This is a genomic window from Streptomyces sp. NPDC093260 (genome assembly GCF_040683715.1).
GTDB lineage: Bacteria > Actinomycetota > Actinomycetes > Streptomycetales > Streptomycetaceae > Streptomyces > Streptomyces sennicomposti.
On sequence record NZ_JBFBEK010000017.1, the window covers coordinates 113,521 to 170,462 of the forward strand.

The 56,942-nt window shown below is 73.0% G+C and carries 46 protein-coding genes, 5 tRNA genes and 2 pseudogenes (1 of these 53 running past the window's edge); 19 read left to right on the forward strand and 34 right to left on the reverse strand.

Translation table 11 applies throughout. The features are described from left to right. Both AB0N63_RS22335 and AB0N63_RS22340 read right to left on the reverse strand, forming a co-directional pair. Positions 1-603, reverse strand: the 5' end (the start) of a protein-coding gene (locus AB0N63_RS22335; RefSeq protein WP_365530751.1) for an ammonium transporter. Its footprint begins 750 nt before the window's first position; only the first 603 of its 1,353 coding nucleotides appear in the window; it begins with the start codon at positions 601-603; its stop codon lies beyond the left edge, outside the window. Between the two features lie 362 nt (positions 604-965). Next, the gene (locus AB0N63_RS22340) at positions 966-2,450 is read right to left on the reverse strand and encodes a hypothetical protein (protein ID WP_365530752.1); all 1,485 of its coding nucleotides are present in this window, start codon (positions 2,448-2,450) and stop codon (positions 966-968) included. Positions 2,451-2,899: 449 nt separating this feature from the next. Here AB0N63_RS22340 and AB0N63_RS22345 point away from each other — a divergent pair, with 449 nt between their 5' ends. Continuing rightward, positions 2,900-3,562, forward strand: a complete 663-nt coding sequence (locus AB0N63_RS22345; RefSeq protein ID WP_365530754.1) for a bifunctional DNA primase/polymerase — start codon at positions 2,900-2,902, stop codon at positions 3,560-3,562. A gap of 338 nt (positions 3,563-3,900) precedes the next feature. Here the strand turns inward: AB0N63_RS22345 and ftsY are convergent, their stop codons facing one another. After that, entirely contained in the window at positions 3,901-5,112 is a 1,212-nt protein-coding gene (ftsY, locus tag AB0N63_RS22350; RefSeq protein ID WP_365530755.1) for a signal recognition particle-docking protein FtsY, read from the reverse strand. A 196-nt stretch (positions 5,113-5,308) separates the two neighbouring features. Here ftsY and AB0N63_RS22355 point away from each other — a divergent pair, with 196 nt between their 5' ends. Beyond that, entirely contained in the window at positions 5,309-6,772 is a 1,464-nt protein-coding gene (locus AB0N63_RS22355; RefSeq protein ID WP_365530756.1) for a cytosine permease, read from the forward strand. Between the two features lie 481 nt (positions 6,773-7,253). Here the strand turns inward: AB0N63_RS22355 and AB0N63_RS22360 are convergent, their stop codons facing one another. The 4 genes from AB0N63_RS22360 to AB0N63_RS22375 all read right to left on the reverse strand — a co-directional run bounded on the left by AB0N63_RS22360 (position 7,254) and on the right by AB0N63_RS22375 (position 13,682). Then, a complete protein-coding gene (locus tag AB0N63_RS22360) occupies positions 7,254-8,669 on the reverse strand; it encodes a sugar porter family MFS transporter (protein WP_365530758.1) in 1,416 nt (471 codons plus the stop codon). Positions 8,670-9,007: 338 nt separating this feature from the next. After that, the gene (gene smc / locus AB0N63_RS22365; RefSeq protein WP_365530760.1) at positions 9,008-12,577 is read right to left on the reverse strand and encodes a chromosome segregation protein SMC; all 3,570 of its coding nucleotides are present in this window, start codon (positions 12,575-12,577) and stop codon (positions 9,008-9,010) included. A 244-nt stretch (positions 12,578-12,821) separates the two neighbouring features. After that, the gene (locus AB0N63_RS22370) at positions 12,822-13,025 is read right to left on the reverse strand and encodes a hypothetical protein (RefSeq protein WP_009190853.1); all 204 of its coding nucleotides are present in this window, start codon (positions 13,023-13,025) and stop codon (positions 12,822-12,824) included. Between the two features lie 375 nt (positions 13,026-13,400). Next, positions 13,401-13,682 carry an acylphosphatase gene (locus AB0N63_RS22375; protein WP_027758282.1) on the reverse strand — a complete coding sequence of 94 codons (282 nt, stop codon included), beginning with the start codon at positions 13,680-13,682 and terminating at the stop codon, positions 13,401-13,403. A 168-nt stretch (positions 13,683-13,850) separates the two neighbouring features. On the opposite strand from AB0N63_RS22375, the gene AB0N63_RS22380 reads away from it, so the two are divergent. Next, on the forward strand, positions 13,851-15,089 hold the full coding sequence (locus tag AB0N63_RS22380) for a CAP domain-containing protein (RefSeq protein WP_365530762.1): 1,239 nt from the start codon (positions 13,851-13,853) through the stop codon (positions 15,087-15,089). A 119-nt stretch (positions 15,090-15,208) separates the two neighbouring features. Beyond that, the gene (locus tag AB0N63_RS22385; protein WP_365530764.1) at positions 15,209-15,604 is read left to right on the forward strand and encodes a helix-turn-helix domain-containing protein; all 396 of its coding nucleotides are present in this window, start codon (positions 15,209-15,211) and stop codon (positions 15,602-15,604) included. A gap of 145 nt (positions 15,605-15,749) precedes the next feature. Here the strand turns inward: AB0N63_RS22385 and mutM are convergent, their stop codons facing one another. The 8 genes from mutM to recG all read right to left on the reverse strand — a co-directional run bounded on the left by mutM (position 15,750) and on the right by recG (position 23,408). Then, the gene (gene mutM, locus AB0N63_RS22390; protein ID WP_365530766.1) at positions 15,750-16,628 is read right to left on the reverse strand and encodes a bifunctional DNA-formamidopyrimidine glycosylase/DNA-(apurinic or apyrimidinic site) lyase; all 879 of its coding nucleotides are present in this window, start codon (positions 16,626-16,628) and stop codon (positions 15,750-15,752) included. Positions 16,629-16,798: 170 nt separating this feature from the next. Continuing rightward, positions 16,799-17,611 carry a ribonuclease III gene (gene rnc / locus AB0N63_RS22395; protein WP_365530828.1) on the reverse strand — a complete coding sequence of 271 codons (813 nt, stop codon included), beginning with the start codon at positions 17,609-17,611 and terminating at the stop codon, positions 16,799-16,801. Between the two features lie 19 nt (positions 17,612-17,630). Further along, positions 17,631-17,804 carry a 50S ribosomal protein L32 gene (gene rpmF / locus AB0N63_RS22400; protein WP_007493396.1) on the reverse strand — a complete coding sequence of 58 codons (174 nt, stop codon included), beginning with the start codon at positions 17,802-17,804 and terminating at the stop codon, positions 17,631-17,633. A gap of 2 nt (positions 17,805-17,806) precedes the next feature. Then, positions 17,807-18,460 (reverse strand): YceD family protein, encoded by a 654-nt coding sequence (locus AB0N63_RS22405; RefSeq protein WP_365530767.1) that lies wholly within the window; start codon positions 18,458-18,460, stop codon positions 17,807-17,809. A 229-nt stretch (positions 18,461-18,689) separates the two neighbouring features. Further along, positions 18,690-19,841, reverse strand: a complete 1,152-nt coding sequence (locus tag AB0N63_RS22410) for an ATP synthase F0 subunit B (RefSeq protein ID WP_365530769.1) — start codon at positions 19,839-19,841, stop codon at positions 18,690-18,692. 99 nt (positions 19,842-19,940) lie between these two features. After that, positions 19,941-20,420, reverse strand: a complete 480-nt coding sequence (gene coaD / locus AB0N63_RS22415; RefSeq protein ID WP_365530771.1) for a pantetheine-phosphate adenylyltransferase — start codon at positions 20,418-20,420, stop codon at positions 19,941-19,943. Positions 20,421-20,446: 26 nt separating this feature from the next. Next, positions 20,447-21,034 (reverse strand): 16S rRNA (guanine(966)-N(2))-methyltransferase RsmD, encoded by a 588-nt coding sequence (rsmD, locus tag AB0N63_RS22420; RefSeq protein WP_365530773.1) that lies wholly within the window; start codon positions 21,032-21,034, stop codon positions 20,447-20,449. Positions 21,035-21,185: 151 nt separating this feature from the next. Then, the gene (gene recG / locus AB0N63_RS22425; protein WP_365530774.1) at positions 21,186-23,408 is read right to left on the reverse strand and encodes an ATP-dependent DNA helicase RecG; all 2,223 of its coding nucleotides are present in this window, start codon (positions 23,406-23,408) and stop codon (positions 21,186-21,188) included. 171 nt (positions 23,409-23,579) lie between these two features. Here recG and AB0N63_RS22430 point away from each other — a divergent pair, with 171 nt between their 5' ends. Both AB0N63_RS22430 and AB0N63_RS22435 read left to right on the forward strand, forming a co-directional pair. Continuing rightward, positions 23,580-25,412, forward strand: a complete 1,833-nt coding sequence (locus tag AB0N63_RS22430; RefSeq protein WP_365530776.1) for an HSP90 family protein — start codon at positions 23,580-23,582, stop codon at positions 25,410-25,412. Next, on the forward strand, positions 25,409-28,639 hold the full coding sequence (locus AB0N63_RS22435; RefSeq protein ID WP_365530778.1) for a tetratricopeptide repeat protein: 3,231 nt from the start codon (positions 25,409-25,411) through the stop codon (positions 28,637-28,639). The genes AB0N63_RS22430 and AB0N63_RS22435 overlap by 4 nt, the downstream gene beginning before the upstream one ends. Before the next feature lie 497 nt (positions 28,640-29,136). Here the strand turns inward: AB0N63_RS22435 and AB0N63_RS22440 are convergent, their stop codons facing one another. Then, complete coding sequence (locus AB0N63_RS22440) at positions 29,137-31,302, reverse strand: DAK2 domain-containing protein (protein ID WP_365530780.1); 2,166 nt, start codon at positions 31,300-31,302, stop codon at positions 29,137-29,139. A gap of 165 nt (positions 31,303-31,467) precedes the next feature. Here AB0N63_RS22440 and rpmB point away from each other — a divergent pair, with 165 nt between their 5' ends. The 3 genes and pseudogenes from rpmB to AB0N63_RS22455 all read left to right on the forward strand — a co-directional run. After that, positions 31,468-31,653, forward strand: a complete 186-nt coding sequence (gene rpmB / locus AB0N63_RS22445) for a 50S ribosomal protein L28 (RefSeq protein WP_009190838.1) — start codon at positions 31,468-31,470, stop codon at positions 31,651-31,653. A 125-nt stretch (positions 31,654-31,778) separates the two neighbouring features. Beyond that, a pseudogene (locus AB0N63_RS22450) lies at positions 31,779-33,121 on the forward strand (BTAD domain-containing putative transcriptional regulator); the annotation flags it as partial. Between the two features lie 3 nt (positions 33,122-33,124). After that, positions 33,125-33,916, forward strand: a pseudogene (locus AB0N63_RS22455) (FAD-dependent monooxygenase); the annotation flags it as partial. Here AB0N63_RS22455 and thiD read toward each other — a convergent pair. Next, positions 33,883-34,752: a bifunctional hydroxymethylpyrimidine kinase/phosphomethylpyrimidine kinase gene (gene thiD / locus AB0N63_RS22460; protein ID WP_365530782.1), complete on the reverse strand. Its 870-nt coding sequence runs from the start codon at positions 34,750-34,752 to the stop codon at positions 33,883-33,885. The pseudogene AB0N63_RS22455 and the gene thiD sit on opposite strands and share 34 nt — an antisense overlap. Beyond that, on the reverse strand, positions 34,749-35,714 hold the full coding sequence (locus AB0N63_RS22465; protein WP_009190834.1) for a thiamine-phosphate kinase: 966 nt from the start codon (positions 35,712-35,714) through the stop codon (positions 34,749-34,751). The genes thiD and AB0N63_RS22465 overlap by 4 nt, the downstream gene beginning before the upstream one ends. 206 nt (positions 35,715-35,920) lie before the next feature. Between AB0N63_RS22465 and AB0N63_RS22470 the strand changes: the two genes are divergently transcribed. Both AB0N63_RS22470 and AB0N63_RS22475 read left to right on the forward strand, forming a co-directional pair. Beyond that, a complete protein-coding gene (locus tag AB0N63_RS22470) occupies positions 35,921-36,154 on the forward strand; it encodes an Lrp/AsnC ligand binding domain-containing protein (RefSeq protein ID WP_361949467.1) in 234 nt (77 codons plus the stop codon). A gap of 21 nt (positions 36,155-36,175) precedes the next feature. Next, positions 36,176-36,676 carry a DUF3515 domain-containing protein gene (locus AB0N63_RS22475; protein ID WP_365530784.1) on the forward strand — a complete coding sequence of 167 codons (501 nt, stop codon included), beginning with the start codon at positions 36,176-36,178 and terminating at the stop codon, positions 36,674-36,676. 39 nt (positions 36,677-36,715) lie between these two features. Here the strand turns inward: AB0N63_RS22475 and AB0N63_RS22480 are convergent, their stop codons facing one another. From AB0N63_RS22480 to AB0N63_RS22490, 3 genes are read right to left on the reverse strand one after another with little or no spacing between them, the layout of a single operon-like run. Beyond that, entirely contained in the window at positions 36,716-37,873 is a 1,158-nt protein-coding gene (locus AB0N63_RS22480; protein WP_365530786.1) for a D-alanine--D-alanine ligase family protein, read from the reverse strand. Between the two features lie 59 nt (positions 37,874-37,932). Then, complete coding sequence (locus AB0N63_RS22485; protein WP_365530788.1) at positions 37,933-38,943, reverse strand: NAD(P)H-dependent glycerol-3-phosphate dehydrogenase; 1,011 nt, start codon at positions 38,941-38,943, stop codon at positions 37,933-37,935. Beyond that, positions 38,940-39,767 carry a lysophospholipid acyltransferase family protein gene (locus tag AB0N63_RS22490; protein ID WP_365530790.1) on the reverse strand — a complete coding sequence of 276 codons (828 nt, stop codon included), beginning with the start codon at positions 39,765-39,767 and terminating at the stop codon, positions 38,940-38,942. Before AB0N63_RS22490 ends, AB0N63_RS22485 begins: the two co-directional genes overlap by 4 nt. Positions 39,768-39,919: 152 nt before the next feature. On the opposite strand from AB0N63_RS22490, the gene cofC reads away from it, so the two are divergent. Together cofC and AB0N63_RS22500 are read left to right on the forward strand one after the other, a co-directional pair. Continuing rightward, entirely contained in the window at positions 39,920-40,558 is a 639-nt protein-coding gene (gene cofC / locus AB0N63_RS22495; protein WP_365530792.1) for a 2-phospho-L-lactate guanylyltransferase, read from the forward strand. A 93-nt stretch (positions 40,559-40,651) separates the two neighbouring features. Continuing rightward, positions 40,652-40,861: a hypothetical protein gene (locus tag AB0N63_RS22500; protein ID WP_365530794.1), complete on the forward strand. Its 210-nt coding sequence runs from the start codon at positions 40,652-40,654 to the stop codon at positions 40,859-40,861. A gap of 130 nt (positions 40,862-40,991) precedes the next feature. On the opposite strand, the gene AB0N63_RS22505 is transcribed toward AB0N63_RS22500, so the two are convergent. The 4 genes from AB0N63_RS22505 to leuC form a co-directional block, all read right to left on the reverse strand. Then, on the reverse strand, positions 40,992-41,630 hold the full coding sequence (locus AB0N63_RS22505) for an HU family DNA-binding protein (protein ID WP_365530796.1): 639 nt from the start codon (positions 41,628-41,630) through the stop codon (positions 40,992-40,994). 136 nt (positions 41,631-41,766) lie between these two features. Further along, positions 41,767-41,997, reverse strand: coding sequence for a hypothetical protein (locus AB0N63_RS22510; RefSeq protein ID WP_365530798.1), 231 nt, complete (start codon positions 41,995-41,997; stop codon positions 41,767-41,769). Positions 41,998-42,386: 389 nt separating this feature from the next. Beyond that, positions 42,387-42,980, reverse strand: a complete 594-nt coding sequence (gene leuD, locus AB0N63_RS22515) for a 3-isopropylmalate dehydratase small subunit (protein ID WP_365530800.1) — start codon at positions 42,978-42,980, stop codon at positions 42,387-42,389. Between the two features lie 6 nt (positions 42,981-42,986). After that, positions 42,987-44,414, reverse strand: coding sequence for a 3-isopropylmalate dehydratase large subunit (leuC, locus tag AB0N63_RS22520; protein WP_365530801.1), 1,428 nt, complete (start codon positions 44,412-44,414; stop codon positions 42,987-42,989). Between the two features lie 188 nt (positions 44,415-44,602). Here leuC and ndgR point away from each other — a divergent pair, with 188 nt between their 5' ends. Then, positions 44,603-45,319 carry an IclR family transcriptional regulator NdgR gene (gene ndgR, locus AB0N63_RS22525; protein ID WP_009190822.1) on the forward strand — a complete coding sequence of 239 codons (717 nt, stop codon included), beginning with the start codon at positions 44,603-44,605 and terminating at the stop codon, positions 45,317-45,319. A gap of 391 nt (positions 45,320-45,710) precedes the next feature. Continuing rightward, positions 45,711-46,355, forward strand: coding sequence for a MerR family transcriptional regulator (locus AB0N63_RS22530; RefSeq protein WP_365530804.1), 645 nt, complete (start codon positions 45,711-45,713; stop codon positions 46,353-46,355). Positions 46,356-46,436: 81 nt separating this feature from the next. Here the strand turns inward: AB0N63_RS22530 and AB0N63_RS22535 are convergent. The 9 genes from AB0N63_RS22535 to AB0N63_RS22575 all read right to left on the reverse strand — a co-directional run bounded on the left by AB0N63_RS22535 (position 46,437) and on the right by AB0N63_RS22575 (position 50,597). Further along, a tRNA-Glu gene (locus AB0N63_RS22535) sits at positions 46,437-46,509 on the reverse strand. Between the two features lie 28 nt (positions 46,510-46,537). Next, positions 46,538-46,609: transfer RNA gene (locus AB0N63_RS22540), tRNA-Gln, on the reverse strand. A gap of 20 nt (positions 46,610-46,629) precedes the next feature. Then, a tRNA-Glu gene (locus AB0N63_RS22545) sits at positions 46,630-46,702 on the reverse strand. Positions 46,703-46,764: 62 nt separating this feature from the next. Next, positions 46,765-46,837: transfer RNA gene (locus tag AB0N63_RS22550), tRNA-Glu, on the reverse strand. A gap of 42 nt (positions 46,838-46,879) precedes the next feature. Further along, a tRNA-Gln gene (locus AB0N63_RS22555) sits at positions 46,880-46,951 on the reverse strand. A 91-nt stretch (positions 46,952-47,042) separates the two neighbouring features. Continuing rightward, entirely contained in the window at positions 47,043-47,798 is a 756-nt protein-coding gene (locus tag AB0N63_RS22560) for an HAD family hydrolase (protein ID WP_365530805.1), read from the reverse strand. Between the two features lie 131 nt (positions 47,799-47,929). Beyond that, positions 47,930-49,414, reverse strand: a complete 1,485-nt coding sequence (gene gltX / locus AB0N63_RS22565) for a glutamate--tRNA ligase (RefSeq protein WP_365530807.1) — start codon at positions 49,412-49,414, stop codon at positions 47,930-47,932. Beyond that, a complete protein-coding gene (locus AB0N63_RS22570) occupies positions 49,407-50,192 on the reverse strand; it encodes a fumarylacetoacetate hydrolase family protein (RefSeq protein WP_365530809.1) in 786 nt (261 codons plus the stop codon). Before AB0N63_RS22570 ends, gltX begins: the two co-directional genes overlap by 8 nt. 216 nt (positions 50,193-50,408) lie before the next feature. Then, the gene (locus AB0N63_RS22575) at positions 50,409-50,597 is read right to left on the reverse strand and encodes a hypothetical protein (RefSeq protein WP_365530811.1); all 189 of its coding nucleotides are present in this window, start codon (positions 50,595-50,597) and stop codon (positions 50,409-50,411) included. A 600-nt stretch (positions 50,598-51,197) separates the two neighbouring features. Between AB0N63_RS22575 and AB0N63_RS22580 the strand changes: the two genes are divergently transcribed. From AB0N63_RS22580 to AB0N63_RS22595, 4 genes are all read left to right on the forward strand, one after another. Further along, positions 51,198-55,250 carry a nitrate- and nitrite sensing domain-containing protein gene (locus AB0N63_RS22580; protein WP_365530813.1) on the forward strand — a complete coding sequence of 1,351 codons (4,053 nt, stop codon included), beginning with the start codon at positions 51,198-51,200 and terminating at the stop codon, positions 55,248-55,250. A gap of 9 nt (positions 55,251-55,259) precedes the next feature. Further along, on the forward strand, positions 55,260-55,673 hold the full coding sequence (locus AB0N63_RS22585; RefSeq protein WP_003973453.1) for a roadblock/LC7 domain-containing protein: 414 nt from the start codon (positions 55,260-55,262) through the stop codon (positions 55,671-55,673). Between the two features lie 111 nt (positions 55,674-55,784). Continuing rightward, positions 55,785-56,183, forward strand: a complete 399-nt coding sequence (locus AB0N63_RS22590; protein WP_009190816.1) for a DUF742 domain-containing protein — start codon at positions 55,785-55,787, stop codon at positions 56,181-56,183. Further along, the gene (locus AB0N63_RS22595; RefSeq protein WP_009190815.1) at positions 56,164-56,739 is read left to right on the forward strand and encodes an ATP/GTP-binding protein; all 576 of its coding nucleotides are present in this window, start codon (positions 56,164-56,166) and stop codon (positions 56,737-56,739) included. The genes AB0N63_RS22590 and AB0N63_RS22595 overlap by 20 nt, the downstream gene beginning before the upstream one ends. Positions 56,740-56,942 lie beyond the last annotated feature (203 nt).

A 56,942-nucleotide genomic window follows, 5' to 3' on the forward strand; every position in this document is an offset into this window, starting at 1 on the left:
GAAGCCGACGCGCTTGCCGATGACGAGGATGACGCCGAGCGCCGCCGCACCGGCGTTGATGTGGACGGCGGTGCCGCCGGCGAAGTCGATCACGCCGAGGTCGAAGGCCCAGCCGCCGGTGCCCCAGACCCAGTGGGCGACCGGGAAGTACACGATCGTGGCCCACAGCACCACGAACAGTGACCAGGCGGTGAACTTCACCCGGTCGGCGAGGGCGCCGCTGATCAGGGCCGGGGTGATGATCGCGAACATCAGCTGGAAGACGGCGAAGACGAAGACCGGGATGGTGTATCCGGGCCACAGGTCGGTCTTGCCGATCCCGCTGAAGCCGACGAAGTCGGAGGTCCAGCCGACGAGGGAGCCCTTGTCGGCGCCGAAGGCCATGGAGAAGCCGTAGAGGACCCAGAGGATGGTGATGATCCCCAGGCTGACGAAACTCATCATCAGCATGTTGAGGGTGCTCTTGACGCGGACCATGCCTCCGTAGAAGAAGGCCAGGCCCGGGGTCATCAGCATGACCAGGGCGGAACAGATGAGCATGAAGCCTGTGTTGGCGGACGACAGCTTGGGTGCGTCCGCCGCAAGCATGATGGCTGGTGCCATCGGCGTCTCCTCGTCTTGGGTACGGCCCCGTGCGGGCGAAGCCTTGCGCGGTCCGGGAAGCGATTCCCGGCCAGGAGGGGTGGGCCGGTTATGCGCCACGAGACTGGCGCAGCGCGGTTTCGGTGGGCGCCCCCCGTTGTTTCGCGGGGGTGACGAAGGCGCCCGCTGTGTTACGCGTCGGTGAATCGCGCGTGTGGTGGCGGCGCCGCGGGGCGGACGCGGGGACGAGGAGCCTCGTGGCGTGAAAGAACCGGCCGCGGCGGCCTTCCGATGACCTGGCGGGGGAGCCGAGTCGGGCAGTTCGGGAGGGCCGGCCGCGGCCGGGGTTCAGGGGTGCGCCGGTGTGTCCGGCCGGTGGTGTCTCAGCCGGCCTCGGCCGTCTCGGGCAGCTCGGCGGCGAGCTGCTCGGTGAGGTCGATGACCTCGGCGAGGTCGCCGAAGTCGCGTACGGCGTTGTCGACGGTCTTGCGGATACGAGTGTTGACGCGTTCGGAGCGGACCTTCTTGGCCACCTTCATGGCCTGCGTGACGTACTGGGTGCTCTGCTCGGGCTGGCGCTGGAGGAGGTGGACGGTGGCCATGCCGACGAGGTTGAGCGCGTAGGAGCGCTGGTGCTCGGAGTCGCCGGCGAACAGGTCCACGGCCCGCTCCATCAGTGGCTGGGCCAGCGAGGCGTAGGCGGGGCTGCGGCCGGCGACATAGGCGAGGTCGCGGAAGGAGTGGCTGTTCTCGCCGTGCAGTTCGGCCTCGGAGAAGAAGCGGATCCAGTCGGGATCCGGCTCGTCCCAGTCGTCGGCGTCGGCGAAGGCGTCCTCGGCCATCCGCACCGCGCGCTTGCAACGGCCGGGCTGGCCCATGTTGGCGTAGGCGCGGGCCTCCATCGCATACAGCATGGACTGGGTGCGCGGGCCGGCGCAGTCACGGCTGCCGTACTGGGCGAGGTGGATGAGTTCCAGGGCGTCGTCGGGCCGGCCGAGGTGGATCATCTGGCGGCTCATGCTGGACAGGACGTAGGAGCCGAGCGGCTTGTCGCCGGCCTCCTTGGCGGCGTGCAGGGCGAGCACGAAGTACTTCTGCGCGGTGGGCTGGAGCCCCACGTCGTAGCTCATCCAGCCGGCCAGCTCGGCCAGCTCGGCGGCGACCTTGAACAGGCGCTTGGTGGTGGCCTCGGGCTGGGGTTCCTGGAGGAGGTCGGTCACCTCGTGCAGCTGGCCGACGACGGCCTTGCGGCGCAGGCCGCCGCCGCACTGGGCGTCCCACTGGCGGAACATCTTCGTGGTGGTCTCCAGCAGCTCCAGCTCGGGGCGGGAGAGCCGGCCGGGGCGGCGGGAGGCGGCGGCCGGTTCCGGCTCGCGCGACGGCGAGGGGGGCGTGGGGACGAGCCAGCGCTGGAGCGGTTCGATCAGGGACGGGCCGGCGGAGAGCGCCAGCGAGGTGCCGAGGAAGCCGCGCCTGGCCAGCATCAGGTCGCTGCGGGAGAACTCGCTGAGCAGGGCCACCGTCTGCGGGCCGGTCCAGGGCAGGTCGACGCCGGTGACGGAGGGCGACTGGCGGGCGGCGCGCAGTCCGAGGTCCTCCACGGAGACCACGCAGCCGAAGCGCTCGGAGAACAGCTCGGACAGGATCCTGGGGATCGGCTCGCGCGGGTTCTCCCCGTCCAGCCAGCGGCGCACGCGGGAGGTGTCGGTGGAGATGTGGTGGGCGCCCAGCTGCCGGGCCCGGCGGTTGACCTGACGGGCCAGCTCGCCCTTGGACCAGCCGCTGCGGACGAACCACGAGGAGAGCAGTTCGTTCGGCCGCTTGTCACCGCTCGCAGTGTTCGTCCCGCCACCGCCGTTGCCGCTCACTGGAACGCCCCCATTCCTGAGACCACTTGTCGCTGAGTGCGCCAAGCCCTATCAGAATGCCGGTCGGCCCCGCTGTCCGTCCGTCGCTTCTCGGCCGCCGGACGGCAGCCGACTTGCCTCCGGCATACCCACGAGCGCATGGTCCCCCAGGACTCGTGCACTCACAGTAATCCCACGATCACCGTCACAGCCATGGTGAACCCGGAAACGCCACCATTCGCCACCCCTTCGAATGAACTCTGGGCGGCCATGACGCGATTCACTTGACATCACACGTCCACGACCGGGCGGAACGGTGCACGAGAGGGCGCGCATTCCCGGCCGCACCGCCCCGGACGCTCCAGTGCGCCGTCTGAACTCTGCGGCGCAGGGGATGGGACTGGAAGACACAGAGTTACCGGACGCATCCGCCGCGTGACCATCGAGGCGGCGGACCCGTTGGAGGGGGCATGGGGTTCACGATCGGCGGCATGCGCGAGATCCGTTCCGGCACGCGTCGGCGCGGCCGGCCGTTCCGCTCGTCGGAGTGCACGGCGGTGGCCGAGTACACCGGGCTGTGGGGCTGGGACGTGGCGCCCGGCGCGCGGGCCGTCGGCCGCACCTGCTCCTGCGGCCGCGCCGGCTGTCCGGCGCCGGGCGCGCATCCGCTGGACTTCGCCCCCCTCGTCCCGGCCGGCGCCACGCTGGACCAGGTGACCCGCGCGTGGGCCGAGGTGCCGGGCGCCGCGGTGATGCTGGCGGTCGGACGGGCGTTCGACGTGATCGAGGTGGCCGAGCCGACCGGGCGCTGCGCGCTGGCCCGGATGGAGCGGATGGGCCTCCCGCTCGGTCCGGTGACCGTCTCCCCCGACGGCCGCGCCCACTTCTTCGTCGCCCCGGGGGCCGCCGCCGAGCTGCCCGGCCTGCTCTACCGCATGGGCTGGGACGACCCCGCCGCCCTCGATCTGCGCGGCCTCGGCCCGGGCGCGTACCTGACGGCCCCGCCCTCCGACCGCGGCGGCCGCGGCCCGGTGCGCTGGCTGAGGCCGCCCGCCCTGGACACGGCGAACCCGCCGGAGGCCCGGCTGCTGCTCGGCACCCTGGCGTACGTGGCGCACCGCTCCCGGGCGTAGCCCGGCGGCCCGGCCGCACGCCTCTGCCCCTCGTCCGCGGTCGGTCCCGCACGCACCCCGGCCGCCTCCCGCGTCCCCGGCCGCACCCCCGGCCTCGGTCCATTCCTCACAGGGGCGTCGCCCGGCGCGGCAGGCGGTCGATGTTCTCCCGGCTGCACCTGTCGGTGGGGTCTGGACGGCCAGGCGGACGCCGGGGTGGTCGGTCAGTTCCATGCCGGACACGGCCGAATGCCGGCGTGGGTGCGCTGACGCGGTTCTCGTCGAACGCCCGTCACCTGCGAAAGCGCCCGTCCCCCGTGTTCCGGGGGACGGGCGCCGTCGTGGGCCGTGGGGGCCGGTCAGTCTCCGATGAGGGCGTCAACGAACGCCTCCGGCTCGAACGGCGCGAGGTCGTCCGCGCCCTCCCCGAGCCCGATCAGCTTGACCGGGACGCCCAGCTCGCGCTGGACCGCGATCACGATGCCGCCCTTGGCGGTGCCGTCCAGCTTGGTCAGCACGATGCCGCTGATGTCCACGACCTCGGCGAAGACCCGCGCCTGGACCAGGCCGTTCTGTCCGGTGGTGGCGTCGAGGACGAGCAGCACCTCGTCCAGCGGGGCGTGCTTCTCGACGACCCGCTTGACCTTGCCCAGCTCGTCCATGAGGCCGGTCTTGGTGTGCAGGCGGCCCGCGGTGTCGATGAGCACCACGTCGACGCCCATCTCCTTGCCCTCCTTCACCGCGTCGAAGGCGACGGAGGCGGGGTCGCCGGCCTCGGGGCCGCGCACGGTGTGGGCGCCGACGCGCTCGCCCCAGGTCTGGAGCTGGTCGGCGGCGGCGGCGCGGAAGGTGTCCGCGGCGCCGAGGACGACGGTGCGCCCGTCGGCGACCAGGACGCGGGCGAGCTTGCCGGTGGTGGTGGTCTTGCCGGTGCCGTTGACGCCGACGACCATCACGATGCCCGGCTTGCGGCCGTCCGGCTCGGTCCGCACGGTGCGGTCCACATCGGTGCCGACCAGGGTCAGCAGTTCCTCGCGCAGCAGGGCGCGCAGCTCGGCGGGGGTGCGGGTGCCGAGGACGCGGACCCGTTCGCGCAGCCGCTCGACCAGCTCCTGGGTGGGCTGGACGCCGACGTCGGCGGTCAGCAGGGTGTCCTCGACCTCCTCCCAGGTCTCCTCGTCCAGGTGTTCGCGGGACAGGAGGGTGAGCAGGCCCTTCCCCAGGGCGTTCTGCGACCGGGAGAGGCGGGCGCGCAGCCGGACCAGACGGCCGGCGGTCGGCTCCGGGACCTCGATCGCGGGAGCCGGGATCTCCTCGACGGCGGGCGGCTCCTCCACGACGACGGGAGAAGACGCGTCGGGCAGGTCCACCTCCTCGATCGTCCGCCGCGTTTCCTCGCGCGGCGTCTCGGCCTCTTCGCCGACGTGCGGCTCGGCCGGAGGAGCGGTGATGTCGGGGGGGCTGGGCGGCGGCGGGGGCAGCGGCCTGCGGCGCCGGCTGCCGACGACGAGCCCGCCGAGCGCGCCGAGCACCACCACGGCGATGACTACAGCAAGGATGATGGTTTCCATAACGCGTCCAGTATCAGCCATGGGTACCGGCCGCAGGCGGCTTGTGGCTTCCGCCAGAAGACAAAGGCCACCGAATGCCATGAGTCGGATCAAAGTACGATGGTGTGGCTCGCGTCCGTACGCGTAGAGTCCCGACGTCGCCGCCCGTTTCTGCCGGCGGCCCCTCTCCCCCACGAACGAGGCCGGACCCTTCTTCATGAGCAAGACCGCCGAGACCGAAGGCGCGCTGGAAACCCGTGGCATCGAACAGGTGCCCGATCACGAGCGCACCGCCAGGACCCGTGAGCTGTTCCCCACCTGGGTCGGCGCCAACATCAGCGTGCTGCTGCTCACCATGGGCGCCAGTCTGGTCGTGGCGTACCACCTGAACTTCTGGCAGGCACTCGTCGTCGCCGTGGCGGCGCCCGTCGTCTCCTACGGCCTGGTCGGGCTGATCGGGATCGCGGGCAAGCGCGGCGGGGCGCCCGGCATGGCGTTGTCGCGGGCGGTCTTCGGGCAGCGCGGCAACCTCCTGCCCGGGTCGCTGATCTGGGTGGCCCGCTGGGGCTGGGAGACGATCAACGCGGTGACCGGCGCGTACGCCGTGCTCACCATCCTGAAGATCCTCTTCGGCGTCCGCGGCAACGGCGTGCTGGACATGGTGACGCTGCTGGCGTTCGTCGTCGCCACCTTCGCGATCTCCGGGCTCGGCATCACCGCCGTGCAGAGGTGCAACAAGTACGCGACGTACCTCTTCGGCGTCTTCTCGGTCCTGGTGCTCGGCTATCTGGTCGTGGACACCGACTGGTCGGCGGTCTTCGGGCACTCCGCCGGGTCCACCGCCTCGGTGATCACCGGTGTCGGCATGATCGCGGCGGGCGGCGTGAGCTGGATCCCGACCGCGCCGGACTTCACCCGCTACCTGCCGCGCACCGCCTCCTCCAAGGCGATCGTGGGCCACTCGGTCGGCGGCGCCGGCATCGTGGTGCTGCCCATGGTGTTGATGGGCGCGGTGATGGCGGTCTCCACGCCCGATCTCGCCTCGGCGGCCGACCCGGTCTCCTTCCTCGGCGAGATCCTGCCGACCTGGATCGCGGTCCCGTATCTGCTGATCGCGCTGATCGGCATGCTGCTGATCAACTCGATGTCGATGTACTCGGCGGGCTTCACCGCGCAGACCCTCGGCTTCAAGGTGCCGCGGCACTGGGCGGTCTCGGTCAACGCGGTGATCTCGCTGGCGTTCGGCGGGGTGCTGATGCTGGTGGCGACGAGCTTCATGGGCTCGTTCATCGCCTTCCTGTCCCTGCTCGCGGTCGCCTTCTCCGCCTGGGTCGGCGTCTTCGGCGCGGACATGCTGCGGCGCACCGAGTACGACGGCCGCGCCCTGGCCGACACGACGCGCACCAGCGCGTACTGGTACCGGGGCGGCTTCTCCCCGGCCGCGGTGGCGGCGTGGGCGATCGGCCTGGCCGCGGGTCTGATGTTCACCACCTCCGACTGGTTCACCGGTCCGTTCGCTACGGGCAACGTCATCGGCGAGTACGGCCTCGGCTGGGTCGCCACGATCGTGGTCTCCGGCCTGCTGTATGTGGCGCTGCCCAAGCCGGCCGTGGTGACGCCGGTCGCCGCGGGCACCGCCGGGGAGCGCGTCACGGAGCAGCCCGAGACGCTGACCGTCTGAGCCCGCGCACCCGCCTTCGCCTACCGAAGAAGTCCCCCTCCGGCCCGGCCGGAGGGGGACTCCGGCGTGCTGGGGGCGTCGGAACTCAGCGCCCCGGGCGGGTGGCCGTTCGTACGCCCGCCGGCGCGCGGTTGCTGCCGGCGCCGTGGCCGAGGACGACATGGCGGGCGAGGAGCACCGGGACCGGATCGCCCGGCCTCCGAAGGCCTTGCGGGCGCCGTCCTCGACGCTCCCGGGCCGGACCGCCGGCCCGTGGAGAGCCTGCGGCCTCGTCCGGTGACCGGCGTCGGGGCCGCTGGGGCGAGACCGCTGCCCGCCGTATGCGAAACCGCCGCCCCCGGCCGGTCGGAACCGGGCGGGGGCGGCGGTGGATACGAGGAGCGGGCAGCGGGGATGGGCCCGTCTCCTCGGTCTCGGGGGCGCCGAGGGGGCTGCGGGTGCGCGGGGCTCCGTGCGGAGTCCGGGCGCGCCCCCTGCGGGCTCAGCCCATCTCCTCCAGTGCCTTGCCCTTCGTCTCCTTGACGAACTTGAGCACGAACGGGATGGAGAGCGCGGCGAAGACCGTGTAGATGATGTAGGTCCCCGACAGGTTCCAGTCGGCCAGCGACGGGAAGCTCGCGGTGATGGCCCAGTTGGCGATCCACTGCGCGGAGGCGGCCACGCCGAGGGCGGCGGCGCGGATCCGGTTCGGGAACATCTCGCCGAGGAAGACCCACACGACCACACCCCAGGACAGGGCGAAGAAGAGGACGAAGACGTGGGCGGCGATCAGGGCGACCCAGCCCTGGGTGGCGGGCAGCTTGCCGTCGACCAGCGGGTGCGAGAAGGCCCAGGCCTCCAGCGCCAGGCCGATCACCATGCCGACCGAGCCGACGAGGGCGAGCGGCTTGCGGCCGACGCGGTCCACGAAGATCATCGCGATAACGGTGCCGACGATGTTGATGATCGACGTCGTGAACGAGTAGAAGAACGACTGCGAGGGGTCGACGCCGACCGACTGCCACAGCGTCGAGGAGTAGTAGAACGCGACGTTGATGCCCACGAACTGCTGGAACACCGACAGGCCGATGCCGATCCAGACGATCGGCTTGAAGAAGAAGCCGCCGCCGAGCAGGTCCTTGAAGGTGGACTTGTGCTCGCGCTTCATCGCGGTCTCGATCTCGTGCACGCGCGCGTCGAGGTCGACGTCCCTGCCCTCGACCTCCGCGAGGATCTCGCGGGCCCGCTCACGGCGGCCGACGGAGATCAGGAAGCGCGGGGACTCGGGGATCGCGAAGGAGAGCAGGCCGTACAGGACGGCCGGGACGACCATGACGCCGAGCATGACCTGCCAGGCCTCCAGGCCCATCAGCTTGCCGCGCTGGTCGCCGCCGGCGGCGTTGAGCAGGCCCCAGTTGACCAGCTGCGAGATCGCGATGCCGACGACGATCGCGGCCTGCTGGAAGGAGCCGAGCCGGCCGCGGTAGGCGGGCGGGGAGACCTCGGCGATGTAGGCGGGGCCGATCACCGAGGCCATGCCGATGGCGAAGCCGCCGATGACGCGCCACATGGCGAGGTCCCACAGGGCGAACGGCAGGGCCGAGCCGATGGCGCTGACGGTGAACAGGACCGCGGCGATCTGCATGCAGCGGATGCGGCCGATGCGGTCGGCTATGCGGCCGGCGGTCGCGGCGCCGATGGCGCAGCCGATCAACGCGATGGCGATGACCTGCGCCAGCACGGCGGAGCCGACGTCGTAGCGGTCCCGGATGGCCTCGACGGCGCCGTTGATCACGGAGCTGTCGTAGCCGAAGAGGAAGCCGCCCATGGCCGCCGCCGCGGCGATGAAGATGACGTGCCCGAGATGATCGGGATGGGCCGTGGCTCCGGGCCTGGGTGCCTGCGCTGTGCTGGTCACGTGTACTCCTCGGGCACACCGGCAACGCTGCCGGGGTGGGGGTCAGCCCTCCGGGTCATGAGACCTGAAGGTAAAAGCAACGTTGCAGAGACTATGCCTTCATGTTTCGAAGTCAATAGGTCCTCTGCTGTGATTTAGACCCACCCGCGTGGCGAGCTTGCGTTCAAGTGTTGAAATCAAGTATCGGACAAGGTCCGTCTACCCCGAAGTCATGGGTACACGCGGGCGCCGATCACGAAACGGACAGAAGAGGGCAAGTGCCCTAGGAACGCGGCAGGAAGGGGCACCCACGGCCCGGTGAGCCGGTGCGGGCGTCCCCGGGGGGAGCCGGTGCTCGGTCAGCGCAGGCGCTGGCTGATGACCTTCGAGACGCCGTCGCCCTGCATGGAGACGCCGTACAGCGCGTCGGCCACCTCCATCGTGCGCTTCTGGTGCGTGATCACGATGAGCTGGGAGGCCTCCTGGAGCTCCTGCATGATCCGGATCAGCCGCTGGAGGTTGGTGTCGTCGAGCGCCGCCTCGACCTCGTCCATGACGTAGAACGGGCTCGGCCTGGCCTTGAAGATCGAGACCAGCAGGGCGACGGCGGTCAGCGAGCGCTCGCCGCCGGAGAGCAGGGACAACCGCTTGACCTTCTTGCCCGGCGGGCGCGCCTCGACGTCCACGCCGGTGGTGAGCATGTTGTCGGGGTCGGTCAGCACCAGCCGGCCCTCGCCGCCGGGGAAGAGACGGCTGAAGACGCCCTCGAACTCGCGTGCGGTGTCCCGGTAGGCGTCGGTGAAGACCTGCTCGACCCGCTCGTCCACCTCCTTGACGACCTGGAGGAGATCGGCGCGGGTCTTCTTGAGGTCGTCCAGCTGCTCGCTGAGGAACTTGTGGCGTTCCTCCAGGGCCGCGAACTCCTCCAGGGCCAGCGGATTGACCTTGCCGAGCTGCTGGTAGGCACGTTCGGCTGCCTTGAGCCGCTTCTCCTGCTCGGCCCGCACGAAGGGCCGGGGACGGTTACGGGGGTGGTCGGGGTCCTCGGGCAGTTCCTCGCCCTCGGCGGGCAGCGAGGGCGGCACGAGCTGGCTCGGCCCGTACTCCGCCACCAGAACCGCCGGCTCCACCCCCAGCTCCTCCAGCGCCCTGGCCTCCAGCTGCTCGATCCTGAGCCGCTTCTCCGCGCCGAGCACCTCCCCCCGGTGCACGGAGTCGGTCAGCTTGTCGAGTTCGCCCTTGAGATCGCGGCCCTGGGCGCGGGCGGCGGCCAGCTCCTGCTCGCGCAGGGCCTTGGCGGCCTCGGCGGCGGCGCGTTCCCGCTCGGCGCGGCCGAGGGAGACCTCCACATGGGCCAGCAGCTGCCGGGCGCCGGAGGCGACGGCCCCGGCGACGGCCGCCTCGTGGCGCAGCCGGGCGCGCCGCTGCTCGGCACGCGCGCGTGCCTCGCGTTCGGCGCGGGCGGCCCGGTCGAGGGAGTCGGCGCGGCCGGCCAGTGACTTGACGCGTTCCTCGTGGGTGCGGACCTGGAGGCGGGCCTCCATCTCGGTCTGGCGGGCGTTGGCGCCGTCGGCGGCGAGCCGGTCGCGCAGAGAGGTGTCGGGTTCCTCCTCGACGGGCGTCTCCTCGGCGACGGCGAGCCGCTCGGCGAGTTCCGCCACTTCCTGGAGGGCATTGTCCAGGGCCTGCTGGGCGCGTTGGGCGGCGGCCGTGGAGCGCTCGGCCTCGCCCGCGGCGCCGCGCGCCTGTCCGGCGAGGCGGCCGAGCTGCTGGGCGACCGCCGACTTCTCCCGGTCGGCGGCACGGCGCCGCTCCCCCAGTTCCTCGACCAGCGCCGCGCACTCGGTGCGCCGCCGACCGGCCAGCCGCTGGACCTCGGCCAGCTCCTCGCACCGTACGGCGAGCCGGTCCAGCTCGGCGGCGGCCTCGTCCACGGAGGCCTGCACCTCCAGCAGGCTCGGCGCGCCGGCCGAACCGCCGTGCGCGAAGTGCGCGCCGAGCAGATCGCCCTCGGCGGTGACGGCGGTGAGACGCGGATGCGTACGGACCAGGTCCTCGGCGTCCTCCAGGGTGGTGACGACGACGATGCCGCGCAGCAGGCGGCGTACGGCGGGCATGAGGTGGGCGGGGCCGCTGACCAGGTCGGCGGCGTAGGGACGACCGCAGGGGATGTCGTCCGGTTCCGCCGTCGCGGTCGCGGGGTCGTCGGGGGCGTCGGCCAGGAGGAGGGCGGCGCGGCCCGCGTCCTGTTTGCGCAGCAGGCGCAGGGCGTCGGCCGCGGCGGCGGGGCCGACGACGGCGAGGGCGTCGGCGGCGGGGCCGAAGGCGGTGGCGAGGGCGGTCTCGTGGCCGGGGGCGACGGCGAGGAGCCCGGCGGCCGGGCCGAGCAGTCCGGTGAGGCGGTCGGCGGCCTCGAGCAGGGCGCCGGTGCCGTCCTTGCGGCGCAGTCCCAGGGCGAGGGCGTCGTGCCGGGCCCGCATCGCCGCGCGTTCGCGTTCGGCGGCGGTGGCGGCCTCGCGGGCGGCGCCGAAGGCGGCCTCCGCCTCGGCCAGGGCGGTCCTGGCCGCCTCGTGCCGGTCGGCGAGTTCGTCCTCGTCCGCGTCGAGCCCGTCGACCTCGGCCTTGAGTGCCTCGTACTCCTCCTGGGCCTGTACGGCGCGTTCCCGGGCCTCGTCGCGGGCGGCGGCGAGGCGGTCGATCTCGGCCTGGGCGGAGGCGGCGCGGGAGCGGGCCGCGTTGACCTGCCCGGCGAGCCGGGCCAGTCCCTCGCGGCGGTCGGCGATGGCGCGGGCGGCGTCCCTGAGGCGGCGCTCCTCGGCGGAGAGTTCGCGTTCCAGTTCGGCGCGGTGGGCGACGGTGTCCTCCAGCGCCCGCTGGGCGGCCTCAAGAGCGGCCTCCAGCTCGGCCTCCTGTTCGCGGACCCGGGCGGCCTCGCGCTCCAGGTCCTCGGGGTCGCGGCCGCGCCGCTCCTCGTCGGGTGCGGAGGTGGCGCTCCTGACCCGGGCGTCGGCCAGGGAGATGGTGCCGCGGACGCGTTCGGCGAGTTGGGACAGCTCGTACCAGGTCTCCTGGGCGCGGGTCAGGCGCGGGGTGAGGCGGCGTACCTCGTCCTCCAGGCGGGCCTCGCGCTGGAGGGCGCGGGACAGTTCCCGTTCGGCGGCCTCCTTGCGTTCCTTGAGGGCGGCCTCGTCGGCGATCTCCGCCGCGAGGGCCTCACGCAGGCGTACCAGGTCGTCGGCGAGGAGGCGCAGCCGCGCGTCGCGCAGATCGGCCTGGATGACGGCGGCCCGCCGGGCGACGGCGGCCTGGCGGCCGAGCGGTTTGAGCTGGCGGCGCAGTTCGTCGGTGAGGTCCTGGACGCGGGCGAGGTTGGCCTGCATCGAGTCGAGCTTGCGGAGCGCCTTCTCCTTGCGCTTGCGGTGCTTGAGGACTCCGGCGGCCTCCTCGATGAAGGCGCGGCGGCCGGCCGGGTCGGCGTGCAGGACGGAGTCGAGCTGGCCCTGGCCGACGATGACGTGCATCTCGCGGCCGATGCCGGAGTCGGAGAGCAGCTCCTGGATGTCCAGCAGCCGGCAGGTGTCGCCGTTGATCTGGTACTCGCTGCCGCCGTTGCGGAACATGATCCGCGTGATGGTGACCTCGGCGTACTCGATGGGCAGGGCGCCGTCGGAGTTGTCGATGGTCAGGGACACCTCGGCGCGGCCGAGCGGCGGGCGGCCGGTGGTGCCGGCGAAGATGACGTCCTCCATCTTGCCGCCGCGCAGCGACTTGGCGCCCTGTTCGCCCATGACCCAGCTGAGCGCGTCCACCACGTTGGACTTGCCCGAGCCGTTCGGGCCGACGACGCACGTGATCCCCGGTTCAAAGCGGAGCGTGGTCGCCGAGGCGAACGACTTGAAGCCGCGGAGGGTCAGGGCCTTGAGGTGCACGCCGTCGGACTCTACCCGCCCGGGCTAGCGCACTCCACGAACCCTCGCAACCGCGCGGTTTCGCCCAGGGGCGGGCAGGGCACACCAGACGTTAAGACGCTGAAAGGATGCGCGGGAAACGGCGGGGGCCACGCGAGCGGGGGGCGGGAAAGAAGGAAGGGACGCCGAAGCGTCCCTTGCAACTCTGACGACGGAGCGGTTGACACGGGCGTCCCAACCACTGTGTCGTGGTGCTGTGCAGTGATCAGGTGAGCGCAGGCTCCGCCTGGTGTGCGTCGACACGCTCCATGATCCTGTCGTGAGAAGCGGCAGCCGTCAGCGCGTCGTTCTCCGCCTGGATCCGTACGAGCTCGGATTCAAGGTCCTGGACGCGCTGCTGCAGCCGTCGCATCTCGGCGAGGAGTCGAGGGTCGGAGCCACCGACGTAACCGAGAAGCGCCTTTGCCATGATGGATGGTCCTCCACACTGAGTGACCGACCGATGCGGTGTGGGTCGTGAGGGATTCGCACCCGCGGTGCTTGGCACTGTTGAGTTGTGCTGCCGTTCATCCATGCCAAACAGCTGAGGTGCGCGGGCTTTCAGCGTCTCACCAAAAAGTTTGACGGTCAACACGATCACACCCCGTGTCGGTGGGCGCCCCGGGGGCGCTCGGCCGGAAAGGCGGCGCGGCGGCTCCTGCGGGCCCCTCGGGGTGTGGCGGTCATCCTGCCCTGCGCGGCCCCGCACGGCAAGGTCCTTCCGGCGACCACCTGCTCTTTTCCCTCCGGGCAGATGCCAGGGGCAGGTGCGGCGGCCGGGGCCCGGCGAGGCGCGGCGACCACGTCAGCGGATCGCGAAGCCGTCGTAGCCTCCGCGCGGTGTGTCCCAGATCTCTGTGACACCGTCCACACGGCCGGGCGTGTCGTCCCCCTGGAGCCAGTCGAGGAGCTTCTGGCAGGCCTCGTGCGCCCCTTCGGCGACGACCTGCACGCGTCCGTCGCCGAGATTGAGGGCGAAACCGCTCAGACCGCCGATCTCCAGGGCACGCGCCCGGGTGAACCAGCGGAAACCCACGCCCTGGACGTGCCCACGCACCCAGGCGACCAGCCGAACATCCTCGCTCATGGGTGCAACCTAACCGGGCGATGTCCCAGAGGACACTTCCACCCCCTGCGCCATGCGGTACCGTCCCGACCCAATGAATCTCATATGAAACTCACTCGATCGAGTGAGTCGGGTTGACTGCGTCGGCTCAGGGCGCGCGTCGGCCCGGGGGACGAGGAAGGCCAGGACATGGGACGCCACCGACGTTCGGACGCCGGCCGCGCCACCACGGACCGTGCCACGGGGGCGACGGACACGCACGGCTCGTACCGGCAGGGCCACAGCTCACGGGACTTCTACGACCCGTTCCCGGACGACGACCGCATGGGCATCGCGCCCTATCTGAACCCGGAGCGGTACGCCGACGCCTACGCACGGGCCGAGGAGTACCTCTTCGCGACGGACGACGACTACGCCCGTACCGCGGACGCCTACGTCCGGAACCCTGACGCGTACTCCCGTGCCACCGACGCGTACGCCCGCGCCATGGACACGGCGGTCTTCCCGTCCGGGGGCTTCAGCCCCTCGCAGGGGCCGCTCGGCCGGGGCCGCCGCCGTAAGCGGAAGGCCGCCACTCCGGTCCGCACGGGTCTGCTCGGCGTCTCGGCGGCGGTCGCCCTCGGCACCGTCGCGGTGGCCACCGGCGCGGTGCCCGGGCTGGAGAACTACCGGCTGGGCGGAAACAGCAGCACCGGCTCGGACAGCGTGCAGGCGGCGGGCACGCCGACGAACAGCGCGAGCGGGCAGGGCGGCACCTCCGGTGGCGCGCTGCCGGGCGACCGGCGGGGAGCGCCCGGCGCCGGGCGCGGCGCGGGGCGGCCCGCCTCGCCGACGGACTCCGCCGCACGGCCCCCGGCGACGCCGAGCCCGTCCGCCCCGGCCGCGTCGCAGAGCCCGGCCGCCACCGCCCCGGCCACCCCGGCGAAGCCGCCCGCGGCCGAGCCGACGACCGGGCCGGCCGGCACCGCGGCTGCGCAGGAGACGGCGCCGGCCGCGCCCGCCACCAGGATCCCGCGTCAGCGCACCCGGCCCCCGGCGACGGTCTCCACGGAGGCCGCCGCCGCGGCGGAGGTGCTGAGCCTGGTCAACCAGGAGCGGGCGAAGGCGGGATGCAGCCCCGTCACGGCGGACGGCGCGCTGGGCTCACTGGCGGAGAAGTTCAGTCAGGCCATGGCCGACCAGGGCTTCTTCGACCACACCGACCCCAGCGGCGCGTCCCCCTGGGACCGGGCCGCCGAACTCGGCATCACCGGCCTCGGCGGCGAGAACATAGCCCGCGGCCAGGCCGACGCGGCGGCGGTCATGGACGCCTGGATGAACAGCCCCGGCCACCGCGCCAACATCCTGAACTGCGACTTCAGGACCCTCGGGGTCGGCGTCCATTTCGGGACGGGCGGGCCCTGGTGGACGCAGGACTTCGGGTACTGAGGCGGAGGCCGTCCGGCGCTGAAGGCCGGTCGCCGCTCGGGACCGGTCTGCCGCCGGGAGCGCTGTCGCCCGGTGAGTGCTGTCTGTCGGTGAGCGCTGTGCTCGCGTACGCTGCTCGTATGAGCGGCACGCAGGAACGCATCGAGGCGCTGGACCTCCCCTACGACGTGTTCGCCAAGGCGTGCCCCTCGCGCGGGACGCTGGAGCACGTCACCGGGCGCTGGGGCGCGCTGACCGTCGGAGCGCTGCACGAGGGCTCGCTGCGGTTCAACGAGTTGCGCCGCCGCGTCGACGGCGTGAGCGAGAAGATGCTGTCGCAGACGCTCCAGGCGCTGGAGCGGGACGGCCTGGTGCACCGCGAGGCGCAGCCGACGAACCCGCCGCGCGTCGACTACGAGCTGACCCCCCTCGGACACGCGGTGGCCGAGCGGCTGCTGGCCCTCATCCACTGCGTGGAGGGCCGGATGGACGAGGTGCTGGCCGCCCGCGAGCGCTACGACGCGCGCCGGGCCTGACGACGGCGCCACCACCGGCTGACGACAGCCGGGCCTGACGTCAGCGCCACCGTCTGGCGACCGCGCGGTCCGGGCCGTGTCCGCGGCGCGGGCCGAGCCGTCGTCTGCGGCCCGGCCCGTCGTCCGCGTCTGGGACCCGGTCGTCTCAGATACGGCCGCCCGCGGCCGGGCGGAGGCGGGGCGTGGGCTGGCACTTCGGGCAGTAGTGGCTGGAGCGGTTCATCCAGGGGCGCCGCCGCATCGGGGTGGCGCAGCGGCGGCAGGGCAGGCCCTCGCGGCCGTAGGCGTCGAGCGAGCGGTCGAAGTAGCCGGACTCGCCGTTGACGTTGACGTACAGGCTGTCGAAGCTGGTGCCGCCGACGGCGAGGGCCTCGTTCATCACATTCCGGACATGCCCGAGGAGTTCGGCGGTGCGGGGGCGGGTGAGGGTGGCGGTCGGGCGTTCGTAGTGCAGCCGGGCCCGCCACAGCGCCTCGTCGGCGTAGATGTTGCCGACGCCGCTGATCAGCGACTGGTCGAGCAGGGCGCGCTTGATGGTGGTGCGCTTGCGGCGCAGCGCCCGGTGGAAGGCCTCGTCGTCGAACAGCGGGTCGAGGGGGTCGCGGGCGATGTGCGCGATGACGTCGGGCAGCCCGTCGGGCCCGGTCTCGTGCAGCGAGAGGCCGCCGAAGGTGCGCTGGTCGACGAAGCGGAGTTCGGTGCCGTCCTCGTCGGCGAAGCGGACGCGGATGCGCAGGTGCTTCTCGGCGGCCGCCTCCCGAGGCTGGACCAGGAGCTGGCCGCTCATGCCGAGGTGGGCGAGGATCGCCTGTTCGCTGTCGGCCAGCGGCAGCCACAGGTACTTGCCGCGGCGGCTGGGCGTGCCGACGCGGTGGCCCGTGAGGCGGCGCGCGAAGTCGTCCGGGCCGGCCAGGTGCCGGCGCACGGCGCGCGGGTGCAGCACCGCGACCTCGGCGACGGTCCGCCGGGCGACCCACCGCTCCAGTCCGCGCCGTACGACCTCGACCTCGGGCAACTCGGGCATGACTCCCCCGCACTGACTCGACCTGTCGACTTCTCGACCTGTGGGCTTGATGGGACATACGCCGAGCGCCCGCCCCGGGTGCGGGACGGGCGCTCGGAACGTGCTCGCCGCTACGGCCCGGGGGCCGTGGCGGTCGCCGTGCCGCGCCGGACGGTGCCGGGCGCACGGTGTCAGGCGGAGGCCGGCGCCTCGTCGGCGCCACCCGCGCCGGCGGCGGACTCGGCCGCCTCGGCGCGTTCGTCCGCGGCGGCCTTGATGGCCCGCCAGGCGGACTCGGCGGCCTGCTGCTCCGCCTCCTTCTTGCTGCGGCCGGTGCCGGTGCCGTACGAGACGCCTCCGACGCGGGCGGCAGCAGTGAAGGTCTTCTCGTGGTCGGGGCCGGTCTCCGTGACCAGGTACTCGGGGACGCCGAGTCCTTCGGTCGCGGTGAGCTCCTGGAGGGACGTCTTCCAGTCCAGGCCGGCTCCGAGGTTCGAGGACTTCTCGATCAGCGGGTCGAACAGGCGGTGCACCAGTTCGGAGGCCGCGTCGAGGCCCTGGTCGAGATAGACCGCGCCGATCACCGCTTCAAGGGTGTCGGCGAGGATGGACGCCTTGTCCCGGCCGCCCGTGCCCTCTTCACCGCGGCCGAGCCGGATGAAGGCGCCCAGGTCGAGGCCGCGGCCCACTTCCGCCAGCGCACGCGAGTTGACCACCGCGGCCCGCAACTTGGCCAGCTGGCCTTCGGGCAGGTCGGGGTGGGTGCGGTACAGCGTGTCCGTGACGACGAGACCGAGGACGGAGTCACCGAGGAACTCCAGCCGCTCGTTCGTCGGCAGGCCGCCGTTCTCGTACGCGTAGGAACGGTGGGTCAGCGCACGCACCAGAAGGGCGGACTCGAGCCGGTAGCCGAGCCGCCCTTCCAGAAGCGTGTGGGACGAGGCGGTGTTGTCCGATGGGCCACTCCCGGCAGCGCGGGGAGAGTTCTTCTTCGCCGTGGACACGGTGCCTCTCACCAGCCGCTCAGACCTCGAGGACCTGGCGCTTGTTGTAGGTGCCGCAAGACGGGCACGCGATGTGCTGCAGCTTGGGCTCGTGGCAGCGCTCGCACGCCACCAGGGTGGGGACCGCAGCCTTCCACTGCGACCGGCGGTGGCGCGTGTTGCTGCGCGACATCTTCCGCTTCGGAACAGCCACGGCTACTTCTCCTGCTTCTCGTCGACGCGCGCTGATCGAGTCGCGTCGCCGCTCATCTCGTCCTTCTCGCCGTCTTCGAGTGAACCGGCGAGTCCCTGCAAAGCCGCCCAACGGATGTCGACGGCGTCGTGGTGGTGGTCCGGGTCGTCCGTGAGCCGCGCTCCGCACTCGGAGCACAGGCCCTGGCAGTCTTCCTGGCACACCGGCTGCATCGGCAGTGCGAGCACCACCGCATCGCGCAGCAGAGGTTCGAGGTCGAAGAGTCCGTCCTCGAGGAAGAACCTGTCCTCGTCGTCCTCGGCGTCGTCGCCCGGTTCCGCGATCACGCGGCCCCGGTCGTCGGCGTCAGGGTACGAGAACAGTTCCTGGAAGTCCGCTTCGAGCTCCAGCCCGACCGGCTCCAGACACCTTACGCACTCCCCCTCGGCCCGTGCACGGGCGGTGCCTGTGACGAGCACCCCTTCCATGACCGACTCGAGCCGGAGGTCCAGCTCGACGGGGGCGCCTTCCGGCACTCCGATCACGGACTGGATACCGAGGTCCCGGGGGGCCGGGACGGTGCGGGTCAGGCGCTGCAACGCACCAGGACGCCGACCCAGCTCATGTGTGTCGAACACGAGAGGGTCGCGGTGGTCGAGGCGGGCGTTCTGAGCCATTCCTGCTTTCGGTTTCCGAGCTAGGAGGGACGCGGCCTGGGTCGGTGTCTCCCGGGCAGCGCGGATCGCGGACGTACACGCGACCGAAGAGCCAGGATACTGGACCTTTCGCTCTCGTCCCAATCCGGCCCCGGCCGGCCGTGCGGCACCCGTGCCCGGCGGGTGCGCGCCCGGTGTGCGCGGCCCGTGTCCAAGCCGTGTCCGCCCGGTGCGCGTCTCCGCCGGCGGGTCAGAGACCGCGGCCCTGTTCGTACGCCCGCAGCTGCTCGGCGCTGATCATGCTGGTGTCGAAGAGGCTGGTCTCGTCGAGCGCGTAGCCCGGCTGGGAGTGCTGGGGCTGCTGCGCCTGGTGGTCCTGCTGCCCGTCGTGGCCCTGCTGGGCGTGCTGGGCCTGGTTCGGGTCGTACACGGGCTGCTGCCCGGTGTCGTACCCCTGGTACAGGTCGCCGGCCGCCGTCCCGTAGCCGGTGGCGGCGTAGGGGTCGGGCTGCTGGGGCTGCTGGTAGCCGTACGGGTCCTGCTGGGGGTCGTAGCCCTGGTAGCCGTACGTGTCCTGCTGGGGCTGCTGGTAGCCGTAGGCGGGCTGGGGCTCGTACTGCGGCTGGGGCGGGGCCGCCGGGCGCTCGGGGGCCGGGGCGGCGGCGGTCCGGGACGCGGGGGCGTCCGAGAGGTCGGCGAGGCCGGCCAGGTAGTCGGCGTCGCTGGAGTGCTGGACGGTGCTGGTGTCGTCGGCCAGCGCGCCGAGGTCGTCGGTGGCGATCCGGCCGTGCAGCTTCTGCCGGCCGCGGCCGACGGCCTCCAGGGTCTTGGCGAGGACCGCCTCGAAGGCGCCGAGCTTGGCGTCGACGTACTGGTCGGCGTCGCGCCGCAGGGTCTGCGGGTCGTGGCTGCGCTCGGGGGCGTCCTCGTCCTCGTAGCCGTTCTCGTCGAGGCCGGGGCCGGTGCCGAGCAGCTTCTCGCGGCCGCGGCCGACCGAGCCGAGCGTCTTGGTGAGGACGACCTCGAAGTTGGCCAGCTTGGAGTCGACGTAGTCGTCGGCCTCGGCGCGGATCTCCTCGGCCTCCTGGCGGGCCTCGGCGAGGATGCGGTCGGCCTCGGCCTGGGAGCGGCGGGCGATCTCGGTGCCGGAGACCAGGGAGCCGCGCTCGGCGTGCGCGGACTCGATGATCCGTTCGGCCTCGCGGCGGGCCTCCTCGACCATCTGTTCGCGATCGCCGATCAGTTCGCGGGCCTGCGCGAGCGAGCCGGGCAGCGCCTGGCGGACCTCTTCGAGCAGCGCGAGCAGCTCGGCGCGGTTGACCACGCAGGACGCCGACATGGGCATGGAACGGGCGCCCGAGACCGTGGCCACGATCTCGTCGAGCTTCTTCTGCACGTCCACGGTGTGCTCGCCTACTCCCTACCGATGCGCTGTTCCGGACGGGACGACTGTACGACCACGGCGTGGCCGCCGGACACCGGGTGACGGCACGTCAGCGGCTCAGTCCTTCCTCAGCCGGGCGGTCAGGGCCGCCAGGACCTGCGGGGGCACCAGGTGGGAGACGTCGCCGCCCCAGGTCGCGACCTCCTTGACCAGGGAGGAGGACAGGAAGCTGTAGGTGGGGTTGGTGGGCACGAACAGCGTCTCGACGCCGGAGAGGCCGTTGTTCATCTGGGCCATCTGGAGCTCGTAGTCGAAGTCGCTGACGGCGCGCAGGCCCTTGACGATGGCGGGGATGTCGCGCTGCTTGCAGAAGTCGACGAGGAGGCCGTGGAAGGCCTCGACGCGGACGTTGCCGTACTCGGAGGTGACGTCGCGGATCAGCTCGATCCGCTCGTCGATCTCGAACAGGCCCTTCTTGGACTGGTTGATCATCACCGCGACGTAGACCTCGTCGTACAGACGGGAGGCGCGGGCGATGATGTCGAGGTGCCCGTTGGTGATGGGGTCGAACGACCCGGGACAGACGGCACGGCGCACTTGAGTTCCCTCGCTCTCCGGTCCGGTCATCGTGCGTCTTCGCACGTAGAGGCGGCGCGACCGTACCAAAACGTTCCCTCGCCGTAGCGACGGGCCCGGAGTGCGTCGAAGCCCTCCGGCCATGCGAATTCGCCGCCTCTGGTGCTGCGCTCCACGGTGACGAGGGCTTCCGCCGCGAGCCACCCCTGCGAGCGGAGTGTGAGCAGGATCTCCCGAAGATCGTCGTCGGTGACGGCGTAGGGCGGGTCCAGGAAGACGATGTCGTACGGCCCGGCGGGCGGCGGCGACTGGACGATCTGTTCCGCTTTGCCCGTCCGGACCTCGGCGCCGGGCAGGCCGAGGCTCTTCACGTTCTCCCGGACGATCCGCGCGGCGCGGGCGTCGGCCTCCACGAGCAGGGTGTGGCCGGCGCCGCGGGAGAGCGCCTCCAGGCCGACGGCTCCGGAGCCGGCGTACAGGTCCAGGACCCGTTCGCCGTGGAGGGGGCCGCCGAGGAGGGACTGCCAGGTGGAGAACAGGCCCTCGCGCGCGCGGTCGGAGGTGGGGCGGGTGCCGGTCCCCGGCGGGACGGCTAGGCGACGTCCGCCGGCCTTGCCGGCGATCACGCGGGTCATCTGGGGTCCTTGGTCGTGGGCGGTGTCCCGTTCAGTGTGGCTGGTCGCGCGGCGGCTCGCGTCCCTGGGGCGGTGGCCCGCGGCCCCGGGGGACCTGTCCGGGCTCCGGCCGCCCGTGTGCGCGGCTCCCGCGTCTTCGGGGCGGCGGCGCTCACCCCTTCTCCAGGTACTGCTCCTTGTCGTCGTCCAGCAGGGCGTCCAGTGCCGTGCGCAGGCCGGGCAGGCCCGTCAGCTCCGGGTCCGCGGCGACCACCGCCGTCGCCTCCTCCCGCGCCTCGGCGATGATCTCCTCGTCCTCGATGACGGCGAGGACGCGCAGGCTGGAGCGCGCGCCGGACTGGGCCTGGCCGAGGACGTCGCCCTCCCGTCGCTGTTCCAGGTCGATGCGGGACAGCTCGAAGCCGTCGAGGGTGGCGGCCACCGCGTTCAGCCGCTGGCGGGCCGCGCTCGCCTCGGGCATCTCGGTGACCAGCAGGCACAGGCCGGGCGCGGAGCCGCGGCCGACGCGGCCGCGCAGCTGGTGCAGCTGGGAGACGCCGAAGCGGTCGGCGTCCGTGATCACCATGACGGTGGCGTTGGGGACGTTGACGCCGACCTCGATGACGGTGGTGGCGACGAGGACGTCGGTGTCGCCCGCGGCGAAGCGGCGCATGACCGCGTCCTTGTCGTCGGGGGCCATCCTGCCGTGCAGCACCTCCACGCTCAGCCCCTGGAGCGGGCCCCTGGCGAGCTGGTCGGCGACGTCGAGGACGGCGAGCGGGGGACGCCGGTCGGCGGTCGCGTCGGCGTCCGGGGACTTCTTGGCGGCCTTCTTCGGGTCGTCCTCCTCGTCGCCGATGCGCGGGCAGACGACGTACGCCTGGTGGCCCTTGGCGACCTCCTCGCGCACCCGCTCCCAGGCGCGGGCGAGGAAGTGCGGCTTGTCGGCGGCCGGGACGACATGGCTGGCGATGGGCGAGCGGCCGGCCGGGAGCTGGTCGAGGACCGAGGTCTCCAGGTCGCCGAAGACGGTCATCGCGACCGTGCGCGGGATGGGGGTGGCGGTCATGACCAGCAGGTGCGGGGGCTGTTTGCCCTTGCCGCGCAGGGCGTCGCGCTGTTCGACGCCGAAGCGGTGCTGTTCGTCGACGACGACCAGGCCGAGGTCGTGGAACTGGACCTTGTCCTCGATCAGAGCGTGGGTGCCGATCACGATGCCGGCCTCGCCGGTGACGAGGTCGAGCAGGGCCTGGCGGCGGGCGGCGGCGCCCATGGAGCCGGTGAGCAGCACCACCTTGGTGGCGTGCTCGGAGCCGCCGAGCATGCCCCCTTCGGCCAGTTCGCCCATCATCTCGGTGATCGACCGGTGGTGCTGCTGGGCCAGCACCTCGGTGGGCGCGAGCATCGCTGCCTGCCCGCCCGCGTCGACCACGGCGAGCATGGCCCGCAGGGCCACCATGGTCTTGCCCGATCCGACCTCGCCCTGGAGCAGGCGGTGCATGGGGTGGTCGGTGGCGAGGTCGGTGAAGATCTCGTGGGAGACCTTCTGCTGCCCCTCGGTGAGGGTGAACGGGAGGCGGTCGTCGAAGGCGGCCAGCAGGCCGTCGGGGCGGGGGACGCGCGGGACGGCGGGCAGCTGGGCGTCGGCGTGGCGGCGGCGGGCCAGGGCGACCTGGAGGACGAACGCCTCGTCCCACTTCAGGCGGGACTGGGCCTCGGCGATGTCGGCCTTGGTGTGCGGGCGGTGGATCTTGAGCAGGGCCTCGGGCAGGGGCAGCAGCCCGCGACCGGCGCGCAGCGCCTCGGGCAGCGGGTCCACCGCGTCCCGGGCGTCCGGCAGCACGGTCTGGACCGCCTTGGCGATCTTCCAGGACTCCATCTTGGCGGTGGCCGGGTAGAGCGGGATGAGGGCGCCGGCGAAGGACTCGACGCTCTCCCCGTCGTCGCCGTGGAGCAGTTCGTAGGCGGGGTGGGCCAGTTGGAGCTTGCGGTTGAAGACGGAGACCTTGCCCGCGAACATCGCGCGTGTGCCCGGCAGCAGGTCCTTGTGGGGCTTGTGCACGCCGTTGCCGAAGAAGACCAGCTGGAGCCGGCCGCTGCCGTCGGTGATCGTCACCTCCAGGCGCTGGCCCTTGCCGCGGGGCGCTCGCGAGGAGGCGAACGTGTGCAGCCGGGCGTCGGCGACCTGGGCGACCACCGTGACGTGCTCGTCCATCGGGAGGTCGGCCAGATGGGTGAGCCGGCCCCGCTCCTCGTACTTGCGCGGGTAGTGGTGGAGGAGATCGCCGACGGTGTGCAGGCCGAGGTGCTCGGCCATCACCTTCGCGGTGGCGGGGCCGAGCACCGACTTGAGCGGTCGACGCAGTGGTTCTTGCAGTGCGGGCACGAGATCCATTGCACACCACGCCACTGACATTGCCGTATACGTACCTCGAAACCCCTGGTCAGCCGGGTGGTGTGGGCTCTAGGATGACGCGCTCACGGACCTTCCCCCGCGGTCCACCGCCCCACCGGTGCCGCCCGACCCCGCGCCGTCGGCAAGCCCCCACCCGGCGGCGCTGCGACGATGGACTCCCAGACCCCACAGTCATCAGCCGAAGGCTCCCCGTCCGCCCACACGTTCCAGGTCGACCTGCGCGGTCTGGTGGACCTGCTGTCGCACCACCTGTACTCCAGTCCGCGGGTCTATCTGCGCGAGCTGCTCCAGAACTCCGTGGACGCCGTCACAGCCCGGCGCGCCGAGCAGCCGGACGCCCCCGCGCGGGTGCGGCTGGTCGCGGACGGCGGCTCGCTGCGGGTGGAGGACACCGGCATCGGCCTGACCGAGTCCGACGTGCACGAGCTGCTGGCGACGATCGGCCGCAGCTCCAAGCGGGCCGAGGGGCTCAGGGAAGCCCGTTCGGACTTCCTCGGCCAGTTCGGCATCGGTCTGCTGGCCTGCTTCCTGGTGGCCGAGCGGATCCGGGTGGTCAGCCGCAGCGCCCGTACGCCGGGGGCGCCCCCGGTGGAGTGGACGGCGCGCGAGGACGGCTCGTACACGGTGCGGACGCTGCCCGCCGACGCCCGCCCGGAGCCCGGCACCACCGTGCACCTGACGGCGCGGGCGGGTGCCGGCGAGTGGCTGACCGAGGAGCGGGTGCTCGCGCTGGCGCGGGACTTCGGATCGCTGCTGCCCTACGACGTGCGGGTGGGCGAGCGGGCGGTGAGCGAGCTGCCGGCGCCCTGGGACCGCCCCTTCCCCTCCCCCGCCGCGCGCCGGGTGGCGCTCGCCCGGCACTGCCACGAGCTGTTCGGCTTCACGCCGCTGGACTCGATCGACCTGGACGTGCCGCTGGCCGGGGTGCGCGGGGTGGCGTACGTGCTGCCGGCCGCGGTCAGTCCGGCGCAGCGGGCGGGTCACCGGGTGCACCTGAAGGGGATGCTGCTGACCGAGCGGGCCGAACAGCTGCTGCCCGACTGGGCGTTCTTCGTGCGCTGTGTGCTGGACACGGACAGTCTGCGGCCCACCGCCTCGCGCGAGTCGCTGTACGAGGACGAGACGCTGGCCGCCGTGCGCGACGCGCTCGGGGAGCGGATCCGGTCGTGGCTGACCGGGCTCGCGGCCGGTGATCCCGAGCGGCTGGCGGCGTTCCTGTCGGTGCACCACCTGGGGGTCAAGTCGCTGGCCCGGCACGATCCGGAGATGCTGCGCACGATGCTGCCGTGGCTGCCGTTCGAGACGAGCGACGGGCGGCTGTCCCTGGAGGAGTTCGCGCAGCGGCACCCGGTGGTGCACTTCACGCGGACGGTCGAGGAGTACCGGCAGGTCGCGGCGATCGCCTCCGCGCAGGGCGTCGGCGTCGTCAACGGCGGCTACACCTACGACAGCGAGCTGGTCGAGGCGCTGCCGTCGGTGCGGCCGGGCACGGTGGTCGCCGAGCTGGACGCGGACACCGTGACCGCCCACCTGGACGCCGTGGACCCGGCCGAGGAACTGGCCCTGGCTGGCTTCCTGGCCGCCGCGCGGGCGCGCCTGGACCCGCTGGGCTGCGATGTCGTGCTGCGCGCCTTCCATCCGCTGTCGGTGCCCGCGCTGCACCTGGACGACCGCTCGGCGCGGCACGAGCGGGCCCGCGCCGAGGCCGAGGAGCAGGCCGACGACCTGTGGGCGGGCATCCTCGGCTCGCTGCGGGGCGGCGCTCCGCGTGCGCGGCTGGTGCTCAACCATCTCAACCCGCTGATCCGCCGAATCGGTTCTCTCACGGACGGGGAGCTGATCGGCACGGCCACGGAGTCGCTGTACGGGCAGGCGCTGCTGATGGCGCAGCGCCCGCTGCGCCCGGCGGACTCGGCGCTGCTCAACCGCGCTTTCATCGGCCTGCTGGAGTGGGCCACCCACGGGGAGGACGGCCGCCGATGAGTTCGGTCACGGATCTCGACTCGCTGCGGCGGGCGATGGCGGAGAACGGCGAGCGGCCGGAGGGACCGGCCCGCAACGCGCGCGCGGAGGAGCTGCTCGCCGAGGCGGAGCGGCTGGACATGCCGCTGGCGGTGATCGAGGCGCTCGGGCACCAGCTGAAGGTCTACAACTACAGCTCCGAGAAGGACAAGATGTTCGTCCCCTTCGCGCGCCTGCTGCGCATGTGGGACGAGCGCCCCGAGGACTTCGACGCGTACGAGGCCCATTCGCTGCACTGGGTCTTCAAGTGGATGTCGGCGGGCATGGTGGACCAGCCGCACGTCCCGCTGGCCGCCATGGAGAAGTGGCTCGGTGAGATGGAGCACCGTTACCGCCTCGCCGGGTACAGCGAACGGGCGGTGCGCGGCGCGGAGTTCAGTGTGGCCGCGCATGTGGGCGACGTGGCGCGGGCGGAGCGGGCGTACACGGCGTGGCTGGCGGCCGACCGGGACCGGATGGCCGACTGCCACGCGTGCGAGCTGCACACGCAGGGCTGGTGGCAGGCCGAGCGCGGCCGGGACGAGGAAGCGGTGCGGCTGTGGCGGCCGGTGCTGGAGGGGGAGTTCTCCTGCGCCCACGAGCCGCACACCGTGCTCGCGTCGTCCCTGCTGCCGCTGCTGCGGCTGGGCCGGACCGAGGAGGCGCGCGCGCACCATCTGCGCGGGTTCCGGCTGGTGCGGCCGATGGAGAGCATGCGCGCCGCGTACGCCGACCACGTGGAGTTCTGCGCGCTCACCGGCAACGAGGCGCGCGCCCTGGAGCTGCTGGCCGAGCGGCCGGCGTACTTCACCGACTCCGGGCATCCGCGCAGCCGGCTGGACTTCCTGACGGTCGTGGCGCTGCTGATGGACCGCCTGGTGGAGCTGGGGCACGGCGGGCAGCCGGTGCCGGGCCCGGCGGGCAGGTCCTGGACGGCCGCCGGGCTGGCCGCCCACGCGCGCGGGGAGGCCGAGGCGCTGGCGGGCCGGTTCGACGCGCGCAACGGCACCTGTCACGTCGGCGAGCAGGCACGCGCGCGCATGGCGCGGCGACCGCTGCTGGACCGGCTGCCGCTGGGCGTGCGCACGGCGCGGCCGGTGTCCGCCCGGCCCGCAGCGGCGCCGCCCGCCGCCGGGGCCGTCGCTCTCGCCGAGCCGGAGCCGGCCGGCCTGGCCGAGCTGGTGGCGCGGGCGCGGCGGTTGTCGGACGCGCTGCGGCCGCACGCCATGGAGGCGTGGGCGGCGGTGGCGCGGGCCGCCGAGGGCGCCGCGGACGCCGGCCTGACCGACCGGGACCGGGCGGAGATCGCCGAGCACGAGGCGATGAGTCTGGGCGAGCAGGGCGCGCCGCTCTTCGACAAGGCCGCCGGCCTGTACGCGGCGGCGGGCGATCCGGGCGAGGCGCTGGCGGCACGCGCGCGCGGGGCGTACGTACGGGCCCTGGCGGGCGACCCGGAGGGCGCGCTCGCCGAGGTCTGCGGGCCGTACGAGGAGGTCCTCGCGCTGTACGCCGAGGAGGGCACCGGGCTGCGTCAGACCGCGTCCGTGCTGATGGCGCGGGCGCGGATCCTGATGCGGCCGGTGCACGAGGCCGACGGGCCGGTCGATCCGCGGGTCCTCGCCGCCGCCGAGGAGGCCGCGCGGGAGGTGCTGGCGCTCGTCGGGGGCCGCACCGGCGAGGACGTACGGCTGGCCGCGCGGTCGGCGGAGGCGCGGGCGATGCTCGCGGAGACCGCCGCGCGCACCGGGGACCTGCCGGGCGCGGCGGAGTCGTTCCAGCGGGCGGCCGCGGAGTACGTGGCCGCCGGCCTGCCGTGGTTCGCCGTGGAGTACGAGGCCCGGCTCGCCGCCCTGGCCCACCACCTGGGCGACGTCGCCGGGGCCGAGCGCGCGCTGCGGGCCGCCCTGGAGCACGGCGACACGGTCCTCGAGCCCCCCGGGCGGGCTCGGCTGCACCTCCAGCTGGCCGAGGTCCTCGGCGGCCTCGACCGGCCCGCCGAGGCGGCGGAGCACGCGCTGGAGGCCGCGCACTGGGCCGACGAGGCGGGCGAGGGCCCGGTGCTCGGCGCATGGGCGCGCCAGCAGCTCGGCGGTCTGCTGCTGCGGCTGGGGCGGTGGGCGGAGGCCGCGGAGGTGCTGGAGTCGGCGCTCGCGGACGTGACCGCCGAGACGCACGGCGACGGGGCGGTGGTGCAGACGCAGTGGTGGCTCGGCGACGCGCTGAGCGAGCTGGGCGAGCACCGAGCGGCGGCCGAACGGCGGCTTCAGGCCGCCGGGATCGCCCGGCACTGGCCCGAACAGCAGGACCACGCCACGCTCGCCCACCTCGCCGCGGAGTCGCTGAGCCGCGCGGGCCTGCTCGCGGAGGCGGACGCCGCGTACACGCGGGCGGGCGAGCTGTGGCGGACGGTGGGCAGCGTGCACGGGGTGGTCCGCGCACTACGCGCGCGCGCCTGGCTGGCGGTACGGGGGGATTCGGGGGGTGACCCGGGAGCGGGTGTCGGGGCGGGTGCGGATCCGGCCGTCGGTACGGACGCGGGCTCCGGCTCGGGCTCGGGCTCCGAGGTCGGCTCGGGCTCCGGTGCGGGTGCGGGCTCGGGCTCCGAGGTCGGCTCGGGCTCCGGCGCGGGGGCGGACTCGGGCTCCGAGGTCGGCTCGGGCTCCGGCGCGGGGGCGGACTCGGCTGCGGGTGATGAGGCCGGTTCGGGTGCCGGGTCGCGCGCGGGTGGTGGGGTGCGTGCGGATGCTGGGGTGCGTGCCGCGCGGGAGTTGATGGCGGGCGCCGTCGCGGAGTGCCGGGCCGCGCTGGACCGCGCCGCCGACGACGAGGAGCGGTTCCGGCTCACCGACGAACTCGGGAGCAGCCACCAGCAGTTCGGCGAGCTGCTGACCCGCTGCGCCGCCGACGAGGACGAGACCCTTCTCGCGGAGGCCCTGTCCCAGACGGAGCAGGCCGTCGCGGTCTTCGCCGGGCTCGGTCCGGCCGCCCGGCACGACCGCACCGGCGCACAGCTCACCGCCGCGCGGCTCGCCGCCGACTTGGGCCGCCTCGCCGACGCGACGGCACACGCGCGTGCCGTACTGACGGCCTGCGACGCCGCGCGGAGTTCGGGCGACGACGCCACCGCCGCTGGTGACGATCTGACCGCCGCCCGCCGCGCGGACGCCGCACGCCTGCTGCGGCTGCTGGAGGAACGGGCCGGGAAGTGAGCGGCCCGGCCGGGGCACGCGCCCCGGTCCGGCTGTCCGGCCGTCTCCCGTCCGGCCGTCCGCCTCGGACGCCACGGCGGGGCCGACGGGCCTCGCCCCGGTCGTTCCCCTGCGGCGCAGGGACTGAGCCACGCGAGGAGTGAGCGGGCGGTGCGGGCACGCGCCTCGGCCCCGCTGTTCGGCCGTCTCCCGTCCGGCTGTCCGCCTCGGACGCCACGGCGGCTCCGGCGGCCTTCGGTCGGGCCCGAGGAAAGCCGCCGCCGACGCCCGGCCCCCTGCCTCGAAGGCGGCTGCACCAAGCGCACGAGGAGTGAGCGGCGGGGCCGGCGCCCCGCCCGGCTGCCCGTCCGGCCCGGTCGGGCCGGAGGGGAACCGACGCCCCGGCCACCGCTCGCCGCGGCCCTGCCGGGGCGGGCGCTTGCACCGGGGCCCCCGCGTGCCGCGGCGGACGGACGGAACAGCTCTCGGTCGGCGGGAACGATCCCGCAGCGGCCGGGCTACTCCACGCCGATGAGGAGCAGCGCGCCCTGTCGGCCACCGCGGTAGGTCACCGTGTCCACGGCCAGGTAGGCGTCGCGGACGCGGCGCTCCAGATGGGCGGCGACGGTGTCGGGGGCGTCGTCGCCGAGGACGAGGGTGACCAGTTCGCCGCCGGCCGCGAGCATCCGGTCCAGGATCGTCCGGGCGGTGGCCACGACGTCCGAGCCGATCACGGCCACGTCGCCGTCGATGAGGCCGAGCACGTCGCCGGCCTGGCAGACGCCGGCCGAGGTCCAGGACTCGTGCTCGGCGACGACGACCTCCGCGTGGCGGGTGGCGCCGGCCGCCGAGGTCATGGCGACGACGTCCTCGTCGAACCGGCGGTCCGGCTCGTGCACGGCGAGGGCGGCGAGGCCCTGGACCGCCGAGCGGGTCGGGATGAGCGCCACCCGGACGCCCTCGCCGCGCGCCTGTTCGGCCGCCGCGGCGGCGGTGTCGCGCAGCTCGGCGTCGTTGGGCAGCAGGACCACCTCGCGCGCGTGCGCCCGCCGTACGGCCTCGACCAGCTCGCCACTGGCCGGGGGCTCGCCGGGGCGGGCCAGCACCGTGGTCGCGCCCGCCTCGGCGCACAGGCCGGCCAGGCCCTCGCCGGGAACGACGGCCACCACGGCGCGCTGGGCCCGCTCGCGGGGCGGCCGGCCGGGGCCGGCCGCGTGCACGTCGCCCGCCCCGAAGTGGGTGATGCGGATGCGGTGCGGCCGGCCGGCCTCGACGCCCGCCTCCACCGCCGCTCCGGCGTCGTCGACGTGGACGTGGACGTTCCACAGGCCGTCGCCGCCGACCACGACCAGGGAGTCGCCGAGCGCGTCCAGCCGCTGCCGCAGCCGGGCCACGGCGTCGTCGTCGGCCTCCAGGAGGTAGATCACCTCGAAGGCGGGGCCGCTGACCGGCGCTGCGGACGCGGACGACGCGCAGCCGCCCGGCCCAGCCGACTCCACCGCGCCGTCGATCCCCCCACCGGTCCCGCCGCCGGCGCCTTGAGGGGTCCCGGCCCCCCCACCGGTCCCGCCGCCGGCGCCTTGAGGGGTCCCGGCCCCGCCGTCGGTTCCGGCTCCGCCGTCCGTTCCGCCAGGGTTCCCGCCGTCGTTCCCGGCCCGCCCACCGGCCCCGGTTCGCGTACCGGCCCGTGCGGCCGTCCCGTTCCCGTCCGTCTCTCCGGCCGCGACCGCGACCACCGCTACGGTGTCCGCGCCCGTCCCGGACGCGGACTCGGAAGCAGGCTCGGCTCCGGCTCCGCCGACGCCTGCGTCCGCCTCGGCGCCCCGCACGCGCGCGTGCGGCACGGTCGGCCGGGCCGCGCCCGTACCGTCCGGTGCCGTGCCCGCCGCCGCGGCCGCCCCGGTCGCGGCCACCGCAACGGTCCCCGCGACCGCCTCCCCCGTGAACGTCTCGACGAGCGCGCCGAGCACCGCCACCAGTCCCCGGCCGCCCGCGTCCACCACGCCCGCGCGCCCCAGGGCCGCCAGCTGGCCGGGGGTCGCGGCCAGGGCCGTGCGGGCGCCCTCGTAGGCGGCGCGCGCGACCGTGCCGCAGTCGCCCTCGGCCCCGTCGGCCGCGTCGGCGGCGGCGGCGGCGACCGTGAGGACCGTGCCCTCCACCGGGCGCGCGACCGCCAGCCGGGCGGAGTCGGCGGCGCGCCGCAGGGCGGTCCGCAGACCGTGCCCGGCGGTGTGAGCACTGTGAGCACTGTCACCGTCGACGGCGAGCACGTCCGCCATGCCGCGCAGCAGCTGGGCGAGGATCGTCCCGGAGTTGCCGCGCGCGCCGATGAGCGCCCCGTGCGCCATCGCCCGCGCCGCCTCGGCCAGGGACGGGCCGCCGGGAGCGCCCGCGCCGGTCTCGTGGGCGGCGAACACGGCCTCCACCGCGGCGACGGCGGATTCCACGGTCAGATACAGGTTGGTGCCGGTGTCCCCGTCGGCGACGGGATAGACGTTGATCGCGTCGATCTCCTCGCGGGCGCGGCCGAGCGCCCGCAGAGCCAGCCCGCACCAGGTGCGCACCGCCGGCGCGTCGAACGTCTGCGCCACCTGCGCCTCCTCGAGCTGCTGGACTGGACGGCAGCGTAGACCCAGGGACGGTCCCGGCCGGAAGAGGGCCTGGGCGGGGTCCTCGGCCGCCATGGTAGTTTCGTGGCACGGAAGCAGTCGTTGTATGCTGCTCCGGTTGCCCGATCCTGATCGGGCTCTCCCCCTGGCACCGCCACTCAGATCAGAGTGCTCTTCGAGCCCCGGATCCCGGCATGCCGGGATCAACCGTAAGTGCATCTGAAGTCTTTGGAGTGACCCGTGGCTGCCAACTGCGACGTCTGCGGCAAGGGGCCGGGCTTCGGCAACAACATCTCGTTTTCGCACCGCCGTACGTCCCGTCGCTGGAACCCGAACATCCAGCGTGTGCGTACCGTGGTCGGCGGGACGCCGAAGCGCGTGAACGCTTGCACCTCGTGCATCAAGGCCGGCAAGGTCTCGCGCTGACGCACAGCAACAGCTAAGCGCGCGGCCACTGCTGGTTCGCTGCACTAAGCCGGTCCACCTCGGTGGGCCGGCTTTTTGCCGTACCCGACACCGGGACAGGCCCCCCGCCTGCCACAATCCGGGGAATGCGCTTCGGCATCCTGGGCCCGCTGGACATCCGCACCGACGACGGCACTCCCGTCGATCCCGGCGGCCCGCGCCCCCGCGCCCTGCTCACCCTGCTGCTGCTCGCCGCCGGGCGCGCCGTCACCACCGAGCAGCTGACCGACGGCCTGTACGGCGCCGAGCCGCCCGCGGGGGCCGCCAACGCGCTCCAGTCGCAGATCTCCCGCCTGCGCCGACGGCTCGGCCCGCACGCGCCGGTCGAGGCCGTCCCGGCCGGCTACCGCCTCGCCGTACCGCCGGACACGGTCGACGCCCACCGCTCCGCGCGGCTGGCCGGGCAGGGCCGTACCGCCCTCGCCGGGGGTGATCCCGCGCGGGCGGCCGACCGGCTGCGGGCGGCGCTCGCCCTGTGGCGCGGCCCGGCCCTGCCGGACCTGCCGGACGCGCACGCCGAGGCCGCCCGCCTCGCCGAGCTGCGGCTGACCGCCGTCCAGGACCGCGTCGAGGCGGACCTGGCCCTCGGCGGCGGTCCCGAGCTGGTGGCGGAGCTGCGGGCGCTGCTCGCCGGTCATCCGCTCGCCGAGCGGCTGTACGGCCAGCTGATGCGGGCCCTGCACGTGGCCGGGCGGCCCGCCGAGGCGCTCGCCGTGTACGAGGAGGCCCGGCGCGCCCTCGCCGACGAGCTGGGCGCGGACCCCTCCCCCGAGCTGTCGGCCCTGCACCTGGAACTGCTCCGGCGGACCCGGCCCGCGCCGCACCGGTCCCGGCTGCCCGCGCAGCTGACCGGCTTCGTCGGCCGGGACGGCGAACTCGCCCGCGTCGCCGCTCTCCTCACCGGCCCCGGCGGCGCGGGCAAGACCCGGCTGGCGGTCGAGGCCGCCCGCGCGCACCCGGACGCCTGCCTGGTCGAACTGGCCCCGCTGGCCGACGGCGCCCGCATCCCGTACGCGGTCCTCGCCGCGCTCGGGGTGCGCGAGGGCCTGCGCAGCACGGCCGCGGACGGCCTGGACCGGCTGTGCGGCGCGCTGGAGGACCGCGAGGCGCTGCTGGTGCTGGACAACTGCGAGCACCTGGTCGAGGACGCGGCCCGGGTCGCCGGACTGCTCCTCGGCAGCTGCCCCGGGTGCGGGTCCTGGCCACCAGCCGGGAGGCGCTGGGCATCACCGGCGAGGTGCTGGTGCCGGTGGAGCCGCTGCCGGCCGAGGCGGCGCAGCGGCTGTTCCTGGACCGGGCGCGTGCGGTGCGGCCCGGCTTCGCGGGGCACGCGTGCGTGCCCGACGTCTGCCGCGCCCTGGACGGGCTACCGCTGGCGATCGAGCTGGCGGCGGCCCGGCTGCGCACCCTGGAGCCCGAGGAGCTGGCCGCCGAGAAGGGCGCGCCGCGCCGCTTCGACCTGGTCGTCGGCGCGGACGGGCTGCACTCCACCACCCGCCGCCTGGTGTTCGGCGACGAGTCCCGCCACCTGCGCTTCCTCGACCACTACGTGGCCGGCTTCCCCGTCCCCAACCACCTGGGCCTGGACCGCCGGGGGCTGATGTACAGCGAGCCGGGGCGGTGCGTCGCCGTCGGCAACTACGACGGCGATCCGGACCACGCGGGCGCCATGCTGGTGTTCCGGTCCAAGGAGCTGACGTACGACCGGCGGGACCTGGCCGCGCAGAAGCGCATCCTGGCCGAGCGGTTCGCGGGCATGGGCTGGGAGACGGACCGGGTCCTGGCCGCGCTGGCGGACACCGACGACCTGTACTTCGACGCGATCGCGCAGATCCACGTGGACCGGCTCACCCGGGGCCGGGTGGCGCTCCTCGGCGACGCGGGCTACAGCGCCACCATGGGCGGCATGGGCACCGGCGTGGCCGTCGTCGACGCGTACGTGCTGGCCGGTGAACTCGCCCTGGCGGGCGGCGACCACCGCACGGCGTTCGCGGCGTACGAGAGCCGGATACGGGACTTCGCCAAGGGGTGCCAGAGGATCTCCGGGAACGCGGGGCCGTTCTTCGCGCCGCCGACCCGGCGGCGCATCCACAGCCGGGACCGCATGTACCGGCTGCTCGCCTCGCGGCCGCTGGCCGGCTTCTTCAGACGGCTCACGGAGAAGGCGGCCACCGCGATCGAACTGCCGGACTACCCGGCCGTCTCCGGCTCCCCCGCCGCGTGAGCGGTGCGGAAGGTCCAGGCGTGGTCCACCGGGCCGATGCCGCCGCCGAGCGCGAAGCCGTGGGCGATGGCCCCGGTGACGTACTCCTTGGCCGCCGTCACCGCCTCGGGCACCGACCGTCCCCGGGCGAGCTGCGCGGCGATCGCGGAGGCGAGGGTGCAGCCGGTGCCGTGGGTGTGCCGGTTGTCGTGCCGTGGGGCACGCAGCCAGTGCTCCTCGGCGCCGTCGGTGAGCAGGTCCACGGCCTCCCCGGTGAGGTGACCGCCCTTGACCAGCACCCATGTCGGCCCGAGGGCGAGGACGGCCGCCGCGGCCTCGCGCAGCTCTTCCTCGCGGGTGACGCGGACGCCGGTGAGCTGGGCCACCTCGTCCAGGTTGGGGGTGGCGACGGTGGCCGCGGGCAGCAGTTCGGTGCGCACCGAGTCCAGCGCGGAGGCGGCCAGCAGCGGGTCGCCGTGCTTGGAGACGCCGACCGGGTCCACGACCGCGGGGACGTCGGTCCCGGCGATCAACTCGGCGACCGCCCCGACCAGTTCCGCCGAGGACAGCATGCCGGTCTTGACCGCCTGGACGCCGATGTCGTCCACGACGCTGCGGTACTGCGCCCGGACGGCCTCGACGGGCAGCTCCCAGGCGCCCTGCACGCCGAGCGAGTTCTGCGCGGTGACCGCGGTGAGCACGCTCATGCCGTGCACGCCGAGGGCGAGCATCGTCTTCAGGTCGGCCTGGATGCCCGCGCCGCCGCCGGAGTCGGAGCCGGCGACGGTGAGGACCCTGGGCGGCGCGGGCCGGGACGCGGGTGCGGAAACGGATCCGGGGACGGGCGCGGTGCTCATGACTCGATGTCCCCGAAGTGGTCCCAGCCGCCTTTCTTGGTCCACGGCGCGCCGTCGACCGTGACCTGGGGCAGCGCCGAGAGGTTGAGCACCTCGCCGATCACCTTCCAGCGGGCCGGCAGCTTCACGTCCGGCGGGAAGGTCGCCACGATCGCGTGGTCCTCTCCCCCGGTCAGCACCCATTGCAGCGGGTCGACGCCGACGGCCTGCCCGATGTCGTTCATCTGCGAGGGGACGTCGATGGCGCCGGAACGGATGTCGATGCGGACCTTGCTGGCCTCGGCGATGTGCCCGAGGTCGGCGATGAGGCCGTCGCTGACGTCGCACATGGCGGTCGCGCCGAGCCCGGCGGCCGCGGGGCCTGCGTGGTACGGCGGTTCGGGGCGGCGATGGGCCTCGACGAAGGCGCGCGGGGAGCGGAAGCCGCGGGAGAGGACGGCGTATCCGGCCGCCGACCAGCCGAGCCAGCCGGTGACGGCGACGAGGTCGCCGGGCCGGGCGCCCGCACGGGTCACCGGCTCGTGGTTGCGCAGATCGCCGAGGGCGGTGATGGAGACCATGATGCTGTCGCCGCGGACCACGTCGCCGCCGACCACGCAGGCGCCGGCGACCTGGCACTCGTCGCGCAGGCCGTCCATCAGCTCGGTGGGCCAGGTGACCGGCAGTTCGGCGGGGACGACCAGTCCGAGCAGCAGCGCGGTCGGCACGGCGCCCATGGCGGCGATGTCCGCGAGGTTCTGCGCGGCGGCCTTGCGGCCCACGTCGTACGCCGTGGACCAGTCGCGGCGGAAGTGCCGGCCCTCCAGGAGTATGTCCGTGCTCGCCACGACCCGGCGGTCGGGGGCGGCCACCACCGCGGCGTCGTCGCCGGGGCCGACCCGGACCGCCGGGGTGGTGGTGAGACGGGAGGTCAGCTCCCTGATGAGCCCGAACTCACCTAGCTCACCCACAGTGCCCTTCATAGCCCTTACGCCCCTTCTGTCCCTGTGCGTTCCCCGGCGTGCGGCCCTGTGGCCCGCGCCACGGCCCCGACGGCCGTCAACTTCAGTCCTACCTGCACCCCGGCGCGCCGGTCACGTTCCGCGCGGGTCTCCCCGCGATGTGCGGCGACGCGATACCGTGGCGTTCCTTTTCCCCACATGATCCTCGTGGCCGCCCTGGAGGTTCCGTGGTACAGGCGTACATCCTGATCCAGACGGAGGTCGGCAAAGCGTCGACCGTCGCCGAGACGATCAGCAAACTCCCCGGAGTGGTCCAGGCCGAGGACGTGACAGGACCGTACGACGTCATCGTGCGCGCACAGGCCGACACCGTCGACGACCTGGGCCGCATGGTGGTGGCGAAGATCCAGCAGGTGGACGGCATCACCCGCACCCTGACCTGCCCGGTCGTGCATCTGTAGCCCCCGTCTACCCTTGGGCCGGTGAATTCCTCTCGTCACCGGCTCTACGGCCTGCCCGCCCTCGCCGTGCTGATCGCCGCCGCGGGCTGTTCCTCGAGCGACGACAGCACCGCCGCGGCGGTTCCCAGCCCGGACGCGGCGGCCGTCAAGCTGTGCCGGGATCTGGACGGGGCGCTGCCGGGGAAGCTGGCCGGACTGAGCCGCAAGGACCCCCGGCCCGCCTCGGCGCTGACCGCGGGCTGGGGAAGCCCGGTGATCATACTGCGCTGCGGTGTCCCCCGGCCGCCGAAGATGATCGACCCGAAGGTCGCCGAGGGCAGGGACCCGGACGCGGTGGCCGGCGGGGTGAACGGCGTGGACTGGCTGATGGAACGGCAGTCGAACGGCGGGTATCGCTTCACCACCGCCAACCGCAGGGCGTACGTCGAGGTCGTGGTGCCCGAGGGCCAGGACAGCTCCACGATCCTGGTGGGGCTGGCCCCGGCCGTCAAGAAGGCGATCCCCGAAGGGATCGCCGACTGACGCGAAGTGCCGACCGGCCCGAAGCGGAGGTGCCCCCGCTCAGCGCAGGCCGGTCGGGCGGCGCAGCGCCGCCTGGATGAGGCGGTCCACCAGCTCCTCGTAGGAGACGCCGGTGGCCTCCCACATCTTCGGGTACATCGAGATGGGCGTGAAGCCGGGCATGGTGTTGATCTCGTTGATGACGAACCCGCCGTCCTCGGCGAGGAAGAAGTCCGCGCGGACCAGGCCCTCGCAGGAGGCCGCCTCGAACGCCTCCACCGCGAGCCGCCGCACCTCGGCGGTCTGCTCCTCGGTGAGCGGGGCGGGCACGACGCCGGGCGTCGAGTCGATGTACTTCGCCTCGAAGTCGTAGTACGCGTGCTCCTGCGGCGGCGGGATCTCGGCCGGCACGGAGGCGCGCGGGCCGTCCTCGAACTCCAGGACGCCGCACTCGATCTCGCGGCCGCGCACCGCGGCCTCCACGAGCACCTTCGGGTCGTGCCGGCGGGCCTCCTCGATCGCCTCGTCCAGGCCGGCGAGGCCGTCCACCTTGGTGATGCCGATGGACGAGCCCGCGCGGGCGGGCTTCACGAACAGCGGCCAGCCGTGCTCGCCGGCGAAGCCGACGACCTTCTCGCGGGCGGCCGCCGGGTCCCGGTCCCACTCGCGCGGCCGGATCACCACGTACGGGCCGACCCGCAGCCCGAAGGAGGTGAACACCCGCTTCATGTACTCCTTGTCCTGGCCGACGGCCGAGGCGAGCACGCCCGAGCCGACGTAGGGCACGCCGGACAGCTCCAGCAGGCCCTGGAGGGTGCCGTCCTCCCCGTAGGGGCCGTGCAGCACCGGGAAGACCACGTCGACCTCGCCGAGCGCCTTGGGCACCGAACCGGGCTCGCTGTAGACGACTTCGCGGTTGTGCGGGTCGACCGGGAGCACCACGCCGCCCTCGGTGGACTCGGCCAGCTCGTCCACGCTCGGGGTGCGGCGGTCGGTGATCGCCATCCGCTCCGGGTCGTCCGCAGTCAGGGCCCAACGGCCGTCCGTGGTGATGCCGATCGGCAGGACCTCGTACTTGGACCGGTCGATGGCGCGCAGCACCGCACCCGCGGTGACCACGGAGATCCCGTGTTCGGAGCTGCGTCCGCCGCACACGACGGCCACGCGCGGCTTGCGGGGCGGCTGCTCGGGGCTCTGGGGGAGGTTCTCGGTGCTCATATCGCGATGAGAGTACCCGGTGGCCGTTCCCCGAGACAGCGTTGGCGGGGCGGGGTCGCTCAGCGTCGCTCGGGCTTCGCGCTGCGCGACATCAGCTCCTTGACGGCGGCCATCGGCGACTTGCCCTCGTGCACGATGGCGACGACCGTCTCGGTGATCGGCATGTCGACGCCGTGCCGGCGGGCCAGGTCGAGCACCGACTCGCAGGACTTGACGCCCTCGGCGGTCTGCCTGGTGACGGCGATGGTCTCCTGGAGCGTCATGCCCTTGCCGAGGTTGGCGCCGAAGGTGTGGTTGCGCGACAGCGGCGAGGAGCAGGTGGCCACCAGGTCGCCGAGGCCCGCCAGCCCGGAGAAGGTGAGCGGGTCGGCGCCGAGCGCCATGCCGAGGCGGGTGGTCTCGGCGAGGCCGCGGGTGATGAGCGAGCCCTTGGCGTTGTCGCCGAGCCCCATGCCGTCCGCGATGCCGACGGCCAGGCCGATCACGTTCTTCACGGCGCCGCCGAGTTCGCAGCCGACGACGTCGGTGTTGGTGTACGGCCGGAAGTACGGCGTGTGGCAGGCGGCCTGGAGCCGCCGGGCGACCGCCTCGTCGGTGCAGGCCACCACGGCGGCGGCCGGCATCCGCGCGGCGATCTCGCGGGCGAGGTTGGGTCCGGTGACCACGGCGACGCGGTCGGCGCCCACCTGGGCGACGTCCTCGATCACTTCGCTCATGCGCATGGCCGAACCGAGTTCGACGCCCTTCATCAGGGAGACGAGGACGGTGTCCGGGGCGAGCAGCGGCAGCCACTCGGCGAGGTTGTCGCGCATGGTCTGCGAGGGGATGGCGAGGACGGTGAAGTCCGCGTCGCGGGCGGCCTCGGCGGCGTCCGCGGTGGCCCGGACGGTGGTCGGGAGTTCGACGCCGGGCAGGTAGTCCGGGTTGGTCCGGGTGGAGTTGACCGCCTCGGCCACCTCCGCGCGCCGGGCCCACAAAGTGACGTCGCAGCCGGCGTCGGCGAGGACCATGGCGAAGGCCGTGCCCCACGATCCGGTGCCGAAGACGGCCGCCTTGACGGGTGTGCTCACGTGCCCTGCCCCTCTTCCCGTACGGCTTCGCGCGCCGTCGGCTCCTTGGGGGCGACGGCGGCGGCGCGGGCCTGGGAACGCAGCTGCGCCTGCGCCTGGGTCCGGCGGCGCTGTTCGATCCGCTCGCGGCGCGGGTCGTAGGGCACGGCGGGCGCCTTCTCACCGCGGATCTGCTCCAGCAGACCGGTGATGGCCGCCATGATGACCTCGGTCGCCTCCTTGAGCAGCTCCGGGGTCATCTCCTTGTCGTAGAAGCGCGACAGGTCCACCGGCGGCCCGGCCAGCACGTGGTGCGTCTTGCGCGGCAGCAGGTTGGGCTTCTTGGCGTAGGGGGGCAGGAGTTCGTTGGCGCCCCACTGGGCCACCGGGACGACCGGGCACTTGGTCTGGAGGGCGACGCGCGCGGCGCCCGTCTTGGCCGTCATCGGCCAGCCGTCCGGGTCGCGGGTGAGGGTGCCCTCGGGGTAGAAGGCGACGCACTCGCCGCGCTGGACGGCGTCGATGGCGGCGCGGAAGGCGCTCAGCGCGTCCGTGCTCTCGCGGTAGACCGGGATCTGGCCGGTGCCCCGCATGGCGGCACCCACCAGGCCCTTCTTGAAAAGGCCGCTCTTCGCGAGGAATCGCGGGACGCGCCCGGTGTTGTACTGAAAGTGGGCATAGGCGAAGGGGTCGATGTGCGAATTGTGATTCACCGCGGTGATGAATCCGCCATCGGCCGGAATGTTCTCCATTCCGCGCCAGTCCCGCTTGATCAGAACCACCAGCGGCGGTTTGCAGATCACCGCTGCGAAGCGGTACCAGAAGCCGATTCTGCGGCGGGGCACGCGGACACCTTCCTCTAGGTCTGCCCCCGGGGCCGGGAGCCGCACAAGTGTCGCCCCAGGCCGCCGGTCTGTCGAGAACACCGTACGCCCCGGCCCTGGCGAAGCCGACGGGCCGGGGAGAATGTCCGGGACGAAGAGAGGGACGAACGCTCGTGCAGTGGACCTTGGTGATCCCCCTGAAGCCCCTGGCGCGGGCCAAGAGCAGACTGGCGGACACCGCCGGGGACCGGGTCCGCCCCGGTCTGGCCCTCGCCTTCGCACAGGACACCGTGGCGGCGGCGCTGGTCTCGGCGGGGGTCGTGGATGTGGCGGTCGTCACGGACGACGCGGTGGCCGGGCGGGAGCTGGCGGCGCTGGGCGCGCGGATCGTCCCGGACGCGCCGGGCGCCGGGCTGAACGCAGCGCTCGCGCACGGTGCGGCAGCCGTCCGGGCGGGGCGGCCGGGAAGTGCGGTGGCCGCGCTCAACGCCGATCTGCCGGCGCTGCGGCCCCTCGAATTGGCACGTGTTCTGGCGGCTGCGGCCGAATTCCCGCGCGCTTTTCTCGCGGACGCGGCAGGAGTGGGCACGACTTTGCTGGCGGCGGCGCCGGCCCATGAATTGCGCCCGGCGTTCGGCGGCCCGTCCCGTGCCCGCCATCGCGCCACGGGCGCGCGCGAACTGGACCTCGACGCGGTGGACTCGGTCCGCCAGGACGTGGACACCGGCGCCGACCTGCGCACGGCCCTCGCCCTGGGCGTCGGTCCCCGCACGGCGGCGGCCGCGGCGCGTCTGCTGATCCCGGAACAGTGAGAGCGCCTGCGGTGAAAGGGCGCGGAGCGCCGGACGTCCCGCGCGCCGCTACGGTGCGGCGCGGGCGGCCAGCGAGGGCAGTAGGGTGGCGCCATGCAGGCGACCGCATACACGTACGACCCCGAAAGCCGTAGCGGGCAGGTGCTGCTGGACGACGGCACGCCGGTGCCCTTCGACGCCGCGGCGTTCGACGCGGGCGGGCTGCGGTTGCTGCGGCCGGGTCAGCGGGTGCGCATCGAGACGGCGGCGGACGCCGGGGACGCCGGCCCCCGGATCACGCTGGTGACACTCCAGACCTTCTGAGCGGTCGCTCGGGCCCGGCCCCGCCCGAACCCGCCCCAGCGGGCCGAACGACCCGCCTGAACAGGCCGGACGCACCGCGGGCCGGGCTCCCTGAGGAGTCCGGCCCGGCGCATGGGTACCGCGGTGCGCCTCACTTGCCGCGGGCGGTGGTCTTCTTGGCGGTGGTCTTGCGGGCGGTCGACTTCTTGGCCGGGGCCTTCTTGGCCGTCGCCTTCTTCGCGGGGGCCTTCTTGGCGGCGGTCTTCTTCGCGGCGCTCGCCGCCGTCGTCTTCTTGGCCGCCGGGGTGGCCTTCTTGGCGGCCGCCGTCGTCTTCTTGGCGGTGGTCTTCTTCGCCGCGGCCGCCGTCGTCTTCTTCGCGGTCGCCTTCTTCGCGGCGGCGGTGGTCTTCTTCGCGGCGGCCTTCTTGCCGACGGCCTTGGCGATGGTGGCCGGCGGGCCGGACAGGCTGCCCTTGGGCGCCTTCTTCACCGCGATGTCGTTCTTCGGGAGCTTCTTCGAGCCGCTCACCAGGTCCTTGAAGCCCTGGCCGGCCCGGAAGCGGGGAACGGAGGTCTTCTTGACCCGCACCCGCTCACCCGTCTGCGGGTTGCGGGCGTAACGGGCCGGGCGGTCGACCTTCTCGAAGGATCCGAAGCCGGTGACCGAGACCCGGTCTCCCGCGACGACCGCTCGGACGACGGCGTCCAGTACGGCGTCGACGGCGTCGGCGGCCTGCTGCCGGCCGCCCATCTTGTCGGCAATCGCTTCTACGAGCTGCGCCTTGTTCACGTCTTCCCCTTCGGAGACCTCGCCAGAACGAAGATGTTCAAGCTTTTTCGCACGTTAGGCAGATATATACCGCAAATCAAACACGAAACGGGCTAATCACCCTTGTGCCGCAACAGACTCGACGGCCTCGGGCTGTTCAGACTTCCCCGCCGGGGATTCGCCCCTCATCGAGGTCCGCCGTGAACCGCTCCAGACGCCTGGTCGCCCCGGCGAGATCGTGCTTGGCCGCAGCCGTAATGACCAGCAGCTTCCGGGTCAGCGCCATCCGTACGCCCTCCGGGACTTGCAGTGCGCGCACCCGTGAGTGCGCTTCCTTCAACTGGGCCGCGACCGCCGCGTAGAGCTGGAGTTGGCCGTCGTCGTCCATGCACAGATTGTGCCATCTGGGGCGAGTTGTCGCCTGCGCAGGGGGCAACTGCCGCCTCGGACAGCCGTCCGGGCGACGCCGCCGACCGGTCCCCGACGGCTCGCGTACCCCGGCAACCACCCCTCTAACCAGCACAGTTGGCCCATGGTGAGCCGATCCGCCGAGCGGGCCGACCCCGGAAACAGCTGTACCCCCGATCGTGGCGATCGGGGGTACAGCGGCGTTTCGCGGTGGCCGAAACTCTACTTGTCACAGCGCCGGAGCAGTGAGCCGGTCCGGGCGTCCGGCCGGGGCCCGGACGGTGTCCGGACTGCCGTCCGGCCGGGGCGGCGGACCACCCGTGGATCACATCCGGATCACCCGGGGATCACACGCGCCCCGGCGTCTGCTCACACCGGGAGCGTGCGCGGCTTGAACGACGGGCGCTTCGCCTCGTACGCGGCGATGTCCTCCTCGTTCTGGAGGGTGATGGAGATGTCGTCCAGGCCGTTCAGCAGCCGCCAGCGGGAGTTCTCGTCCAGCTCGAAGGGGGCGGTGACGCCCTCGGCGCGCACCTCGCGCGCGACCAGGTCGACGGTGATCTCGGCGCTCGGGTCGCTCTCGACGAGGTCCCACAGCGTGTCCACGACCTTCTGGTCCAGAACCACCGTGAGCAGGCCGTTCTTCAGCGAGTTGCCGCGGAAGATATCGGCGAAGCGGGCGGAGATCACGGTCTTGAAGCCGTAGTTCTGCAGCGCCCAGACCGCGTGCTCGCGGGAGGAGCCGGTGCCGAAGTCGGGGCCGGCCACCAGGACCGTGGCGCCCTGCCGCTCGGGGCGGTTGAGCACGAACTCGGGGTCCTTGCGCCAGGCCTCGAACAGCCCGTCCTCGAACCCGTCGCGGGTGACCTTCTTGAGCCAGTGAGCGGGGATGATCTGGTCGGTGTCGACGTTGCTGCGACGCAGCGGGACGGCCCGGCCGGTGTGGGTGGTGAAGGCTTCCATGATCTCTCAGACTCCAGCGGGCGTGGGGGCGGCGTCGGTCAGGTCGGCCGGGGAGGCCAGGTGGCCGAGGACCGCGGTGGCGGCGGCGACCTGCGGGGACACCAGGTGGGTGCGGCCGCCCTTGCCCTGCCGGCCCTCGAAGTTGCGGTTGGAGGTGGAGGCGGAGCGCTCGCCGGGGGCCAGCTGGTCGGGGTTCATGCCCAGGCACATGGAGCAGCCCGCGTGCCGCCATTCGGCGCCGGCCTCCTTGAAGACCACGTCCAGGCCCTCGGAGACGGCCTGGAGGCCGACCCGCGCGGAACCGGGGACGACCAGCATCCGTACGCCGTCGGCGACTTTGCGGCCCCGCACGATGTCGGCGGCGGCGCGCAGGTCCTCGATGCGGCCGTTGGTGCACGAGCCTACGAAGACGGTGTCCACCTTGATGGAGCGCAGCGGCTGTCCGGCGTCCAACCCCATGTACTCCAGGGCCTTTTCGGCAGCCAGGCGCTCCGAAGCGTCTTCGTACGAGGCCGGGTCGGGGACGGCGGCCGAAAGCGGCGCGCCCTGGCCGGGGTTGGTTCCCCAGGTGACGAACGGGGACAGCTCGGCGGCGTCGATGACGACCTCCGCGTCGAACACGGCGTCGTCGTCGGTCCGCAGCGTCTTCCAGTACGCGACGGCGGCGTCCCAGTCCTCGCCCTCGGGGGCGTGCGGGCGGCCCTGGAGATAGGCGAAGGTGGTCTCGTCGGGGGCGATCATGCCCGCGCGGGCGCCGGCCTCGATCGACATGTTGCAGATGGTCATGCGGGCCTCCATCGAGAGCTTCTCGATGGCGGGGCCGCGGTACTCCAGGACGTAGCCCTGGCCGCCGCCGGTGCCGATCCGGGCGATGATCGCCAGGATGAGGTCCTTGGCGGTGACGCCCTCGGGCAGTTCGCCCTCGACGGTGATGGCCATGGTCCTGGGGCGGGCCATCGGCAGCGTCTGGGTGGCCAGCACGTGCTCCACCTGGGAGGTGCCGATGCCGAACGCCAGCGCGCCGAAGGCGCCGTGCGTGGAGGTGTGCGAGTCGCCGCAGACGACGGTGGTGCCGGGCTGGGTCAGGCCCAGCTGGGGACCGACCACGTGCACGACGCCCTGCTCGACGTCGCCCAGCGGGTGCAGCCGTACGCCGAAGTCCGCGCAGTTCTTGCGCAGCGTCTCCAGCTGGGCGCGGGAGACCGGGTCCGCGATGGGCTTGTCGATGTCGAGGGTCGGGGTGTTGTGGTCCTCGGTGGCGATGGTCAGGTCGAGCCGGCGCACACCGCGCCCGCTCTTGCGGAGGCCGTCGAAGGCCTGGGGGCTGGTCACCTCGTGCAGCAGGTGCAGATCGATGAAGAGGAGGTCGGGCTCGCCCTCGGCGCGCCGGACGACGTGGTCGTCCCAGACCTTCTCCGCGAGTGTCCTACCCATCGCTTTCCCTCCGGCCGGGCGCACGAGTGCGCCGGCCCAACTAGAGATCTTGAGGAGGCGGCACCGCGCCCCCCTACGGGCAGCCGCCGCCGGGCCCGCCGGTCCACGGGCCGCTGTGCTTACCAGGGTGGCGTGTTCCACGGAAAATTGAACTTGCGTTTCACAGAGTGAGACGCGAGTATCGTTGCATGGACAACAGTAGCGGCGTCGGCGTCCTGGACAAGGCAGCCCTTGTCCTGAGCGCCCTGGAGTCCGGTCCGGCCACCCTCGCGGGTCTGGTCGCGGCCACCGGACTGGCACGACCCACGGCCCACCGGCTGGCCGTGGCCCTGGAACACCACCGCATGGTGGCACGCGACATGCAGGGCCGTTTCATTCTCGGCCCGCGGCTCGCGGAGCTGGCCGCGGCGGCCGGCGAGGACCGCCTCCTCGCCACCGCGGGCCCGGTGCTCACGCACCTCAGGGACGTCACCGGTGAGAGCGCGCAGCTCTATCGCCGCCAGGGCGACATGCGCATCTGCGTCGCCGCCGCCGAGCGCCTGTCCGGTCTGCGGGACACGGTCCCGGTCGGCTCCACGCTCACCATGAAGGCCGGCTCCTCCGCACAGGTCCTGATGGCCTGGGAGGAGCCGGAGCGCCTGCACCGGGGCCTCCAGGGGGCCCGCTTCACGGCGACGGCCCTGTCGGGCGTGCGGCGGCGCGGGTGGGCGCAGTCGATCGGCGAGCGCGAGCCGGGCGTGGCCTCCGTCTCCGCACCCGTGCGCGGCCCCTCCAACCGCGTGGTGGCCGCCGTCTCGGTCTCCGGGCCGATCGAGCGCCTGACCCGCCACCCCGGCCGGATGCACGCCCAGGCGGTCATCGACGCCGCCGCCCGCCTCTCCGAGGCGCTGCGCCGCTCCGCCTGACCCCTCCCCGCTCTCCCGGGCCCTGTCGGGCGGCGGCCTCAACGCCGCGGCGCCGCATCCGACGGACCGCACGACGACACCCACGCCCGTATCCAGCCGCACGAGGCGGCCCCCGAGTCCCTCGGCCGGACTCGGGGGCCGCCTCTCCCGTTCAGCGGCACGTCACCGCGGGCGCCGCACCGCGACCGGGCCGCGTCCGCCCGGAGCGGTGGCGAACCGGTCCTTGGCGTGCCGGCCCCGGCGGACGGCGGCGCCTGCCCGCGCGCCCCGGCCGGCCCGAAGGGCGGCATACCGTGGTGGATGTCGGCGCCCCTCGGATCGGTTCGGATAGCGGCGCTATCCCGGTGGTCGGTGTTTGGGTGGTGGCACTTACCGAGGAGGCGCGCAAGAGATGCGGCTGGCCGAGCTGAGCAGACGCAGCGGTGTGTCCACCGCGACGATCAAGTACTACCTGCGTGAGGGGCTGTTGCCGCCGGGCCGCCAGGTGGCCGCCACGAGCGCCGAGTACGACGAGGAGCATCTGCGCCGGCTGCGGCTGGTGCGGGCCATGATCCAGGTGGGCAAGGTGCCGGTGGCGACGGTCCGCGAGGTGCTGGCGCACGCGGACGACGACTCCCTGGGCCGCACGATCCGGCTGGGCGCGGCGCTGTGGGCGCTGCCGCAGGTCCCGGAGCCGGACCAGGACGACGAGTACGTGCAGACCGCGCGGCTGGAGGTGACCAAGCTGCTGGACCAGCTGGGCTGGGAGAACGCCAAGCAGCTCACCACCCTCTCCCCCGCCTACCGCTCGCTGGTGGTGGCGGTGGCCGCGTTCCGCCGGCTCGGCTACGACTGGGGGGCGGAACTGCTCGTGCCGTACGCCGAGTTGGTGCACCGGATGGCCGTACTGGACCTGGACGCCATGGAGCAGTACCCGTCGGAGGCGGAGCGGGTCGAGTTCGCGGTGCTGGGGGCGATCCTCAACGAGCCGGTCCTCCAGGCGCTGCACCGGATGGCGCAGGAGGAGGAGTCGGCACGGCGGTACGGCTTCGAGTAGCCGCCCCGGGACGCACCGGCCGTATGCGGCCGGCACGGGGAACGTCGAAGGCCCTCCGCCGAAGCGGAGGGCCTTCATCTGTACCCCCGACCGGATTCGAACCGGCGCTACCGCCTTGAGAGGGCGGCGTGCTAGGCCGCTACACAACGGGGGCGTGGACGCTGCGTTTCCGCAGGTCCGAGCTGGTCTACCTGGACTCGAACCAAGACTAACTGAACCAGAATCAGTCGTGCTGCCAATTACACCATAGACCAATGATGGTTTAGACCAGTCGTACCCCCGACCGGATTCGAACCGGCGCTACCGCCTTGAGAGGGCGGCGTGCTAGGCCGCTACACAACGGGGGCCCTAGCGATCCTGCATCGAGGTCAGTGGGAGCTACCCGGCCTGTCCTCGCGGGAAGGATCTGTACCCCCGACCGGATTCGAACCGGCGCTACTGCCTTGAGAGGGCAGCGTGCTAGGCCGCTACACAACGGGGGCTTGCGGATGTGATCCGCGGTTGCAGATTGAAGCATCTGCGAGCTGGCCTACCTGGACTCGAACCAAGACTAACTGAACCAGAATCAGTCGTGCTGCCAATTACACCATAGGCCACTGGAACGCAAGCCCCTGAGGGGTTCTTGTTCTAGTACTGCGCTCCGGGTTTCCGGCCTTCCGGCCCGTTCCCCGCGGCGCAGGAAGAACATTACCTGAAGGTGGACGGGGCTCCAAAACGACTATCCGTGCCGAGCGTCGCCGGGAGTTCGGCGAGGGAGGAGATCCGGCGCGGGCCGCCCTCGCCGTCACCGAGGGTGGGCACGCCGTCACGGTCGATCCAGACCGACAGCAGTCCCGCCTCGTGGGCGCCCCGGCCGTCGATCTCCGGGTGGTCGCCGACGTACGCGACCTGGTGCGGCGGGAGTTCCAGTGCCTCGCAGGCCGCGTGGAACGCCGCGGCGGCGGGCTTGGACACGCCCAGCTCCGCGGCGCACAGCACCGTCTCGAAGCGGTCGCGCACCCCGAGGACGGTCAGCTTGTGATCCTGGACGCGGAGGTTGGAGTTGGACAGCACGGCGTGCCGGTGACTGGTGGCGAGGGCGTCCAGGACGGGCAGCACGTCCGGGAAGAGCGCCCAGGCGGCCTCGTAGTGGCGCAGATAACGCCCGAACCACGCCTCGGCCTCGGCGTCGGTCAGCTCCGGCCGGCCGAGGAAGACCCGCACCCGGTCCCGGCGCTGCTCCTCGAAGGTCGCCTCGCCCGCCGAGAACCGGGCCCACTGCTCGTCGGTGATCCGCCGCCAGTGCGCGAGGGCCTCCTCCGCTCCGCCGTACCGCTCCAGCAGGCGCTCGGCCAGCAGATGCGCGCGCATCCCGGTCCGGTCGGCCGTGGTGTAGTCGAAGAGGGTGTCGTCGACGTCCCACAGGACGGCTCGGATCTCCGGCAGCACGGGCTGGGTGGTCATACGTCCGACCGTACCGCCGCACCCGGTCCCGGCGGGCGGTTCCGTCCGGACGGCGAAATCGCCCCGACAGCGCGGAGGGGCGGCCCCGGTGTCCGGGAGCCGCCCCTCGTGGGCGCGTGGGCACAGTGGCGTCAGGCCGCGAGCCTGGCCAGCGCCGCGTCGATGCGGGCCAGCGTCTTCTCCCGCCCCAGGACCTGCAGGGACTCGAAGAGGGGCAGGCCCACCGTGCGGCCGGTGACGGCGACGCGGACCGGGGCCTGCGCCTTGCCGAGCTTGAGGCCGTGCGCCTCGCCGGCGGCCAGGACGGCCTCCTTCAGCGACTCGGCCGACGTCCAGTCCGCGGCGGCCAGCTCCTCGCGGGCGGTGCGCAGCAGGGCGTCCGAACCCTCCTTCATCGCCTTCGTCCAGCTGGCCTCGTCGAAGACGGGCTCGGGCAGGAAGAGGAAGTCGACGTTGTCGGTGATCTCGGAGAGGACCTTCAGGCGGGTCTGCGCGTGCGGCGCGATCGCCTGCCACTTGGCCTCGTCGAAGTCCTCCGGCGCCCACGGCGCGAAGGGAGCCTTCAGCCAGGGCGCGCAGCGCTCGGTGAAGTCCTTCACGTCGAGCAGGCGGATGTGGTCGGCGTTGATCGCCTCGCACTTCTTGAGGTCGAAGCGCGCCGGGTTGGGGTTGACGTCCGCGATGTCGAAGGCCGCGACCATCTCCTCGATCGAGAAGATGTCCTGGTCGGCCGAGAGCGACCAGCCGAGCAGGGAGAGGTAGTTGAGCAGGCCCTCGGGCAGGAATCCGCGCTCGCGGTACAGGTTGAGCGAGGACTGCGGGTCGCGCTTGGAGAGCTTCTTGTTGCCCTCGCCCATCACGTACGGAAGGTGGCCGAAGGCGGGGATCTCCTTGGCGACGCCCAGCTCCATCAGCGCCTTGTACAGGGCGATCTGGCGCGGGGTGGAGGAGAGCAGGTCCTCGCCGCGCAGGATGTGGGTGATCTCCATCAGCGCGTCGTCGACCGGGTTGACGAGCGTGTACAGGGGGGCGCCGTTGGCGCGGACGATGCCGTAGTCCGGGACGTTCTCCGGGAGGTAGGTGATCTCGCCGCGGACCAGGTCCGTGAAGGTGATCGTCTCGTCGGGCATCCGGAAGCGGACGATGGGGGTGCGGCCCTGCGCCGTGTACTCGGCGACCTGCGCCTCGCTCAGCTCGCGGCAGTGGCCGTCGTAGCCGGAGGGCTTGCCGGCGGCGCGGGCGGCCTCGCGGCGGGCGTCCAGCTCCTCCTGCGAGCAGTAGCAGTGGTAGGCGTGGCCGGCGTCCAGCAGCTTCCGCGCGACGTCCCGGTAGATGTCCATGCGCTGCGACTGGCGGTAGGGCGCGTGCGGGCCGCCGACCTCGGGTCCCTCGTCCCAGTCGAAGCCCAGCCAGCGCATCGCGTCGAGCAGCTGGTTGTACGACTCCTCGGAGTCGCGGGCCGCGTCGGTGTCCTCGATGCGGAAGACGAGGGTGCCCTGGTGGTGCCGGGCGAACGCCCAGTTGAACAGGGCGGTGCGGACCAGCCCCACATGGGGGTTACCGGTGGGCGAGGGGCAGAAACGGACGCGAACGGGGGAGCCGGGTGCGCTAGCCACGCTTGACAACCTTGTTGGTGAGAGTGCCGATGCCTTCGATGGTGACGGCGACGTCGTCGCCGACGTTCAGCGGGCCGACCCCTGCCGGGGTGCCCGTGAGGATCACGTCGCCGGGAAGCAGCGTCATGGCCTCGGAGATGTTGACGATCAGATCCTCGACGGGGTGGATCATCTCGCTGGTGCGGCCCAGCTGCCGCTGCTCGCCGTTGACGGTGAGCTGGATGGTCAGGTCGCCCGCGGCGGCGAGGTCGATGCCGGTCTCCACCCAGGGGCCGAGCGGGCAGGAGCTGTCGAAGCCCTTCGCCCGGGCCCACTGCTTCTCGCGGCGCTGGACGTCGCGGGCGGTGACGTCGTTGGCGCAGGTGTAGCCGAAGATCACGTCCTTGACGCGGTCACGCGGGACCTCGCGGCACATGCGGCCGATGACGACGGCCAGCTCGGCCTCGTGGTGCAGTTCCTCGGAGAAGGAGGGGTACTGGATGGGGTCGCCGGGACCGATCACCGAGGTGGACGGCTTGAAGAAGGCGAACGGCGCGTCGGGGACCTCGTTGCCGAGTTCGCGGGCGTGCTCGGCGTAGTTGCGGCCGAAGGCCACGACCTTGTTGGGGAGCACCGGCGGCAGCAGCCGTACCTTGCTCAGCGGCACCTTGGTGCCGGAGAGCTCGAAGTCCGCGAACGGGATGCCCTTGATGATGTCGAGGACGAGCTGGTCCGGCTGGTCGCCCTCGACCGCGCCGAAGGCGACGTTCCCGTCGATGGAGAACCTGGCGATGCGCACGGGTTGCTTGGCCCCTTGACTGAGCTGGCTGGAGTCTGACGCTCCAGGCTAACGCGGCACGGGCCCCGCATCCCGCGCATTGCGCCGCCCGAGCAGCGGGTCAGGGGGGCGGAGGGCGCCGTGGGCGGACGCACGGGAGGGGCGCCCCCGGGTCGGGGGCGCCCCTCTCGCGGGTGCGCGGCGGGCCGGTTGAGCGGTTCGCCGTCCGGGCGCGTACTACTCCGCGACGGAGGCGGCGACCGGGGCCTCCATCAGGACGGTGCGCCGGGGATTGGCGGTCTGGGTGGGGAGGGTGACGGGGTGCTCCGGCAGTTCCGGGGTCTGCAGCGCTTCGGCGTCCTCGAGGTGCGCCAGCGTCGTGCGCCGGGGGTTGGCTATGGTGCGGAACATCATCGTCGTCTTCACGGTTGTCTCAGACCTTGTCGTCTACGGGCGCCGGGAGCGGTTCGGACGGCCCCCGCGCGCGGGGTTGGCAGAGTTACGCCTTATGTAAAGCGTCAGGCTAAACATGCAATTCCCGGCCGAAGACGTGAAGAGACCGCGATCTCCATGTGAGTTTGCTCACGGAGCTGTCGACAATCCGGACAATTGTCGGGCGATCACCACCCCGTCGAACCGGACATTCTCCCCCTGAACCAGTCATTCCGCTCCCGATCATGGCGACTGGGACACCTGCGGCCGCTCACCGGGTCGTAGGTATATGTCCGTAATGCTCGAGATCACTTTCCACCACCGGTAACCCGTCACTCACGCGGTGTCACAGAGGTCACAGCATGGCCCACATGCCTTGTTGGAGATCCTGCACTGTGCTGGAATGCCACGGACCGCCGCAGGATCGAGCCGGCGCGCAGGGGGCGCAACGCAGCGCCGAGTGGCGGCGGAACAGGGGGAGCAGCGCCGGTCACTCACGACCACCCGGGGAACGTTTTCAGGGCGTTCCCCACGACGCCGACACCGTCCTCCCGCCCACGCGGGAGGGCGCCTGGTCCAGAGGTTGCGACGCTAGTGCAGGGACGTTTCAAGAGGGATGGCAGCGCTTCGGCGGAGCCGGAGCCGCACGGCGGGACTGGCCCCATGGCCGTCAGCTCCTCGCCCCAGCACGCCCAGAACCAGGGCCCGGCTTCGTCCGGCGACAGCAAGGAACGCGGCGGTACGGCCGGCACGACTCCCCCGTCGGGCCCCGTTCCCACGGTGAAGCCCGCCAAGGGCGCGGCCCCCACCGGCCCGGGCTCGCGCATGGCGCTGCGCAACTGGCGCATCTCCACCCGACTGGTGTCGCTGCTCGCGCTCCCCGTGGTCGCGGCCACCACGCTCGGCGGCCTGCGCATCAACCAGAACCTGGACGACATCCAGCAGCTCGACAACATGAAGCTGCTGACGGACATGACCAAGCAGGCCACCGAGCTGGCCGCCGCGCTCCAGGAGGAGCGCGACCAGTCCGCCGGTCCGCTGGCCCACCCGTCCAGCGCGAGCGCGATCACCGTCAAGGGCTTCCGGGACAAGACGGACCGCGCCAAGGACAACTTCCTCAGCGCCTCCGAGGAGATCGACAGCGCCAGCAAGGACGGCAACCTCCAGGGTGTCCGCGACACCCTCGTCGGCCTCGCCAGCGAGCTGAACGGCCTCGCCAAGATCCGCAAGAGCGCCTACACCTCGGAGCGGAACTCCTCCCAGACGGTCGAGGCGTACCACCACCTCATCACCGAGCTGCTCGGCCTCTCCCAGGACATGGCCGAGGCGACCAGCAACCCGGAGATGATCCAGCGCACCCGCGCGCTGGCCGCCTTCTCCTCCGCCAAGGAGTACGCCTCCGTCCAGCGCGCCGTCATCGCGGCGGCCCTGCCGGCCAACAACACCAGCAAGGGCGACCTCTCCGAGAACGACCGCCTGTACGCGCAGTCGGCGCTGGACAGCCAGACCTCCGAGATCAACAGCTTCCGCAACATCTACGGCAGCGGGGCCGAGGAACTCCTCAAGCCGGTCGAGGAGGGCAACCCGACGATCCAGTCGGCCGACCAGTACGCCAAGCGCGCTCTGGACAGCGCGGAGGGCCTGCCCTCGCTCAACAAGCGTTCCTACCGCGACTGGGTGGACGACAGCTCGACCAAGATCGAGCAGATGCGGAAGATCGAGCACACACTGCTCGAGAACATGGAGCAGAAGGCGCGCGAGCTGCGCAGCTCCACCGAGCAGGACGCCATCATCTCCGGTGTGCTGATCCTGCTCGTGCTCGGCGTGTCGCTGGTCGGCGCGTTCGTCGTGGCGCGGTCCATGATCCGCTCGCTGCGCCGCCTCCAGGACACCGCCACCCGGGTCGCCCAGGACCGGCTGCCCGAGTTGGTCAAGCAGCTCTCGGAGTCCGACCCGCAGGACGTGGACACCACCGTGGAGTCGGTCGGTGTGCACTCGCGCGACGAGATCGGCCAGGTGGCCGCGGCCTTCGACGAGGTGCACCGCGAGGCGGTCCGCCTCGCCGCCGAGCAGGCCCTGCTGCGGGGCAACGTCAACGCGATGTTCACCAACCTCTCGCGCCGCTCCCAGGGCCTGATCCAGCGTCAGCTGTCGCTGATCTCCGAGCTGGAGTCCCGCGAGGCCGACCCGGACCAGCTGTCGTCTCTGTTCAAGCTCGACCACCTCGCCACCCGTATGCGCCGTAACGGCGAGAACCTCCTCGTCCTCGCGGGCGAGGAGCCCGGCCGCCGGTGGACCCGCCCGGTCCCGCTGGTCGACGTGCTGCGCGCCGCCGCCTCCGAGGTGGAGCAGTACGAGCGCATCGAGCTGGCCTCCGTGCCGACCACCGAGGTCGCCGGCCGCGTCGTCAACGACCTGGTGCACCTGCTCGCCGAGCTGCTGGAGAACGCGACCTCGTTCTCCTCGCCGCAGACCAAGGTCAAGGTCACCGGTCACGCGCTGCCCGACGGCCGGGTGCTGATCGAGATCCACGACACCGGCATCGGCCTCTCCCCCGAGGACCTGGCCGCGATCAACGAGCGGCTCGCCTCGCCGCCCACCGTGGACGTCTCCGTCTCCCGCCGCATGGGTCTGTTCGTGGTCGGCCGCCTGTCCCAGCGACACGGCATCCGCATCCAGCTGCGCCCGTCCGACTCGGGCGGCACGACGGCCCTCGTCATGCTGCCGGTGGACGTCGCCCAGGGCGGCAAGAAGCCGGCTCCCGGCAAGCCCGGCGCCTCCGCGGGCGGTCCGGCGGCGGCCGCTGCCGCCGCGGGCGCGGCCGCGGCCCGGCGCCAGAGCGGCCAGGCCGCCGGCGGCACGCTCGGTGCGGGCGGCACGGGCCGCCTCGGCCCCGGCGCCGCTCAGCGCGGCCAGGTCGGGGCCGGTCAGGGCCCGCGGGCCGCGCTGCCCGGCACGGGCGGCCGACCCGGCGGTCCCGGTGGCCCCGGTGGTCCGGGCGGCGCCCGTGGACCGCAGGGCGGCCCCGGTCAGCCGCAGCAGGGCCGGCCCGGCCAGAACGCTCCGAACGCTCCCGGCCAGAACCCCGCGGGCGCCGGCTTCGGCGGCCGGGCGCCGGGCGCCGCGCAGGGCCTCCAGGCCGCGGGTCCCGCCGCGCCGCAGGGGTTCGGCGACGGCCGCCGCGCCGACAACGCGAACCCCCGGCAGGGCTTCGGCGAGGGCGGCGTGCAGGACGCCTTCGGCGGCAACCGCCAGGACGGCTTCGGCAACGGCGCCCGCGGTGGCGTGCCCCCGCAGCGGGGCAACGGCGGCGAGCAGGGCCGTACCCCGCAGCTGCCGCCGCGCGGCGGGCCGCGCGCCGAGCTGCCCGGTGGCAGCCCGCAGCCGCGCACGCCGAGCTGGGGCAACGAGAACGCGGCCGGCCCCGGCCGGCCCGACGCCCCGCGCGGGCACGACGAGGCGGAGCGGACGCAGAACGCGCCGCGCTACGAGGACCACTCGGGTCCGGGCGGCACGGCGGAGATGCCGGCGCTGCCGGCGCCCGACCGGCAGGGCCAGGGCGGCCCGGCGGACACCTCGGCCTTCCCCCGCCCCGACTTCGACACCCCGCGGGGCGGCGGCCGGGACGCGGGCCGGTTCCCGGCCCCGGGCGCGCAGCAGAACACCGGCTCGTTCGTCCGCCCGGACATATTTGGCGGCGCGCAGGGCGGCCAGCAGTACGGGGAGCCGTCGGACACCGGCCAGTTCGCCGCGCCGCAGGGCTACGACAACGGCTCCACGGGCCAGTTCCAGCAGCCCGGGCACGACTCGACGGGCCAGTTCCCGGCCGTGCAGGGTTACAACGACGGCTCGACCGGCCAGTTCCCGGCCGTGCAGGGCTACGACAACGGCTCCACCGGGCAGTTCCAGCAGCCCGGGTACGACAACGGCTCCACGGGCCAGTTCCAGCAGCCCGGGCACGACAACGGCGCCACCGGCCAGTACGCCACCCCACAGGCGTACGACAACGGCGCCACCGGCCAGTTCCAGCAGCCGGCCCAGCACGACGGGAACTTCGGTCGGCCCCAGCTGCCGGGCCGTCAGGACCCGTCGGCCACCGGCCAGTTCGAGCAGCCGCAGGCCACCGGGGGTCCCGCCGGCTTCGGGGCCCCGCGGCCGACCGCGCCGCAGCAGCAGCGGCCCGTGGCCCGGGAGCCGGAGGCGCTGCCGCCGGCCGGTCCGGGCGACGGACGCACGCCGCTGTTCGACACGCTGGAGACCAACTGGTTCCGCGGTGAGCGGCAGCAGGCGGCGACGCCGGCTCCCGCCCCGCAGCAGCCGCAGGCTCCTGCGGCCCCCGAGCGTCCCGCCGCCTCCGCCTGGCGCAGCTCGCCGAACGACGAACTCGTCCGGCAGGCAGAGCGCGTACGGCAGCCGGCCGCGGGCGGCGTCACCACCTCCGGCCTGCCGCGCCGGGTGCCCAAGGCGAATCTCGTCCCGGGCACGGCTCAGCAGCAACAGCACCAGAGCGGTCCGCAGGTCTCGCGTGCGCCCGACGACGTACGCGGCCGACTGACCAATCTCCGTCGGGGCATCGCACAGGGTCGTCAGGCCGGCAACGGCCAGACGGGCAGTCACCCGAGCCCCACTCACCAGCAGGAGCGTTAGTTGAGCCCGATGAGCCAGGCGGCACAGAACCTCAACTGGTTGATCACCAACTTCGTGGACAACACCCCCGGGGTGTCCCACACCGTCGTGGTGTCCGCGGACGGACTCCTTCTGGCGATGTCCGAAGGGTTCCCGCGCGACCGCGCGGACCAGCTCGCGGCCGTCGCGTCCGGCCTGACCTCCCTGACCGCGGGGGCGTCCCGGATCTTCGAGGGCGGCAACGTGGCGCAGACGGTCGTGGAGATGGAGCGCGGCTTCCTCTTCCTGATGTCCGTCTCGGACGGGTCGTCCCTGGCCGTCCTGGCCCACCCGGAGTGCGACATCGGCCTCGTCGGCTACGAGATGGCGCTGCTGGTCGACCGGGCGGGCGCGGTGCTCACCCCCGACCTGCGCGCCGAACTACAGGGCAGTCTGCTCCACTGACCGGCCCCGGTACCACCCACGTCACCAAATCACCGTCCGGCCGCCACAATCCCCCCACCGGCCCCGTCAGACGGCTCGCCCGACCGACTTGCTGTCCCGCCCGGAGGATTCATGACCCCGCCCACCGCCCATCATGATCCGTACGCCGAGCCGTACGGGGACGAGGGCGACCAGCCGCTGGTCCGTCCGTACGCGATGACCGGCGGCCGGACCCGGCCGCGCTACCAGCTCGCCATCGAGGCGCTGATCAGCACCACGGCCGACCCGGCAGCGCTGATGGGACTGCTCCCGGAGCACCAGCGGATCTGCCATCTGTGCCGCGAGGTGAAGTCGGTCGCCGAGGTGTCGGCGCTCCTCGCCATGCCGCTCGGCGTGGCACGGATCCTCGTCGCGGACCTGGCCGAGGCCGGGCTGGTGGCCATCCACCAGCCGGGCGGTGACGAGAACAACGGCGGCGCGCCTGATGTGACGCTGCTCGAAAGGGTGCTCAGTGGACTTCGCAAGCTCTGACGGGGGCCGGGCCACCACCTCCGCCAAGATCGTGGTGGCGGGCGGCTTCGGTGTCGGCAAGACCACGTTCGTGGGCGCCGTCTCGGAGATCAACCCGCTGCGCACGGAGGCCGTCATGACCTCCGCGTCCGCGGGCATCGACGACCTCACCCACACCGGGGACAAGACCACCACCACGGTGGCCATGGACTTCGGCCGCATCACGCTCGACCAGGACCTGATCCTGTACCTGTTCGGCACCCCCGGCCAGGACCGCTTCTGGTTCATGTGGGACGACCTGGTCCGCGGCGCCATCGGCGCGGTGGTGCTGGTGGACACCCGGCGCCTGGCCGACTGCTTCCCCGCGGTGGACTACTTCGAGAACAGCGGACTGCCGTTCGTCATCGCCCTCAACGGCTTCGACGGCCAGCAGCCCTACAGCCCCGACGAGGTCCGCGAGGCGCTCCAGATCGGCCCCGACACCCCGATCATCACCACCGACGCCCGCCACCGCGCCGACGCCAAGTCCGCGCTCATCACGCTCGTGGAACACGCGCTGATGGCCCGCCTGCGGTAGTGGCGCGGACACGGACACATCTCACATAGCACCCAGACAGGGATCGCGATACACCAGTTGCCGTAGCAGCACCGGAGCCGGCTGTGTCCTTTGACACGGTCGGCCCCGGTGTTCATAACGTTTCGGCAGAGGAATCGGATGGCACCGCAACGCGTCGCGCACATCCGGTGTCGCTGCGCGCACGACGCACCCGCCTTTTGACG

Coding starts and splice junctions, on each gene's coding strand:
- AB0N63_RS22585 (WP_003973453.1), top strand. CDS start 55,260: ATGAGCCAGGCGGCACAGAACCTCAACTGGTTGATCACCAACTTCGTG.
- AB0N63_RS22440 (WP_365530780.1), bottom strand. CDS start 31,302: ATGGCGGCCGAGGACCCCGCCCAGGCCCTCTTCCGGCCGGGACCGTCC.
- recG (WP_365530774.1), bottom strand. CDS start 23,408: ATGGATCTCGTGCCCGCACTGCAAGAACCACTGCGTCGACCGCTCAAG.
- ndgR (WP_009190822.1), top strand. CDS start 44,603: ATGGACAACAGTAGCGGCGTCGGCGTCCTGGACAAGGCAGCCCTTGTC.
- AB0N63_RS22380 (WP_365530762.1), top strand. CDS start 13,851: ATGGGACGCCACCGACGTTCGGACGCCGGCCGCGCCACCACGGACCGT.
- AB0N63_RS22405 (WP_365530767.1), bottom strand. CDS start 18,460: ATGGCTCAGAACGCCCGCCTCGACCACCGCGACCCTCTCGTGTTCGAC.
- AB0N63_RS22560 (WP_365530805.1), bottom strand. CDS start 47,798: ATGACCACCCAGCCCGTGCTGCCGGAGATCCGAGCCGTCCTGTGGGAC.
- AB0N63_RS22430 (WP_365530776.1), top strand. CDS start 23,580: ATGGACTCCCAGACCCCACAGTCATCAGCCGAAGGCTCCCCGTCCGCC.
- AB0N63_RS22370 (WP_009190853.1), bottom strand. CDS start 13,025: ATGGCAAAGGCGCTTCTCGGTTACGTCGGTGGCTCCGACCCTCGACTC.
- AB0N63_RS22385 (WP_365530764.1), top strand. CDS start 15,209: ATGAGCGGCACGCAGGAACGCATCGAGGCGCTGGACCTCCCCTACGAC.
- ftsY (WP_365530755.1), bottom strand. CDS start 5,112: ATGGAAACCATCATCCTTGCTGTAGTCATCGCCGTGGTGGTGCTCGGC.
- mutM (WP_365530766.1), bottom strand. CDS start 16,628: ATGCCCGAGTTGCCCGAGGTCGAGGTCGTACGGCGCGGACTGGAGCGG.
- AB0N63_RS22510 (WP_365530798.1), bottom strand. CDS start 41,997: ATGGACGACGACGGCCAACTCCAGCTCTACGCGGCGGTCGCGGCCCAG.
- AB0N63_RS22465 (WP_009190834.1), bottom strand. CDS start 35,714: ATGAAGGGCACTGTGGGTGAGCTAGGTGAGTTCGGGCTCATCAGGGAG.
- AB0N63_RS22375 (WP_027758282.1), bottom strand. CDS start 13,682: ATGAGCGAGGATGTTCGGCTGGTCGCCTGGGTGCGTGGGCACGTCCAG.
- AB0N63_RS22480 (WP_365530786.1), bottom strand. CDS start 37,873: ATGAGCACCGAGAACCTCCCCCAGAGCCCCGAGCAGCCGCCCCGCAAG.
- AB0N63_RS22435 (WP_365530778.1), top strand. CDS start 25,409: ATGAGTTCGGTCACGGATCTCGACTCGCTGCGGCGGGCGATGGCGGAG.
- leuD (WP_365530800.1), bottom strand. CDS start 42,980: ATGGAAGCCTTCACCACCCACACCGGCCGGGCCGTCCCGCTGCGTCGC.
- AB0N63_RS22590 (WP_009190816.1), top strand. CDS start 55,785: ATGACCCCGCCCACCGCCCATCATGATCCGTACGCCGAGCCGTACGGG.
- rsmD (WP_365530773.1), bottom strand. CDS start 21,034: ATGACCCGCGTGATCGCCGGCAAGGCCGGCGGACGTCGCCTAGCCGTC.
- leuC (WP_365530801.1), bottom strand. CDS start 44,414: ATGGGTAGGACACTCGCGGAGAAGGTCTGGGACGACCACGTCGTCCGG.
- AB0N63_RS22345 (WP_365530754.1), top strand. CDS start 2,900: ATGGGGTTCACGATCGGCGGCATGCGCGAGATCCGTTCCGGCACGCGT.
- AB0N63_RS22530 (WP_365530804.1), top strand. CDS start 45,711: ATGCGGCTGGCCGAGCTGAGCAGACGCAGCGGTGTGTCCACCGCGACG.
- AB0N63_RS22500 (WP_365530794.1), top strand. CDS start 40,652: ATGCAGGCGACCGCATACACGTACGACCCCGAAAGCCGTAGCGGGCAG.
- AB0N63_RS22355 (WP_365530756.1), top strand. CDS start 5,309: ATGAGCAAGACCGCCGAGACCGAAGGCGCGCTGGAAACCCGTGGCATC.
- thiD (WP_365530782.1), bottom strand. CDS start 34,752: ATGAGCACCGCGCCCGTCCCCGGATCCGTTTCCGCACCCGCGTCCCGG.